This is a genomic window from Pseudomonas sp. KB_15, from assembly GCF_052114525.1.
GTDB lineage: Bacteria > Pseudomonadota > Gammaproteobacteria > Pseudomonadales > Pseudomonadaceae > Aquipseudomonas.
On sequence record NZ_JBFREX010000033.1, the window covers coordinates 1 to 49964 of the forward strand.

The 49964-nt window shown below is 59.4% G+C and carries 40 protein-coding genes and 3 pseudogenes; 26 read left to right on the forward strand and 17 right to left on the reverse strand.

Annotated features, from left to right (window positions below; translation table 11 throughout):
* A partial coding sequence (locus AB4Z35_RS21670) for a beta strand repeat-containing protein (protein WP_442099319.1) occupies nucleotides 1–2511 on the forward strand: 2511 nt, incomplete at its 5' end.
* A 509-nt stretch (nucleotides 2512–3020) separates the two neighbouring features.
* Nucleotides 3021–3794 carry a tetratricopeptide repeat protein gene (locus AB4Z35_RS21675; RefSeq protein ID WP_442099321.1) on the forward strand — a complete coding sequence of 258 codons (774 nt, stop codon included), beginning with the start codon at nucleotides 3021–3023 and terminating at the stop codon, nucleotides 3792–3794.
* Nucleotides 3795–3879: 85 nt separating this feature from the next.
* Here the strand turns inward: AB4Z35_RS21675 and AB4Z35_RS21680 are convergent, their stop codons facing one another.
* The 3 genes from AB4Z35_RS21680 to AB4Z35_RS21690 are packed head-to-tail and all read right to left on the reverse strand — an operon-like array spanning nucleotide 3880 to nucleotide 10707.
* Nucleotides 3880–4620 carry a Mut7-C RNAse domain-containing protein gene (locus AB4Z35_RS21680; protein ID WP_007998774.1) on the reverse strand — a complete coding sequence of 247 codons (741 nt, stop codon included), beginning with the start codon at nucleotides 4618–4620 and terminating at the stop codon, nucleotides 3880–3882.
* Between the two features lie 60 nt (nucleotides 4621–4680).
* Nucleotides 4681–5814 carry an ATP-binding response regulator gene (locus tag AB4Z35_RS21685; RefSeq protein ID WP_442099323.1) on the reverse strand — a complete coding sequence of 378 codons (1134 nt, stop codon included), beginning with the start codon at nucleotides 5812–5814 and terminating at the stop codon, nucleotides 4681–4683.
* A 30-nt stretch (nucleotides 5815–5844) separates the two neighbouring features.
* On the reverse strand, nucleotides 5845–10707 hold the full coding sequence (locus AB4Z35_RS21690) for a response regulator (protein WP_442099325.1): 4863 nt from the start codon (nucleotides 10705–10707) through the stop codon (nucleotides 5845–5847).
* Nucleotides 10708–10990: 283 nt separating this feature from the next.
* Here AB4Z35_RS21690 and AB4Z35_RS21695 point away from each other — a divergent pair, with 283 nt between their 5' ends.
* The 3 genes from AB4Z35_RS21695 to AB4Z35_RS21705 all read left to right on the forward strand — a co-directional run bounded on the left by AB4Z35_RS21695 (nucleotide 10991) and on the right by AB4Z35_RS21705 (nucleotide 12843).
* A complete protein-coding gene (locus tag AB4Z35_RS21695; protein ID WP_442099327.1) occupies nucleotides 10991–11632 on the forward strand; it encodes a response regulator in 642 nt (213 codons plus the stop codon).
* Nucleotides 11633–11969: 337 nt separating this feature from the next.
* On the forward strand, nucleotides 11970–12497 hold the full coding sequence (locus tag AB4Z35_RS21700; protein ID WP_442099329.1) for a response regulator: 528 nt from the start codon (nucleotides 11970–11972) through the stop codon (nucleotides 12495–12497).
* Between the two features lie 46 nt (nucleotides 12498–12543).
* Nucleotides 12544–12843, forward strand: a complete 300-nt coding sequence (locus tag AB4Z35_RS21705; RefSeq protein WP_442099331.1) for a hypothetical protein — start codon at nucleotides 12544–12546, stop codon at nucleotides 12841–12843.
* A gap of 267 nt (nucleotides 12844–13110) precedes the next feature.
* On the opposite strand, the gene AB4Z35_RS21710 is transcribed toward AB4Z35_RS21705, so the two are convergent.
* Nucleotides 13111–14013, reverse strand: coding sequence for a LysR family transcriptional regulator (locus tag AB4Z35_RS21710; protein ID WP_442099332.1), 903 nt, complete (start codon nucleotides 14011–14013; stop codon nucleotides 13111–13113).
* Between the two features lie 181 nt (nucleotides 14014–14194).
* Between AB4Z35_RS21710 and AB4Z35_RS21715 the strand changes: the two genes are divergently transcribed.
* The 9 genes and pseudogenes from AB4Z35_RS21715 to AB4Z35_RS21755 all read left to right on the forward strand — a co-directional run bounded on the left by AB4Z35_RS21715 (nucleotide 14195) and on the right by AB4Z35_RS21755 (nucleotide 23363).
* The gene (locus AB4Z35_RS21715) at nucleotides 14195–15418 is read left to right on the forward strand and encodes a cyanate transporter (protein WP_442099334.1); all 1224 of its coding nucleotides are present in this window, start codon (nucleotides 14195–14197) and stop codon (nucleotides 15416–15418) included.
* 262 nt (nucleotides 15419–15680) lie between these two features.
* Complete coding sequence (locus tag AB4Z35_RS21720; RefSeq protein WP_008004379.1) at nucleotides 15681–16451, forward strand: ABC transporter substrate-binding protein; 771 nt, start codon at nucleotides 15681–15683, stop codon at nucleotides 16449–16451.
* A gap of 100 nt (nucleotides 16452–16551) precedes the next feature.
* On the forward strand, nucleotides 16552–17241 hold the full coding sequence (locus tag AB4Z35_RS21725) for an ABC transporter permease (RefSeq protein WP_442099335.1): 690 nt from the start codon (nucleotides 16552–16554) through the stop codon (nucleotides 17239–17241).
* Nucleotides 17238–17951, forward strand: coding sequence for an ABC transporter permease (locus AB4Z35_RS21730; protein ID WP_442099337.1), 714 nt, complete (start codon nucleotides 17238–17240; stop codon nucleotides 17949–17951). Before AB4Z35_RS21725 ends, AB4Z35_RS21730 begins: the two co-directional genes overlap by 4 nt.
* Nucleotides 17952–17976: 25 nt before the next feature.
* On the forward strand, nucleotides 17977–18744 hold the full coding sequence (locus AB4Z35_RS21735) for an ABC transporter ATP-binding protein (protein WP_442099339.1): 768 nt from the start codon (nucleotides 17977–17979) through the stop codon (nucleotides 18742–18744).
* Nucleotides 18745–18823: 79 nt separating this feature from the next.
* Nucleotides 18824–20023, forward strand: coding sequence for an amidohydrolase family protein (locus AB4Z35_RS21740; RefSeq protein ID WP_442099341.1), 1200 nt, complete (start codon nucleotides 18824–18826; stop codon nucleotides 20021–20023).
* Entirely contained in the window at nucleotides 20020–21489 is a 1470-nt protein-coding gene (locus AB4Z35_RS21745) for an amidohydrolase family protein (RefSeq protein WP_442099343.1), read from the forward strand. The genes AB4Z35_RS21740 and AB4Z35_RS21745 overlap by 4 nt, the downstream gene beginning before the upstream one ends.
* A gap of 118 nt (nucleotides 21490–21607) precedes the next feature.
* A pseudogene (locus tag AB4Z35_RS21750) lies at nucleotides 21608–21829 on the forward strand (methyl-accepting chemotaxis protein); the annotation flags it as partial.
* 319 nt (nucleotides 21830–22148) lie between these two features.
* A complete protein-coding gene (locus AB4Z35_RS21755; RefSeq protein ID WP_442099345.1) occupies nucleotides 22149–23363 on the forward strand; it encodes an aldose 1-epimerase family protein in 1215 nt (404 codons plus the stop codon).
* A 21-nt stretch (nucleotides 23364–23384) separates the two neighbouring features.
* Here the strand turns inward: AB4Z35_RS21755 and AB4Z35_RS21760 are convergent.
* Nucleotides 23385–23462, reverse strand: a pseudogene (locus tag AB4Z35_RS21760) (hypothetical protein); the annotation flags it as partial.
* A gap of 185 nt (nucleotides 23463–23647) precedes the next feature.
* Between AB4Z35_RS21760 and AB4Z35_RS21765 the strand changes: the two are divergent.
* Entirely contained in the window at nucleotides 23648–24454 is an 807-nt protein-coding gene (locus AB4Z35_RS21765; RefSeq protein ID WP_442099346.1) for a lytic transglycosylase domain-containing protein, read from the forward strand.
* Nucleotides 24455–24618: 164 nt separating this feature from the next.
* Here AB4Z35_RS21765 and AB4Z35_RS21770 read toward each other — a convergent pair whose 3' ends face one another.
* Both AB4Z35_RS21770 and AB4Z35_RS21775 read right to left on the reverse strand, forming a co-directional pair.
* Nucleotides 24619–25398 carry an SDR family oxidoreductase gene (locus AB4Z35_RS21770; protein ID WP_442099347.1) on the reverse strand — a complete coding sequence of 260 codons (780 nt, stop codon included), beginning with the start codon at nucleotides 25396–25398 and terminating at the stop codon, nucleotides 24619–24621.
* Complete coding sequence (locus AB4Z35_RS21775) at nucleotides 25398–25724, reverse strand: nuclear transport factor 2 family protein (protein WP_442099348.1); 327 nt, start codon at nucleotides 25722–25724, stop codon at nucleotides 25398–25400. Before AB4Z35_RS21775 ends, AB4Z35_RS21770 begins: the two co-directional genes overlap by 1 nt.
* 99 nt (nucleotides 25725–25823) lie before the next feature.
* On the opposite strand from AB4Z35_RS21775, the gene AB4Z35_RS21780 reads away from it, so the two are divergent.
* Complete coding sequence (locus AB4Z35_RS21780) at nucleotides 25824–26165, forward strand: winged helix-turn-helix transcriptional regulator (protein WP_007994667.1); 342 nt, start codon at nucleotides 25824–25826, stop codon at nucleotides 26163–26165.
* Between the two features lie 340 nt (nucleotides 26166–26505).
* On the opposite strand, the gene AB4Z35_RS21785 is transcribed toward AB4Z35_RS21780, so the two are convergent.
* Nucleotides 26506–27567 (reverse strand): aldo/keto reductase, encoded by a 1062-nt coding sequence (locus AB4Z35_RS21785; protein ID WP_442099349.1) that lies wholly within the window; start codon nucleotides 27565–27567, stop codon nucleotides 26506–26508.
* A 201-nt stretch (nucleotides 27568–27768) separates the two neighbouring features.
* Here AB4Z35_RS21785 and AB4Z35_RS21790 point away from each other — a divergent pair, with 201 nt between their 5' ends.
* Entirely contained in the window at nucleotides 27769–28659 is an 891-nt protein-coding gene (locus tag AB4Z35_RS21790) for a LysR family transcriptional regulator (protein ID WP_442099350.1), read from the forward strand.
* A 528-nt stretch (nucleotides 28660–29187) separates the two neighbouring features.
* Nucleotides 29188–29790, forward strand: coding sequence for an NAD(P)H:quinone oxidoreductase (wrbA, locus tag AB4Z35_RS21795; RefSeq protein WP_442099351.1), 603 nt, complete (start codon nucleotides 29188–29190; stop codon nucleotides 29788–29790).
* Between the two features lie 625 nt (nucleotides 29791–30415).
* Here wrbA and AB4Z35_RS21800 read toward each other — a convergent pair.
* Genes AB4Z35_RS21800 through AB4Z35_RS21810 form a run of 3 tightly spaced genes read right to left on the reverse strand, consistent with a single transcriptional unit; the run spans nucleotide 30416 to nucleotide 33291 of the window.
* Nucleotides 30416–31279 (reverse strand): phytanoyl-CoA dioxygenase family protein, encoded by an 864-nt coding sequence (locus tag AB4Z35_RS21800; protein WP_442099352.1) that lies wholly within the window; start codon nucleotides 31277–31279, stop codon nucleotides 30416–30418.
* A gap of 10 nt (nucleotides 31280–31289) precedes the next feature.
* The gene (locus tag AB4Z35_RS21805; protein WP_442099353.1) at nucleotides 31290–32069 is read right to left on the reverse strand and encodes an ABC transporter substrate-binding protein; all 780 of its coding nucleotides are present in this window, start codon (nucleotides 32067–32069) and stop codon (nucleotides 31290–31292) included.
* 46 nt (nucleotides 32070–32115) lie between these two features.
* Nucleotides 32116–33291, reverse strand: coding sequence for a M20 aminoacylase family protein (locus tag AB4Z35_RS21810; RefSeq protein WP_442099354.1), 1176 nt, complete (start codon nucleotides 33289–33291; stop codon nucleotides 32116–32118).
* Nucleotides 33292–33526: 235 nt separating this feature from the next.
* On the opposite strand from AB4Z35_RS21810, the gene AB4Z35_RS21815 reads away from it, so the two are divergent.
* Both AB4Z35_RS21815 and AB4Z35_RS21820 read left to right on the forward strand, forming a co-directional pair.
* Nucleotides 33527–34441 (forward strand): LysR family transcriptional regulator, encoded by a 915-nt coding sequence (locus tag AB4Z35_RS21815; RefSeq protein ID WP_442099355.1) that lies wholly within the window; start codon nucleotides 33527–33529, stop codon nucleotides 34439–34441.
* 359 nt (nucleotides 34442–34800) lie between these two features.
* Entirely contained in the window at nucleotides 34801–35319 is a 519-nt protein-coding gene (locus AB4Z35_RS21820) for an isochorismatase family protein (protein WP_442099356.1), read from the forward strand.
* A gap of 112 nt (nucleotides 35320–35431) precedes the next feature.
* Here AB4Z35_RS21820 and AB4Z35_RS21825 read toward each other — a convergent pair whose 3' ends face one another.
* Nucleotides 35432–36241 carry an NYN domain-containing protein gene (locus tag AB4Z35_RS21825; RefSeq protein ID WP_442099357.1) on the reverse strand — a complete coding sequence of 270 codons (810 nt, stop codon included), beginning with the start codon at nucleotides 36239–36241 and terminating at the stop codon, nucleotides 35432–35434.
* A gap of 338 nt (nucleotides 36242–36579) precedes the next feature.
* Between AB4Z35_RS21825 and AB4Z35_RS21830 the strand changes: the two genes are divergently transcribed.
* The 3 genes from AB4Z35_RS21830 to AB4Z35_RS21840 are packed head-to-tail and all read left to right on the forward strand — an operon-like array spanning nucleotide 36580 to nucleotide 40675.
* Nucleotides 36580–37944, forward strand: a complete 1365-nt coding sequence (locus tag AB4Z35_RS21830; RefSeq protein ID WP_442099358.1) for a cytochrome C — start codon at nucleotides 36580–36582, stop codon at nucleotides 37942–37944.
* Entirely contained in the window at nucleotides 37941–38459 is a 519-nt protein-coding gene (locus tag AB4Z35_RS21835) for a sorbitol dehydrogenase (RefSeq protein ID WP_442099359.1), read from the forward strand. Before AB4Z35_RS21830 ends, AB4Z35_RS21835 begins: the two co-directional genes overlap by 4 nt.
* The gene (locus AB4Z35_RS21840; protein WP_442099361.1) at nucleotides 38456–40675 is read left to right on the forward strand and encodes a GMC family oxidoreductase; all 2220 of its coding nucleotides are present in this window, start codon (nucleotides 38456–38458) and stop codon (nucleotides 40673–40675) included. The genes AB4Z35_RS21835 and AB4Z35_RS21840 overlap by 4 nt, the downstream gene beginning before the upstream one ends.
* 64 nt (nucleotides 40676–40739) lie before the next feature.
* Here AB4Z35_RS21840 and AB4Z35_RS21845 read toward each other — a convergent pair whose 3' ends face one another.
* Nucleotides 40740–41264: an Mpo1 family 2-hydroxy fatty acid dioxygenase gene (locus AB4Z35_RS21845; protein ID WP_442099363.1), complete on the reverse strand. Its 525-nt coding sequence runs from the start codon at nucleotides 41262–41264 to the stop codon at nucleotides 40740–40742.
* A 271-nt stretch (nucleotides 41265–41535) separates the two neighbouring features.
* Here AB4Z35_RS21845 and AB4Z35_RS21850 point away from each other — a divergent pair.
* Nucleotides 41536–41754, forward strand: a pseudogene (locus AB4Z35_RS21850) (IS66 family transposase); the annotation flags it as partial.
* A 129-nt stretch (nucleotides 41755–41883) separates the two neighbouring features.
* Here the strand turns inward: AB4Z35_RS21850 and AB4Z35_RS21855 are convergent.
* Complete coding sequence (locus tag AB4Z35_RS21855; RefSeq protein WP_442099365.1) at nucleotides 41884–42273, reverse strand: MerR family transcriptional regulator; 390 nt, start codon at nucleotides 42271–42273, stop codon at nucleotides 41884–41886.
* Between the two features lie 74 nt (nucleotides 42274–42347).
* On the opposite strand from AB4Z35_RS21855, the gene AB4Z35_RS21860 reads away from it, so the two are divergent.
* Together AB4Z35_RS21860 and AB4Z35_RS21865 are read left to right on the forward strand one after the other, a co-directional pair.
* A complete protein-coding gene (locus tag AB4Z35_RS21860; RefSeq protein WP_442099366.1) occupies nucleotides 42348–43427 on the forward strand; it encodes an SDR family oxidoreductase in 1080 nt (359 codons plus the stop codon).
* A gap of 167 nt (nucleotides 43428–43594) precedes the next feature.
* On the forward strand, nucleotides 43595–44560 hold the full coding sequence (locus AB4Z35_RS21865) for a DMT family transporter (protein WP_442099367.1): 966 nt from the start codon (nucleotides 43595–43597) through the stop codon (nucleotides 44558–44560).
* Nucleotides 44561–44660: 100 nt separating this feature from the next.
* Here AB4Z35_RS21865 and AB4Z35_RS21870 read toward each other — a convergent pair whose 3' ends face one another.
* The 3 genes from AB4Z35_RS21870 to AB4Z35_RS21880 form a co-directional block, all read right to left on the reverse strand.
* A complete protein-coding gene (locus AB4Z35_RS21870; protein WP_442099368.1) occupies nucleotides 44661–47756 on the reverse strand; it encodes an efflux RND transporter permease subunit in 3096 nt (1031 codons plus the stop codon).
* Nucleotides 47753–48865 carry an efflux RND transporter periplasmic adaptor subunit gene (locus AB4Z35_RS21875; protein ID WP_442099369.1) on the reverse strand — a complete coding sequence of 371 codons (1113 nt, stop codon included), beginning with the start codon at nucleotides 48863–48865 and terminating at the stop codon, nucleotides 47753–47755. The genes AB4Z35_RS21870 and AB4Z35_RS21875 overlap by 4 nt, the downstream gene beginning before the upstream one ends.
* Before the next feature lie 29 nt (nucleotides 48866–48894).
* Nucleotides 48895–49964, reverse strand: a 1070-nt coding sequence (locus AB4Z35_RS21880) for a TolC family protein (protein WP_442099370.1), incomplete at its 5' end; no start/stop codon positions are given.

The following is a 49964-nucleotide window of genomic DNA, read 5'->3' on the forward strand; positions in this document are numbered from 1 at the left end:
GACGTGATTGTGCGGGCATCGGACGGCACGCTGTTTGACGACCAGGCGATCGCGGTAACCGTGACGGGCGTCAACGACAACTCCCCGGTGATCACCTCCAACGGTGGCGGTGCGACGGCTTCGATCAACGTGGCGGAGAACACCACGGCAGTCACGACAGTGGTGGCGACCGATGCTGATCTGCCGGCGCAGACGCTGAGCTACTCGATCCTGAATACGGCCGGGACGGACTTCAGCAAGTTCTCGATCAGTTCGAGCGGGGTGCTGACGTTCAACTCCGCGCCCGATTACGAGAATCCCCAGGATATCGGTGGCACCGACGGCGACAACGCCTACGTTGTGGACGTTCAGGTGGCCGACGGCAATGGCGGAGTCGACACGCAGACGATTACGGTAAACGTGCAGAACGTCGTTGAGGCGCCAGTTGATACCGTAGCGCCGACGGTGACTTCCATAACCGTGCTCACAGCGTCAGGGGCACAGACACAGCTAGGGAACACCGGCAGCGGCAAAATAACCATCACGTTCAGTGAAGCTGTGATTAACTTCGATATCAGTGATTTCAGTGTCACCGCAGGCCGCGGAACCCTCAGCAACTTCTCCGGTAGCGGCACTACTTATACAGTGGACTTCACCAGAACCAGCAATGGGTCTGTAAAAGCCAGCGTTGCAAACACCTACACGGACTTGGCTGGTAATACGGGTGTTGCGTACACCTCTAACGAAAATCTTCCAGCAGGTGTGGCTGGCGACCCCATCAATCTGGCCCTCAACGTTCCGTCGACCAATATCAGCGGCCCAATAACGGTGGCCATCAGCGGTGTTCCCTCGGGATGGACGTTCAATGCAGGAACCGATAACGGCGACGGCACCTGGACAGTGCAGACCAGCGATCCCGCCGCATTGACTGTGACAACTCCAAGCGACTTCGCCGGTGCGTTGGTGCTCGATGTCAACATGCACTGGAGCAACAGCGACGGCAGCCTGGCAAGCGCCTATGTGTTCAACAACGTCGAAGTCTATGCCCCGGGCACGCCGATCTTCGCCTTGTCCGCCGACGACAACCTGACCGGCTCGTCCGGTGCCGACACCTTCGTCTTCGCCCAGCCGATCGGCAACAACGTCATTTACAGCTTCGACGCGGCGGCGGACAAAATTGACTTGATCGGCTTCACGGGCGTCAACGATTTTGCGGATGTGAGTATCGCCAACGACGCGAACGGYAATGCCGTGCTCAGCATCAGTGCCGACCAGACGATCACTGTCAACGGCGTGGATGCGGCGGCGTTGAGCGGGGCCCACCTGCTGTTCGATGTGGACCCGGTCACGACCAATACGGGCACCATCACCATTGCCGACGGCGCGATCATGCCGTTTGGTGGCCGCATCGACAACAGCGGCACCATAGCGCTCGGCTCTACCGGCCGCGGGACCGATCTCGAGATTCTGTTCCGTGGCGCGACGTTGAGCGGTGGCGGGCAAGTGGTTCTGTCCGACAGCGCGCACAACGTGATCTTTGGTGGCAGCGCGGACACGGTGCTCACCAATGCCGACAACACCCTCTCGGGTGCCGGCCAGTTGGGAGCAGGGCAGTTGATGCTGGTCAACTCGGGCCTGATCCATGCCAACGGCGTCAATGCGCTGGTGATCGATACCGGTAGCAACGCCGTCACCAATACTGGCGTGCTGCAAGCCAGCGGCAGCGGCGGATTGGTGATTGAAAGCGCGCTCGTCAACAGCGGTAGCCTGTGGGCGAACGATGGCAACATCACCGTCCACGGAGATGCCAGTGGCGCGGGAAGCGCGACTATCAGTGGTTCGGCGATGCTGGAGTTCGGTGCTGCCTCCGATCAGCATGTGACGTTCGACAGCGGCGCGGCAGGCACGCTCAAGCTTGATGTGTCGACAGCGTTCAGTGGCAGCGTCAGCGGTTTTACCACGGGCGACAAGCTGGACTTTGGCGATGTTGCGTTCGGCGCCAATACGCATATCACCTATGCAGCCAATGACACAGGCACTGGCGGCATGCTGAGCGTGAACGACGGTGCACATGTGGCGCAGGTCGCGATCAATGGCCAATACGCAGCGGCGGGTTTGCAGGCGAACGCCGAGGGCAGCGGCAGTGAGCTGGCCTACGATGCAGCGGCGGCAAACCACACGATGCTGGGCGGCATGGCCGACGACATACTGGTCGGCGGTGCGGGTGACGATCTGTTCTTCGGCGGGCTGGGCAACGATACGCTCAACGGCGGCCTCGGCAACGATACCTTCGCGTTTGCCGCTGCAGGCTTCGGCAATGACTCGATCCAGGGCTTCGACGTCGATCCGGCCGGAGGGCAGGACCTGCTCAATATCGCGGGGCTGGGGATCAGCAGCGAGACGTTCGCTGCCAACGTGAGCATTGCGGCTGACGGGGCGGACACGCTGATCGGGATCGGAATGGACTCTATTCGCCTTGTCGGTGTTAACAGTGCAGGTATCGATCAGACGGACTTTATCCTGTCAACATGATGCTTTTGCTGCTGGCTGCACGTTGGTATGCGATTGCAGGCCCCATCGCGGATGAATCCGCGATGAGGTCTGTGCGAGGTGTTTTTCTCGTCACTCCACCCGGAGCGAGGGGGTGCGCTCGGAATCCATGGAGTCTCCTTTTCGGGTGTTGCACTAGCGGGGGGAGTGCGGGGTGGTGCTCGATGCCTGCCTGCTGGAACGACTCATCTAAAGTCCCGGTTGCGGTGTAATGCTGTTCAGTTAAGGATTCTGTAGGAGCGAGCTTGCTCCGGGCGGCGTTTAGTCAGTAAACACGCGGCATCGTTAACGACCATCGCGAGCAAGCTCGCTCCTACAGTGGATCATTTTCGCTTAACTGAACAGCATTACGGTTGCGGTTGCGGTTGCGGTTGCAGCGGGAACTTCAGGGTGCTGGCCAGGTCAATAGCGGCCCTGTATCGGAAATGCCGAGCAGCGCTGTGGTCTGTTTTACGGCAGTGCCGTCCGAGATCAGTCGAGTCCGTCCCCTGATGCCAACCAAGAGTTTTCTGCCGGGTCTCATCCTGGCGTTCTGCGCCGTCGCGTCGCTTTGTTCGGTTGCTGCCGAGCGAAGTGCACCCTCGCAAAGTAACAGCGCATCAACCACCCTGATCGAAACCGCCTCGCGGCAGTATGAAAATGGCCAGTTGGACCAAGCCGCTGCCACGCTGGAACGTGCCCTGCATATCCAGCCGAACAATCCGGCGACGCTGCATTACCTCGGTGTGTTGCGTCTTCAGCAGGGGCAATACCAGCAGGCTGAAACCTTGGCGGCGCGCTCGAACATGCGGGTTGGCCGCAACGTCGAATTACGCAACCGTAACTTCCAATTGATCCAGGCGGCGCAGCAGGCCCAGGCTTCGAATACCCCACCCAATGCCAAGGAAGATCTGGTCGCAGTACAGAAGGGGCTGGAGGAGGCCCAAAGGCGCCGCGAAGCAGACATGGCCGTTGCTGAACAATCCACTGCGGACATCGGGCGCGACGCTGGCAACTTCGCTCGCGCAAAGGCAGAACGGATATCGGATTCACCGACGGCTGGCAGACCTCGGTCCGAAGGAGAAGTGCAAATGGCTTCCGTCGAGCCAGAATCAGAGCCAGAGCCCGCGTACGGTGAGGTTGAGATCCCTCGCGGCCATTTGCCGCCTCCGGGTAAATGCCGAATCTGGTTTCCTGATCGTCCGCCGGGGCATCAGCCCGCACCCGGCAAATGCAAGAAGCTGCGATATCGGGTGCCGCCAGGGGCCTACCTGGTGCACGGTTGAGTTTCCGAGTTTCCGTTTCTGGCCGTTATCTGCCTGATGCAAAAGCCGGTCATCCCTGGCAACGCAGCCGGCCCGATGCACGCGGCTATCGGTTCAGCAGAGGTGCCAGCAATGCACACATGCCGCGCCAGTGCGAACCCTCCCAGTAAATCCGTTGGCAGGCGTCGCAGCGCAGGAAGTGCGAATAGAGGACGCCAATGCGTGGCGGCACTTGCGGCCGAGCCAGTTCCGGGCTGATCTCGTGCAGCGGCAGGTTGCAATGAAGGCACAGGCTGAATGGCCGCGCGCTACGCGCCAGGTCGAGGCGCTCGTACAATTCGCGCAGCTGCAGCGACGGTTTCAGGGCATGTACATAACAGCCGTGGCTGATGATCCGCCGCTTGAGCAGTTCGCGGTCGCGGGTCAGTACGATGCGTCCTTGCTGCGCAGCGATCTCGGCGATCTCGCCATCCTCGAAGCCATTGTCAAAGAGGGTGTCGAAGCCGCTCATGCGCAGCAGGCTGGCCAGCCCGCCCAGGTGCGCATCAGCGACGAAGCGCAACACCCGTAAAGGTTGCGCACGAACCTTTAGCAGCGGGCTGATGTCCAGCGCTTCGAACTTGGGATACACCGCCAGCCGGTCACTGTCGAGGATCACCCGCTCGAAGCCCGCCGACTCGCCGTTGAGCAACACCAGCTCGACCTCGGTATGCGGTACCCCGAGCGCCTCGATCATGTGCTTGACCGTCGCCCCTCGCGCGCACTCGCAGGTGAAGGATTGCCGCCGCCGTTCGGCCGGCAGGAAGTCGTTGAGCTCCTCGTAGAAGCGGAAGGTTGCACTGGTCATACTGAACAGTATGGCAGGGCTACAGACAGTATGGTTGTACTCGTGTTGATGCCATCCGGGTCAGTCGAGTGGCAGCGATATCGTTAATTTCGTTCCTTTGTCCGGTGCGCTGTCGATGGTGAATTCCCCGCCCAGCATGCTGATGCGTTCCTTCATCCCCACCAACCCGAACGAGTTCAATTTTTTGCGATCCGTCATGCCTACGCCATTGTCTTTGATCTGCAGGTAAAGCCGGCGGCCGTCCCTGTTGAGTTCGATATGAACCTGTGTCGCTTGTGCGTGCCGGGCAATATTCGACAGCGATTCCTGCACGATTCGGAACAGAGTCGTGGCGGATTTTTCATTCAGATCGCAACGCAAATTTTGCTCTTTCACCGATATCGTGCAATCGATCGCGCTGCGCTGGCGGAACTCTTCAAGTTGCCACTCGATCGCTGCCTGTAATCCCAGATCGAGTACGGGCGGCCGAAGGTCATTGATGATACTGCGGACACTGCGGATGGCTGTATCGAGTTGATTCAGAGCATCGCTGGCCTTTTCGTTGAGCCTGGGGTGCATGGTGCTGGTGCGCGCCTGCAACATGGAGACATCGATTCGCAACGCCAGCAGACTCTGTCCCAGCTCGTCATGGATGTCGCGTGCGATGCGCTTTCGCTCTTCTTCCTTGATGTGTTCCTGATAGGAGGCCAGTTCACGCAGCTGCAGCTTCGATTGCAGCAATTCTTCTGCTTGCTTCGTCAGTTTGCGCTGCAGGTAGAACAGGTCGACAAACACCCGGATCTTGGCGCGAAGAACCTCGGCCACAATCGGCGAGAAGATGTAATCCACTGCGCCGGACGTATAACCGCGGAAACGCTCGGAATCCGTATCTGCCTCAGCTGTGACGAAGATAATGGGCGTATGGGACGATTTCGGGCGGCCGTGAATGAGTGCCGCAGTTTCAAAGCCGTCCATAACCGGCATTTTCACGTCGAGCAGTATGACGGCGAAGTCGCGCTGCAACAGCAGGCGCAGCGCCTCGCGCCCGGAAGTCGCCGTGGCAATATCGAGGCCCATGTCGGCAATCACCGCGGCGAGCGCCGTCAGCTTGGCGGGATTGTCATCCACCAGCAACACTGATGCTGGCACGCCATCAGGCGGGAGCGGATGCCGCACCTGGGCTCTCTCTTTGAATACCGGGGGTTCCTGCTGCATATTTATGCCACTTCGGTTTGCGCTAGCGCCTCATCGATAGAGCCATTTGCGCATCAGTGACAGCAACTGGTCGGTATCCACTGGCTTGCTGACGTAGTCCGATGCTCCTGCCTCGATGCACTTTTCACGGTCACCCATCATCGCCTTGGCCGTCAGCGCAATCATGGGCAGGTTTTCAAATCTCTTGAATGTACGGATCTGGCGCATGGTTTCAAAGCCATCCATCTCGGGCATCATGATGTCCATCAGGACGATGTCGGTATCGGGCTGCTGCTGCAGCAGTTCTATGGCAGTTCGGCCGTTTTCGGCCGTGGCCACCAGCATTTTGTTGCACTCAAGCACGCTGGTCAGGGCAAAAATATTGCGCACGTCATCGTCGACCACCAGGGCCTTTTTACCCTCGAGACTGTCCGAACCCTCATAGAGTTTTTCCAGCATCCTGCGCTGGGTCTGCGGCAGCCCGGCTACGACGCGGTGTAGAAACAGCGCGGTTTCGTCGAGTATGCGCTCGGGGGATTGAACTGCCTTGATGACGCCCTTGCCGAGCAGTGTCCTGAAACGCTCGTGTTCCGGCTTGGTCAGTGTTTCTGCACTATAGACGACGATCGGCAATTCACGCATTGCGTGGTCTTCCAGCAGCGCCTCCAGAAACCCGATACCGGAGGCGTCGGGCAGTTTGAGATTGATTGCCATGCAGTCGTAGCGATTCTTTGCCAGTTTCTTCAAGGCTTCAGCGCCGCTGTCGGTCGTTGTGATCTTCACGTCGGTGTTACCGAGTAGATCGAGGATGCGGGCACGGTTCCCTTCGTCGCCGTCGATGAGCAGCAGACTCCTGGTCTTGCGCCGTGCGAATGCCACGATGCCGACCAGCGCATTTTGAATCTCGTCGGCTGTGACCGGCTTGAGCAGATAGTCGAAAGCGCCATAGCGCAGCCCGCGTGTGCGGTCGTCAGCGCTCGAGATGATCTGGACCGGGATGTGACGCGTGGCGAAATTGCGCTTCAACTGCTCGAGTAGCAACCAGCCATCGATGTCTGTCAGGCCCGGGTCCAGTGTGATCGCGGCAGGTTTGAAGCGCTCGACGAGCTCCAGTGCATCCGCGCCACGGGTCGTGACGATCGCCCTGAACCCCTTCTTGCGCGCGGCCTCGAGCAGAATGTCGGCGAAACGGGCGTCGCCCTCGAGCATCAGCAGCACTTGGTCCCCGGGCTGGACAGACTCGCGGTCGTCCAGTATCTGTGCAGACGGGCCTGACATGAGGTCGCGTTTGACTTGGCCAGGTACTGCCTCTGTCGCTGATTCGTCTGGCGCCTGACGCTGGGCATCCTGTGTACGCAAGGGCACGTACAGCGCGAAAGTACTGCCCTTGCCGATCTCACCGGGGATCAGCCGCAGCTCACCGCCCAGCCGGTGTGCGAGCTCGCGGCTGATCGACAGGCCGAGGCCGGTGCCGCCGTATTTTCGTGAGGTTCCGGTATCTGCTTGCTGGAACGCCTCGAAGATGAGCTTCTGTTTGCCGGCAGATACGCCAATGCCGGTGTCGGTGACCACGAAGGCGACCACCGTATCGGCGCGATTCAGTTCGCTGTGATCCACGCTCCACCCGGATGTAACGGGCGCGATGCTGATATTGACGCTGCCTTGTTCAGTGAACTTGAAGGCGTTGGACAACAGGTTCTTCACCACCTGCAACAGGCGCTTCTCGTCGGTCCAGATGACGGGGGGCAGGGTAGGCGCCAGTTCAATCGTGAAAGTGAGGCCCCGGCTTTCGGCGACCGGCCGGAAGGTGCGTTCGATCTGGTCGTGCAGATCGGCGAACAGCGCTTCATTCAGATCCAGTGTGACCGTACCCGACTCGATCTTGGACAGATAGAGAATCTCGTCGATCAGCTCCAGCAGGTCTTTGCCCGCGCTACGGATGGTCTTGGCATATTGGACCTGCCTGGGCGTGAGATTGTGTTGCGCGTTGTCGCTGAGCTGCTGGGCCAGGATCAGCAAGCTGTTCAATGGCGTTCTGAGCTCATGGGACATACTGGAGAGGAATTCGGACTTGTACTTCGAGGTCAGCATCAGCTGCTCTGCCTTCTCCTCCAGCGACAGCTTGGTGATCTCGACTTCGCGGTTCTTGCGCTCGACTTCGGCTTTCTGCTCCGCCAGCAGTCCGGCCTTGTCCTCCAGTTCTTCGTTGGTCTGGCGCAATTCCTCTTGTTGCCTTTGCAGCTCCTGCGCCAGCGATTGCGACTGCTTGAGCAGTTCTTCGGTACGCATATTGGCTTCGATCGTGTTGAGCACGATACCAATCGATTCAGCAAGCTGATCAAGGAAGGTTTGATGAATGATGCTGTAGCGCGTGAACGAAGCCATTTCGACGACGGCCTTGACCTTGTTCTCGAACAGGATCGGCAACACGATGATATTCAGCGGGGCGGCCGCACCCAGTCCCGATGAAATCGCGACGTAATTTGCGGGTACATCGGTCAGCAGGATGCGCTGCTTCTCGTAAGCGCATTGCCCGACCAGGCCCTCGCCGAGCCGCCACTCATCGTTCACATTGATGTTTCCCTTGTATGCATAAGCCGACAGCAGCTTGAGTTTCGCAGGATCGGGCGGGCTCTCGTTCATCATGTAGAACACACCGTGCTGGGCGTTGATCAACGGAGCCAGCTCTGACAGCACCATCTTGGAGACTGCCGCCAGATCGCGCTGGCCCTGCAGCAGGCGGGTGAATTTCGCGAGATTGGTCTTGAGCCAATCCTGTTCCGCGTTTTGCCGCGTGGTTTCCCGCAGGTTGCGGATCATCTCGTTGACGTTGTCTTTCAATTCCGCCACTTCACCCTTTGCTTCCACCTCCACGTAACGAGTCAGATCGCCCTTGGTCACGGCAGTCGCCACGTCGGCAATTGCGCGCACCTGATTGGTCAGGTTGGCCGCCAGACCGTTCACGTTGTCGGTCAGGTCGCGCCAGGTGCCGGCAGCACCCGGCACGTTGGCCTGGCCGCCCAGCTTGCCCTCGACGCCCACTTCACGCGCCACCGAGGTCACCTGATCGGAGAACAGCGCCAGCGTATCGGTCATACCGTTGATGGTGTCGGCCAGTTCGGCGATCTCGCCCTTGGCTTCCAGTGTCAGTTTCTTTTTCATGTCGCCGTTGGCTACCGCGGTCACCACTTTCGCGATGCCTCGCACCTGGCTGGTCAGGTTGGCCGCCATGAAGTTCACGTTTTCGGTCAAATCCCTCCAGGTACCGGACACGCCTTGCACCTGTGCCTGTCCCCCGAGCTTCCCTTCGGTGCCGACTTCGCGCGCCACCCGCGTCACTTCGGCGGCAAAGCTGTTGAGCTGGTCCACCATGGTATTGATGGTGTTCTTCAGCTCCATGATTTCGCCCTTGGCTTCCACGGTAATCTTGCGCCCCAGGTTGCCTTTGGCCACCGCCGTCGTCACGTCGGCGATGTTGCGCACCTGATTGGTCAGGTTGGCTGCCATGCTGTTGACCGAGTCGGTCAAATCTTTCCAGGTTCCACCGACGCCCGTCACCTTGGCCTGGCCACCGAGTTTGCCGTCAGTCCCCACTTCGCGAGCCATGCGCGTCACTTCGTCGGCAAAGGTCGAGAGCTGGTCCACCATGGTGTTGATGGTTTCCTTGAGTTGCAGAATTTCACCTTTGGCTTCGGCTGTGATCTTGCGCGACAGGTCGCCGTTGGCCACCGCCGTCGTCACGTCGGCAATGTTGMGCACCTGGGTGGTCAGGTTGGCCGCCATGCCGTTGACGGAATTGGTCAAGTCCTTCCAGGTACCGGACACGCCGGTCACTTCCGCCTGTCCGCCCAATTTGCCTTCGGTACCGACTTCCAGCGCGACGCGTGTCACCTCCGAGGCGAAGCTGGAGAGCTGGTCGACCATCGTGTTGATGGTGTTTTTCAGTTCGAGAATCTCGCCCTTGGCTTCAACGGTAATTTTCTTGCCGAGGTCACCGCGCGCCACTGCCGTCGTCACCTGTGCGAGGTTGCGCACCTGGGTGGTCAGGTTGGCCGCCATGCCGTTGACCGATTCGGTCAGGTCGCGCCAGGTGCCTGATACGCCGCGCACTTCCGCCTGACCGCCCAACTTGCCTTCGGTACCGACCTCCAGAGCCACGCGGGTCACCTCCGCAGCGAAGCTCGAGAGCTGGCCGACCATCGTGTTGATGGTGTTTTTCAGCTCGAGAATCTCACCCTTGGCTTCAACGGTGATCGTCTTGCCCAGATCGCCTTTGGCCACAGCAGTCGTCACGTAAGCGATGTTGCGCATCTGGGTGGTCAAATTGGCGGCCATGTCGTTGACGGAGTCGGTCAGGTCTTTCCAGGTGCCGGACACTCCCTTGACATTGGCCTGCCCACCGAGAATCCCTTCAGTGCCGACTTCGCGCGCCACACGGGTCACCTCGGAAGCGAAGGAACCCAGTCGCGTCACCATGGTGTTGACGATCTCGGCGGATTTGAGGAACTGGCCCCGCAGTTTCAGGCCGTCGAGTACCGGGGGGACTTGCTGGCTCAGATTACCCTCGGCAACCGAACCGACAACGCGAATGATCTCGTTCATCGGGCTGATGAGGTCGCTGGTGAGCGCATTGCTCGAGTTGACGATCTTTTGCCATGAACCTTTCATCATCGGCAATTCGATACGCTCATCGACCTTGCCCTGCTTGCCGATCAGTCGCGCCACGCGTTCGAATTCGGTGGTGGTGTCGGCTGCCATGTCGATGATCTCGTTGAGCGTGTCGGCGATCTTGCCCGGCATGCCGGTCCAGTCTTCCGGCATACGCTTGGTGAAGTCACCTTTGCGCAACGACTTCAGCGCTGCCAGCAACGTCTTCATGTCGAGAACTTCGATTGGTGTCGTCACTGTGGCCATGTCTCTGTCCAGTCAAAATAGATGCCGCGCGCAAGGCATTACCCATGGGCGTGCAGACACACCTGAGAGCTTAGGCGCCGCTAACGCCTGAAGCAAAAGTGCAAGTGCGCTACCTGGCTGCTAACGTAAAACTCTGCGGCAGATTCCATGGCTTGCCGGCCACTGGCCGCAGGGTTAGGGTAGGAATACATGAGCGCGCGCCACTGTGCCGGCGGGTTCAACATCATCTGTACATCGGGACACGATACGGCCAGGGCCTTGCGGGTGCGAATGGAAAATACAGATGACTGACCACAAAATCAGAGTCTTGCTGGTGGATGATCACAGCATCGTGCGTAACGGCGTGCGACGCATGCTGGAGACTGCCAGCGAGATCGACGTAACGGGTGAAGCAGAGACGGCACAAGAAGCAATGCTTCGGGTCCGGGAGCAAGATTTCGACGTGGCGCTGGTGGATATTCAGCTGCCCGACAAGACTGGCCTGCAACTCCTCAAGCTCATGCGTGCAGAGAAACCCAAGCTCGCCATTCTGATGTTGAGCATGCATTCGGTCGAGGCCTATGCGTTACGCGCAATCAAGCACGGCGCAGCGGGATACCTCACCAAGGACATTTCCGCAGCCACCCTGGTTGCGGCTGTTCGCAAGGTGGCCTCAGGCGGCAAGCACGTCAGTCCTGAACTGGCAGAAAAACTGGTCAACTCTATCGGCAGAGGCGACGCGGCACCCCACGAAGCGTTATCCGACCGGGAACTTGAAGTACTGAAGCTCCTCGCTGCAGGCGAGAGAATTGTCCGCATCGCTCAGATACTGCACTTGAGCCCGAGTACCGTTACGACCTACCGGGCACGCATCCTGGAAAAAACAGGAATGGACAGCAATGCGAAACTGGCCCGCTATGCACTGGAAAACGGCCTGTTAACTTAGAATTCCCTGCCATTCGACACTACCGAGGCACTCAATCGTTTTCGGCATCCTTCACTATTGAATCGTTCTGGTTGAACTTCAGGTGCGGTTTAACAAACTGTGCAGGAATGATGCGCAGCACATGCCCGGCTTCGCCGWAGCGTCGCCCGTTTCAGCCTGCTTGTAGTGGAATCACTACAAGCTCTTGGCCGATATCACCACAAAGAAGTCCTGCTAACGTCGATAGTGGGGGCGGTTCCACTTAAGCATACTGACCTCTCTGCAAGATTTCGTCCGCTGAATGAAGTTGTCTTCGTCAGCGTCTTGCACTGCGATGTCAAAAAAGAGAGGTCAAGTCATGCAGGTCACCAACACAGAACCATTGACTGCACTGATACCAACCAGAGACTCAGGCCCTTTGCGCCTGTTTGTCATTGAGGACTCGAACGTCGTGCGAGCGCTGTGGTGCACGGTGTCACCGCGGATCGCGGGCCTGTCACTTGCCGGGGCATTCCACCGCTCATCAACCGCCATCGCCGCCATCCGGCGTGAACCACCCGATATCGTCTTGCTGGACGTCAACCTCGGCGACGGTAATGGCATGGAAGTATTGCGTGTGGTTGCAGCTGAGTATCCGCTGACAAAAGTCATCGTGGTCAGCAATCGCGCTGGTCCGAGACATTGGAAGTACTTTACAAAAGCGGGAGCCTACGCCTCCTACGACAAGATCCATGAACTTGCCGCCATGTGCCGCATGCTGGAGCGTTTAGCCAAGTCCCTGTTACCAGCCGCTCGAACCTTCTCACCTGCTTCAGGCTATGTATCAGGGCAAATTGCACGAGTCGGAAAAGACTCTGGAATCGATATTCGCAAGTTGAGCGCGTAGTGCGCGCTGCATTCATATTGAGTCAATGTTCTAACTGGAGGACATCATGATGATAGGTTATTGGTTGTGTGCGTTGCTGTGGGGTGTGGTGCTGCTGGAAGAGATCCAAAGCATGCCCCTTCAAGAATGGAAAGAAGAGGGTCTGAAAAAGGTTCTTTTGCTGCGCCGGACTAGAACCCGGACCGGTTACTTTATGGCGTTGATCGCGGGTGCCTTGTGCCTTTATAGCGAAATCGTGGTGGCGCCGGTCGACCAGAACATTTTCAATCCGGAGCTGATACTTGCCGTATGTGGTGGTCTTTGGGGTGCTTATCTTTCCGTAGTCAGTATCAAGGGGAAGCGATAGATACCTGTCTCCATGACTACTGCGGGTAATTGATATTTCACTATCGCCGGCCGGCAGGGAAACTCCCTCCGGTCAGGCGCTCACCTCAACATTTGAACAGCCGCAGCCTCGCTGGCAGCGGCTTCAGTTCACTGATTCCAGGTAAATCCGCATAGGTGGCGATTCGGGGCTGGCAGCGAACTTCGAAGCACGTCTGCGCGACTTCTTCGGCCATGTGCATTAGCCGTTCTCCAATCCCCTGACCACGCATCGACTTTTTTGGGCACGTCAGCCGACGTGACCGGTCACCTGGGCGCATAGCCTTGTCAGCTGTTCGGCCAGATCGATCACGCGGCGTGGTGCGTCGGGCCGCAGATGCAGCGCGATTTCCAGTGCCGCCAGCTCGGCGAAGGACTCGGCCACGCCCAACCGTCGGTGGCCGGGCAGTGCAAGTCGCGAGGGGAGCACGCTGACGCCGAGTCCATCGGCGACTGCTGAGCGGACGCTCGCGAGGCTTGCGCTGCTGTAGCCGATGCGCCAGCGTCGGCCGGCGCTCTCGAGCGCGTGGATCATTTCATCGCGGTACAAGCCGCCGACCGGAAACACCACCAGTGGCAGCGGGTCGCGCTCGTACGTCGGCTGGCTGAGGCTGTCGAACCAGGCGAGCGGTTCGGGCCAGGCGGCGTGCCCCACAAACTGCCCCGGGCGCTGTTTGATCAGCACCAAGTCGTAGTCGCCTGCACAAAACTGTTGCCATAGCGTGTTGCTGAGCCCACTGCTGATCTCAAGCCTTATCGCCGGGTGCGCGCGTGCGAAGGCGCCAAGCGTCGGCGTCAGCAAGTCTGACGCGAAGTCTTCTGGTACGCCGATGTGTACCTCGCCCTGTGCGTGGCCCTTGCGTAAATCCTCCACCACCTCTTCCATCAACCCCAGGAGCCGGCGCGCATAGCCGAGCAGGCGCTCGCCATCCTCGGTGGTGCCGACGTAGCGCCCGCTGCGGTTGACCAGCTCGCAGCCAAGTTGCTCCTCAAGTCGCTTCAACTGTTGGCTGATGGTCGACTGGCTCAGGTGCACGCGCTCACCGGCGCGGGTGAAGCTGCCGCTCTCTACCACCGCGACGAAACTCTTGAGCAGCAACGGATCGATCAGCGTTGAAGTCATTACATTCTCCACTAATTGTAATTCGAACATTTAATTTCCGAATGATAGCACCTGCTCTTAATCTTTAAGAACAGCCGCTGATGCGGCCTGTTGACCACCATCCTCAAGGTAAATGTGATGACCAGTGACGTGACGCTGATGCAGGAGATGCTGTCGAGCCCGCACCTGCACCGGCGGGAAAGGCGGGAGCGGTGGGAAAGAAGTGTGCGCCATGACTGACCGCGGATCGGCTTGCATCGCTACGGGCGTGTCGCGCGTAAGTGAAGTGTCACTGGCTGCACTGGTGCTCCTGGTGCTACTGGGCTTGAATTTGCGGCCATTCCTGACTTCGGTAGGGCCGGTGCTCGATCTGGTGCGTGCCGACATTGGCCTCGACTTTCGCGCCGCCGCGATGCTGACCACCTTGCCCTTCGTGCTGATGGGCCTGATTGCCTTCATCGGCATCGGTGTCGCACGTCGCTTCGGTGAGAGGCGGGCGCTGGCCGGCGCATTGTTGCTCTTGATGCTCGGTTGCGCGTCACGCGCCGTGGTCAAGGACGGAGCGCAGTTGATCATTGGCGCCGGAATCGCCGGCACCGGCGTGGCTGTGATCCAGGCCCTGATACCGGGTGTCGCCAAACGCTGGTTTCCTGAACGGATAGCGATGGTGATGGGGCTCTATTCGGCGGCATTGGTCGGCGGCGGGGCGCTGGGCTCGCTGGCAAGCACATGGCTGAATCCATATGGCGGCTGGAGGCTAGGGCTCTCCATTTGGGCATTGCCAGCGCTTGCCGTGTTCTTGCTGTGGCTGGTGTGTGCGCCACGCACTGCGCCGATAGCCGCTGGCGGACCTGCACCGGTCTTGACCGGCAGCTTCTTCAAGAATCCGCGTGCGTGGCAGTTGGCCGCCTACTTTGGACTCACCAACAGCGGCTACTCCAGCCTGGTGGCCTGGCTGCCGTCCTTCTACCAGCAGCAGAACATGGGGCTGCAGGCCTCGGGCAATTTGCTCGCGTGGTTGGCGATGTTCCAGGCGACGGCGGCGTTCGCGATGCCGATGCTCGCCCGCCGCAGCATTGACCGGCGCGCTGCCTTGTGGCTGACGATAGCGCTGCAGGCCGCGGGTTTCGCCGGCTTTGCGCTTGCCCCCAACGCAGCGCCGTGGTTGTGGGTTGCACTGGCCGGGTTCGGCCTCGGCGGGTTCTTTTCGCTCAGCCTGATTGTCAGCCTCGACCACTTGTCCGGCGCGCAAGCGGCCGGCACCTTGGCGGCCTTCGTTCAGGGTATCGGTTTCTTGCTCGCATCGAGTGCTCCCTGGTTGATCGGCTGGCTGCGCGACTCCGGCGGGAGTTTCATCACCGGCTGGTGGTTGCACATCGGGGTGCTCGCAGCGATGGCGGTGCTGACAGTCAAGTTCTCCCCGGCGAGCTACCGATACAGCATGCAAGCGTTGTGACCGAGGTTAAAAAATACAAAAACCCTAAACAGAACTGGCCACTTTTAAGGTTCTTTCACTGGTTTAAGCATGGGCACGGCCCCTTGTAGGAGCAGCCGGTCGACGCTCGATTGCTGGCGATGGTCGTTAACGATAACGCGTATGAACTGAATGAACGCGGCGCACTTGAGTCCATCGCCAGCAGGCTGGCTCCTACAGTTTCCYAGGAATGCGTGAAGAACCACTTTTAAACCCCAGTACCACTGTGCCTACGGAGATTGATATGAAGAAGTTAGCAGTTTCAGTTGTTCTCGCCTTGGCTGCCAGCGGCGTATACGCGAAAGACTTGCAAGTCATTCGCTTCGGCGTTGACCCCACTTACGCCCCGTTCGAGTCGAAGGCGCCCGATGGCACGCTCGTGGGCTTCGATATCGATCTTGGCAACGCGATCTGCGAAAAGCTGAAGGTCAAATGTGTATGGGTCGAGAACTCCTTCGACGGCATCATCCCGGCGCTGAAAGCCAAGAAGTTCGACGGCATTCTTTCTTCCATGAGCGTGACCGAGAAACGTCAGGCGCAGATCGCCTTTTCCGACAAGATCAGTAATGTCCTGCCGCGTCTCCTTGCGAAAAAAGGCTCGGATCTCCTGCCAACGCCCGAATCCCTTCAAGGCAAGCGGGTAGGGATCGAGCAGGGCTCCACCTCGGAAACCTATGCCCGGGCTTATTGGGCGCCCAAGGGCGTCACTGTCATGACCTACCAGAACCAGGACATGGTTTACCAGGATCTGATGGCCGGCCGCCTGGATGCAGCGCTGCAGTCGTCGGTCCAGGCCGACCTGGGCTTTCTGAAAACCGCGAACGGACGTGATTTCGCCTTTGCCGGCCCGGAGTTGCGCGACCCGAAAACCCTCGGCGTGGGTGCGGGCATTGGTTTGCGCAAGGAAGACAATGAACTTCGCGAACAGATCAATGGTGCGCTTGCCGAGATCATCAAGGACGGAACTTACCAGACGATCTCCGATAAATACTTCTCCTTTGATGTGTACAACTGATTGATTGCAAGTTGCGGGCAGTCAGCATTCAAAAACAAGAACAACACAACTGAACAAGATAGGCAGCATCGGCTGGACTATCGAACTCAAGGAGAATGCAATGTCCTTGGTAGACTATGGGCCGCTGATCGCAAGTGGCACCTGGATGACACTGAAGCTGGCCATGTTATCGCTGCTGACCGCAGTACTGATTGGTCTGGCAGGCGCCAGTTCCAAGTTGTCAGGCAATCGGTGGCTGCGCAATGTCGCCACCCTCTATACCACGCTGATACGCAGTGTTCCGGATCTGGTGACCATGCTGTTGCTGTTCTACAGCATTCAGATCGTCCTCAATCAGGTCACCGAAGGGCTGGGAATTGATCAGATCGATATCGATCCCTTTCTTGCCGGTGTTGCGACGCTGGGGTTTATCTACGGCGCCTACTTTACCGAAACCTTTCGCGGTGCTTTCCAGGCGGTTCCGCGCGGTCAGACAGAGGCAGCCATGGCTTATGGCCTGAGCCCATGGCAGGCGTTCTATCGGATTCTGTTCCCGCAAATGATGCGTTTTGCCTTGCCTGGAATTGCCAACAATTGGCAGGTCATGATCAAGGCGACCGCGCTGGTGTCCATCATCGGTCTGTCCGATATCGTCAGGGCCACCCAGGATGCCGGGAAGAGCTCCATGCAGCTGTTTTACTTCACCGTGATCGGTGCACTGATTTATCTCTTCATTACCACGGTCTCGAACGGCGTCTTGATATGGCTTAAGCATCATTACTCCGTCGGCGTTCGGGAGGCTCAACTGTGATCGATATCATCCAGGAATACTGGCAAGCGTATTTGTGGTCGGACGGCGCCAGCTTTTCCGGCCTGGCAATCACCTTGTGGCTGCTGGTGCTGTCGATCGCGATCGGATTCGTACTGTCGGTGCCGCTGGCCGTGGCCCGGGTGTCAAGAAATCGGTTCGTGCGGCTTCCGGTCTGGTTTTACACCTATGTGTTTCGCGGCACGCCACTCTATATACAACTGTTGATCATCTACACCGGTGTCTACAGCCTGAGCGTGGTGCGCGAGCACGAGTTCCTCGACATGTTCTTTCGCGAGGGCTTCAACTGCACGGTGCTGGCGTTCGCGCTCAATACCTGTGCCTACACCACGGAAGTCTTCGCGGGCGCGATCAGGTCGGTGCCCTACGGCGAGGTCGAGGCGGCCCGGGCCTTCGGCATGTCGAAGTTCACCCTGTACCGCCGCATCATCCTGCCCTCGGCGCTGCGTCGCGCACTGCCGTACTACAGCAACGAAGTGATCATGATGCTGCATTCAACCTCGGTGGCGTTTACCGCCACGGTTCCCGACATCCTGAAGGTTGCCCGCGACGTCAACTCCGCGACCTATGCGTCGTTCGAGGCTTTCTTCATCGCTGCACTGTTGTACGCGGTGATTGCGCTGTCGCTTGTCTGGCTATTTCGTCGCGGTGAAACCCGCTGGCTGGCCTTCCTGAAACCCCAGGCCGCCTGAAGGCCGCATACGCAGGGTCAAAACCATGTACAAACTGACCGTAGACGATCTGTACAAGAACTATGGCAACCACGAGGTGCTCAAGGGCGTGTCGATCAAGGCCAAGGCAGGCGATGTGATCAGCATCATCGGCTCCTCGGGTTCCGGCAAGAGCACCTTCTTGCGTTGCATCAACTTCCTCGAGCAACCGTGCGCCGGGCGAATCACGGTGAACGCCGAGGAAATCCGCACCGAGAAGGACAAGTACGGTGGGCTGCGCGTGGCCAACCAGAAGCAGCTGCAAAGCATGCGCACCAAGCTGGCCATGGTGTTTCAGCACTTCAACCTGTGGGCGCACATGTCAGTGCTGGAAAACGTTATCGAGGCGCCGATGCATGCGCTCGGCCTCAGCCGCGATGAGGCGGTGGCCCGCGCACGCAAGTACCTGGCCAAAGTCGGCCTGCCGGCCAGCATGGAGGCAAAGTACCCGTCGCACCTGTCCGGCGGCCAGCAGCAGCGTGTGGCGATCGCCCGGGCCCTGGCGATGGAACCGCAAGTGATGTTGTTCGACGAGCCGACCTCGGCGCTCGATCCCGAACTGGTCGGCGAGGTGCTGAAGGTGATGCAGGCCCTGGCCGAAGAGGGGCGGACCATGGTGGTGGTGACGCACGAGATGGCCTTTGCCCGCGAGGTGTCCAACCACGTGATCTTCCTGCACCAGGGCAAAATCGAGGAAGAGGGCCACCCGGAGCAACTGTTCAAGCACACCAAAAGTGAGCGCCTCAAGCAGTTCCTTGCCGGCAACTTGAAGTAGCTCTTCTGGTGATTCAGTAAACAGTGCCCCTGTTGGCTATCCGGCGACAGGGGCTCGCTCAAAAAGTGATGAGGCTCCAATGATCCAATCGTTCTGGTTGCGTAATGTCCGCCCCTATGGCGGCGAAATTGAAGACATACAGATTGTTGAGGGTCGTATCGGCGATCGTCAGCCTGCCAGTGGCAATCCAGTCGCTGAGCCTGACCTTGACGGGCAAGGTCAGTTACTCGTTCCGTCGCTGGTGGAAAGCCACATCCATCTGGACAAGACCCTGTGGGGCCAACCATGGCGGCCCCACAGTGCAGGCCCGACGCTAAAAGCGCGCATCGCCAATGAGCGGCAGATCCTGCGCGAGCTCGAATCACCCATTGCAGAGCGGGCGGGTGCCCTGCTGGAGCAATGCATCGCTCGCGGCTCGCTGATGTTGCGCTGTCATGTGGACGCCGATCCCGAATTGGGCATCGAGCATGTGCAAGCCATGCTGGAGCTGCGCGAGCGCTACGCCGACCTGGTTGATATCGAGTTCGTCACCTTCCCTCAGGTTGGCCTGGTCAACCGCCCCGGGGTCGAGGCATTGATGCGAGAAGCCCTGGAGCTGGGCGTCGAGGTAGTAGGGGGGTTGGACCCCTGCGGCATAGACAATGATCCCGTCGCGCACCTCTCGATCCTGTTCGAACTCGCGGACAGGTTTGACCGCGGTATCGATATCCACCTGCATGACGGTGGTGAGCTGGGGCTCTGGCAGATTGCCCGGATCATTGATTTCACCGAGCGCTATCAGCGTCAGGGGCGAGTCATGATCAGCCATGCCTTTTGCCTGGGCATGAAAAACTGGGCCCAGGTGCTGCCGTTGGCTGAACGCCTGGCGGCCAACCGGATTTCACTCATGACCACGGCGCCCTCCGATATCGCCATACCACCCTTTACTGAACTGCTCTCTGCGGGGGTGAACGTCTGCCTCGGTTCGGATGGCATTCGGGACGCATGGACCCCGATGGGCAATGGCGACATGCTTGAACGCGCGATGCTGCTCGCATTGCGCTGTGGCATGAGAACCGACCCTGAAATTTGCACGGCGTTCGAAGCCGCTGCCGGCAATGGCGCCCGGGCACTTGGGCGAACTGATTACGGATTGGCGACGGGGCAGGCAGCCAACTTGTTGTTGCTGCCTGCGCAGACTCTGAGTGAAGCCGTCGTGGCGCGTCCGCTGGCGCGGACGGTGATCAGCCGCGGCATCGTCGTGGCGAAAAATGGCAGCCTGCTGCGGAGCCGCTTGTGACTCAACATACTCTCGACAAAGTAGACCTGCTGATCGAGCACGGCGTGGTCATCACCGTGGACGAGCAACGGCGCGTCATCAACGACGGCGCCGTGGCCGTGCTCGGCAACCGCATCGTCGCGGTGGGGCGCACGGATGAACTGCGGGCTCGCTTCACGGCTGAAAAAGTCATCGATGCACGCAACAAGGCGGTGCTCCCAGGCTTGATCGACAGCCACGCCCATGCTGGCCACGCCATGCTGAAAACCATCGGCGGCGGGGAGGGCGATGCCTGGATGGAGGCTTGCCAGACCATCTACACCTCGGCCTCCGGAGTCGAGTTCTGGGAGGTCGAGGCCAGGTTGTCGGCGCTGGAACGGCTCAAATGCGGCACCACCACCGGTGTGTCGCTATTGGGTGGAGGCGATTCGATCATGCGGGTCGACGACCCGGTGTACGCGCAACGCCACGCCCAGGCTATCGCCGAAATCGGTACCCGCTCGGTGGTGGCCGTCGGGCCATCGCGGCCTCCAGCGCCGCACACCTACCTGGACTGGTCGACCGAACCACCCACTCGGCGCGACGTCAATTTCGAGACCATGTTCGAGGTCTGCGAAGAAATCGCCAGGAGCTGCGACGGTATGGGGAACGGCCGGGTGCGCATTGCCATCACGTTGCCGGTGTATGCGCCACAATACGAGCCCGGCCATCGGCAGCTGGCGCCTCTGTTCCGCCAGCAAGCCCAGGATTACCTGGCTCTGGCCCACCGCTATGGCCTTACGTTCACCCAGGATGGCCACCGCGCCGGTACGCTGGCGCTGGCCCACCGCGAACTGGGCCTGCTCGGCCCGACATCCTTCATGTCGCACTGCATTGACCTGACCCCTGAAGACATCGCCCTGTGCCGCGAGACACAGACCAAGATCGTGCACAACCCGAGCGCCATCATGTCGATCCTGGGTCGCTGCCCGGTACCGGAACTGATCGAGGCCAATGTAACCGTCGCCCTCGGCTCCGACGGCGCCGCCCCAGACCGCGGTTACGACATGTTCCGCCACATGTTCCAGTGCATGCACTACCACCGCCGCCATTTCCGCGACCCGGACATCCTGCCGCAGGGCAAAGTGCTGGAAATGGTCACTATCGACGCCGCCAGGGCACTGTCGATGGAACATGAGATCGGCTCGCTGGAAGTCGGCAAGAAAGCCGACATCATTCTGATCGACCTGTTCAAACCGCACCTGATGCCGATGAACATGCCGGTCCACCGTATCACTTGCTTCGCCAACGGCGGGGACGTGTGTACCACCATCGTCGATGGCAGGATCCTGATGGAAGACTACGTCGTACACACCGTCGATGAGGCTGCTGTGCTGGCCGCGGTGCAAGAGGAGTCGGAACGCATGCTGGACCGTAGTGGCTTGCGCCATCTGACAGAAGAATCGAAAAACCTCTGGCGGGCGGCACGGTATTACGCGGAAGGTTGAGTAACACGGCCGAAAATGCCGGAACGAGCGGTTGTCGTGCCAGTCAACATAGGGTGTCCTCGACGCAGGTTTGCCAACCCCTTCCGGTCTAAAGGGCAGCTTTTTAACTGGTTGCAGCCTGTCACGAGGTCTGCTTTCGGCTATCGGCGGCAGTACCGTGTTTGCCCTGCGCTCGCTGGACGTTGCCAACCTCGCCACCCGCGAAGAGCATCTGGCGAGCGGGGCGCGGTTACTGGCCGATCAACTGAGCACTTTTCACGGCACGTTGCGTGAAGGTACCCAGCGCCTTAGCGGCCAGTTCGAGAAACGCTTCAGTGCCGGGTTGAGCGTGCATCCGGAAAGCCGGTGGCGGTGACTGCCAAAGAGCTGGAGAAGCTTGCGGCGGATTTGCGGCATGAGGTTGACCGGTTTCGCTGAGTCGTTGCCGAGATTGCCATCGCGAGCAGGCTCGCTCCCACAGTTGATCTCGAATGTTCACAAAACCTGTGCTCACCTTCGATCTAATGTGGGAGCGAGCCTGCTCGCGATGGCATCGACTCAATTTTCCGGTTTGTCCCAAATCTTTCTTGGCATTTGCCGGCGTTGTGTCGCTTTTTAAGCTTGCTGAAACGATTCATCAAGTCTATAAAAATGGCACAACTCCAAGAAAGGCTGCTGCCATGACCCCGCTCAAACTCTTTGTTGCCCTCAGCGCACTGTCCGCTGCCTCCCACGCCATGGCCTGGGATTACGTTCTGCTCGACACCGACAAAGCCGCCCGGAACTGGCAGATCACCAGCCAGCAACTCGGCATAAAAACCGACAAACCCTTCAGCGTTACCCTGCGCACCTTGCACGGCGGTCGGCAGGAGGGCGTCAGCATCGTCGACATCGATAACGGCACGATGAAACTCTCGGTAGTGCCGACTCGCGGAATGAACGTCTTGCAGGCCTCGGTCGGCAATGTGCGCATGGGCTGGGATTCGCCGGTCAAGGAAGTGGTCAATCCGTCCTTCATCGAACTCAATGGCCGCGGTGGTCTGGGCTGGCTGGAAGGTTTCAATGAGCTGGTCACCCGCTGCGGATACGAATGGGTCGGCCACCCCGGTGTCGACAACGGCGAACTGCTGACCCTGCACGGTCGGGCCGCCAACATTCCTGCGAACAAAGTCACCCTGCACATCGATGAAACACCACCGCACGCCATCACCCTGCGCGGCGAACTGAAAGAGCAGGCGTTCAAGAAGGTCGACTTCTCCGTCGCGACCGAACTGGTCACCGAACCCGGCAGCGTAGTGTTCGCCCTCAACGACACCCTGACCAACAACGGCGACTATCCGAAGGAATACCAGGCGCTGTATCACAGTAACTTCAGCACCCCGTTCCTGGAGCAGGGCGCTCGTTTCGCCGCGCCGGTGAAACAGGTGTCGCCGTTCAACGACAAGGCCAAGGGCGATCTGCCCGACTGGCAAACCTACCGCGCACCGACCAAGGACTACGACGAAACGGTTTACAACGTGGTGCCGTATGCCGATGCCAAGGGCGATACGTTGACCGTGTTGCACAACAGGGCCGGCAGCCTGGGTGTTTCGGTCGGCTTCAACACTCAGACACTGCCCGTGTTTTCCCTGTGGAAAAACACCGATACCCAAGGTCAGGGCTATGTCACGGGGCTGGAGCCGGGGACAAGTTTTTCCTACAACCGCCGTTATCAGCGGCCACTGAACCTGGTACCGACAATTGGGCCCAAGGAACACAAGCAGTTCCGCATCAGCTACAGCTTGTTGGCGGATAAGGCGGCTGTGGATAAGGCCTTGAAGCAGGTGAGCGAGATTCAGGGTGGGCGGGAGACTGAGGTGCGGCAGACGCCGTTGGTTGATCTGACCAAGGGGTGACACCGGCAAGAGCATTGTCGGCCGATATTGCAGCGCCTCGGCCAAATGTTCGCGTCTGATCCCGTCGGCTTGTTCAAGGTCCGCCAGCGTGCGAGCAATCAGGCCTGCGCCTCGCCTGGGAACGCCGGCAGCCCGTACGTCAACGCAAGTTCCAAGGCCGGTTACAAGGGGTATAACTATCAGAACAAAAGGCGGGTCACCCGGAATAGGCCCTCCAAAGGCAGCGCCCGGGCCAGACGCCCCAGGCCTGATCGGCCGCCTGCGGCGCGGCGCGGAGCGATGTGATGAGTTCCAGAGCATGGCGATGGGCTCGCAAGAGCCTTCTTGGCTGCATCGAGCTGGCCTTGCTGGTCGCTCCACTGTGCGCCAGCGCCATGTTCAAGTGCCAAGCCAGGGACGGAGCCATCAGCTACACCAGCCAAGCCATCGCCAGCGCCCGCTGCACTCGCCTGAATGGCATGGCGGGCGCCGGTGTCGGCGCCAAGGCAATGGCCCTGCCACGGCTTGTGCGGGACGACGACCCAGACGCGGTGCAGATTCGGGTGTTCACCTTCATCCACAGGGGTATTCGTCAATATGTGAGCCGGCGCCCCGTCGGGATCTCCGCACGGGTCGATGTCCTTGAGCTCTATTACATCAAGGGCTGCTATCTGTGCATGGCGCCGAAGGATTTCAAGGTCGCCTCACTGCGTCTGGATACCCATTCCTATCGGCGGGAGATCGAAGCCGCTTCGGGTCATTATGGTGTCGACAGGGCGCTGGTCCGCGCAGTGATACATGCCGAATCGGCGTTTCGCCCCAACGTCATTTCCGAAGCCGGCGCCCAGGGGCTGATGCAGTTGATGCCCGCCACCGCCGAGCGCTTCGCCGTGGACGATCCGTTCGACGCACGACAGAACATTCGTGGCGGCGTGCGCTACCTGGCCTGGCTGCTCAAGCGCTTCAATGGCAACCAGATGCTGGCGTTGGCAGGTTACAACGCCGGTGAAGCGTCTGTGGTCGAGTACAACGGGGTGCCTCCCTACGCCGAGACGCAATCCTACGTTACCCTCGTGCAGTCCTTGACCGAACGCTATCGCAACCATCGCTAGTACCGTAGGGCGCATAACCCGGAACAGGTAATACGCCGGCCCCGCCACTGCGGATAACTCTGGCGCGTTATCCGCCGGCTGGTTTTCGCCTCATTCATATGGGTGGCTATAAGATACTGCGGAGCACGCTCACTGCCTTACTTCATGCTAACAAAAGGAAGGCATCACACCGTGGGAACCGTTCCACCATCGATGACGTATTCAGTACCAGTAATGGAGCTTGCAAGCGGCGAGACGAGGAATGCGATGAGATCGGCTACTTCCCTTGGTTTAGCGGGACGTCCGATCGGGATGCCTCCCAGTGAGCCCATTACGACTTGGCGGCCACCCTCATAATCTGTGCCGTTCTGCCTTGCAATCTCCTCTACAAAGGCGACTGATGCCTGCGTCTCCACCCATCCCGGTGAAACCCTGACTACGCGCACGCCCTTGGGGCTGACCTCTTTGGAAAGACCCTTGCTGTAGTTCGAAAGCGCTGCCTTGGCAGCGGCATACGCCAGGGTGGATTCAGGTAGCGGCAGCTGATTCTGGATAGAAGTGACATGGATGATGACGCCCGAACCCTGCTTGAGCAGCATGGGCAGTAGTGCTCGGTCGAGGCGAACTGCCGAGAGCAGGTTCAGGTCCAGAGCCCGCTGCCATTCCTGGTCATCGAGCATCGCGTAGCCACCGGCGGGAGCCGATGATCTACCTGCGACATGAACGATGATATCGAGCCCGCCGAGACGATCATGGACGGCATCGAAGACGCTGGCACAACCCTCGGTGGTGGTGATGTCCGCCGCGACGAAGAGGTCCTCGGGAAGGTGCTCGGGACGCGAGCGCGCAGCTGTCAGGACTTTTGCGCCAGCCTCGCGAAGTCGGGAGACGACGGCTTCTCCAATGCCTTTGGTTCCGCCGGTGACCAGCGCCCGGAGACCTTCGAGTTCCAGTGCGATGCTCATCAGCGAATCTCCAGGGATGCGATCTTGTCGTCGACGAGTACAACGGTGTAAGTGAGCTCGACAGGGCTGCCAGGGAAGTTCCCCGTAAGCCGAGCGAGCAGGGTCACGGTCTGTCCTTCCTGCGAGCTGCTCAATGGTTCGATGCTGTATTGATACTTGGCCTGCGAAGCTTGCTTCCAGGACTTGATGGCCTCCAACCCCTTGTACGTCTGGCCTTCGTCGCGCACGGTGGCATCTTTGGCGAAGCAGCGCTCCAACACCTCGGTGTCAGTAATCTTTTCGGCCGCAAGGTAGCTGGCGAGCGGTTCAGGCAATTCGATTTTCATGGCGATTTCACCTCACGGATGTAAGGATTTCTTCATCCACATGTTCGCTTTCGGCCATACCCGATGGCAAGAACCCACGAAAAAGTAAGCCAGGGAAATATGAGAAAAATCTATACGCCCTCTACTGCGGCTAGCGAAGTAGAAGCAGTGTTCAAGCAACTCGAAGGCCGCTGGAAATTGGTGATCCTGTTCCACCTCTTCGGTGGTCAGGTGCAACGCTTTTCCGAGCTGGAAAAGCTAATCCCCGAGATATCCCAAAAGATGCTCGCCCAGCAGTTACGCCAGTTGGAAGCGGATGGCATCGTGCATCGCACTGTCTATCCGCAAGTACCGCCTAAAGTGGAATATCGCATGACAGAGTGGGGCCAGGCGCTGTGTCCGGCATTGGATGCACTATTGCAATGGGCGGAACTCAGGGAGACGCTCAATCCAGATGCTTGAGCTCCCAGGTTTCGCAGCCTCACATGAGAGGCTGCTATTGGCTTTTGCTGCCGTTCATGGAGGGCGAGTATTGGTGGATTTCTGCCTTCCACGACCGGTTGAAACCAACCCTTCTCGGCCGTTCGGCTTGACCAGACCGAACGACGGCAATGGCACCGACAAGCGGCCGCTCGCCGCTAATCGCTCGGGCGACTACTGCCAACATGAAATGTGAAAACAAGGCTACTGACGAGACTGAGTGTTCCTCCGGATAAGCGCCGCACGAATGCACAAACCCAAGGGAGAAGGGACATACATTTGCACAACCTCTAGCGGCAAAGAAAGCGCTCTCTGAACGTCTTTACGTGGAGCGTCGCGAGTGCACGTGCGCCTCCAGCAACTGCTTGCGCCGAACCTCGCCTTGACGCTCGAACATCCAGCCGGGGTACTCGGCCGGCAGGCGGCTCACTTCGTCCAGGACCGCAAGCTCGTCGGCGCTCAGCATTACGTTTGTGGCCGCGAGATTGTCGGCGAGCTGTTCGGGCCGCCTGGCACCGACGATCACGCTGGTGACCTGCGGTTGGTGCAGCAACCAGGCCAGCGCCACTTGGGCGACCGAAACGCTATGCGCTTGTGCGATCAGGCGCATAGCGTCGATGCAGTTGTAGGCCCGATCGCGGTTCACCGGCGGGAAATCGAACGTGGTGCGGCGGCTGCCTTCCTCGCCTCGCTGCTCACGCGTGTACTTGCCGCTGAGCAGGCCGCCGGCCAGCGGGCTCCACACCATCAAGCCGACACCTTCGCTCTTCAGCATCGGGATCAACTCGCGTTCGAGGTCGCGCCCGGCAACGGTGTAGTACGCCTGCAGCGACTCGAAGCGCGACAGGCCCAGCCGTTCGGCGATGCCCAGCGCCTTGGCGATCTGCCAGGCCGCCCAGTTCGATACGCCGACGTAACGGACATGGCCGTGGCGCACTAACTGGTCGAGCGCGCGGACGGTTTCCTCGATGGGCGTGGCCGGGTCGAAGCCGTGAATCTGGTACAGGTCGATGTGGTCGAGTTGCAGCCTCTTCAGGCTGGCCTGGACGCCGTCGAGGATGTGGCCGCGCGACGCGCCGCGGGAGTTCGGTCCGGGCCCGGTTTCATTGAAGACCTTGGTTGCGACGACCACGTTCTCACGTGGCACCTTCAGGTTCTTCAGCGCCTGGCCGATGATCTGCTCCGACACACCCCCCGCGTAGGCGTCGGCGGTGTCGATGAAGTTGATGCCGGCGTCGATCGCCTGGCCCACAAGGCGTTCGGCGTCGGACTGCTGCAGGTCACCGATCTGGTTCCCGATGACGCCGCTGCCACCGAAGGTCATGGTGCCCAGGCAGAGTTCGGAAACAAACAGGCCAGTGCGGCCGAGTGTGCGTTGCTTCATGTCAATTTCCTTCGAGAGTTGTCAGGACGACGCGACTGGCGCGGGCTGCCGAGCAGGGGGGCGAAATGATCAGGGCGAGCACGGTCACGATTGGTCTTCATGCCGTCTGCCTGTCGTGAGTCGATGACGTGAACTCTAGGTGGAGGAGCACTGATTGACTATACTACTGAAACGACATGGGCTCATAAGGATAGCTAATCAATGGCACGATACGACGACTTGGCGGCGTTCGCAGCCGTCGTGCGCGTTGGCAGCTTCACGCGCGCTGCTGCGCAGATGGGCGTGACGCAGTCCGCACTGAGTCAGACCGTTCGCGCGCTGGAGCGCAAGCTTGATCTGAAGTTGCTCAACCGAACCACGCGCAGCGTGTCGCCCACCGAGGCGGGGGAGCGGCTCTACTTGACTGTCGGCCCGCGCTTCGCGGAAATCGAAGCCGAGCTGGCAGTGCTGGGCGAGCTACGAGGGAAGCCGGCCGGCACCGTCCGCATCACTGCGACCGAGCATGCGGTGCGCACGCTGCTCTGGCCCAGGCYGCAGCCGTGGCTACCGCAGTACCCCGATATCAAGGTGGAGATCAGCAGCGACAACCGCTTCATCGACATCGTGGCGGAGCGCTTCGACATCGGTGTGCGTCTGGGCGGCGATGTGGCCAAAGACATGATCGCGATGCGCATTGCGCCGGACATGCGCCTGGTTGTGGTCGCAAGCCCCGACTATTTCGAGCGCCATCCTCGGCCCCRTACTCCGCAGGATCTCACCGAGCATGATTGCCTCTGCCAACGCCTGCCTTCCCACGGCGGTCTGCTGCCATGGGAGTTCAAGCGGCGCGGCAAGACCATCCATGTGCACGTCACGGGGCGGCTGGTGTTCAATTCGAGAGACATGGTCGTCGCGGCGGCGTTGGCCGGACACGGGATGGCGTGGGTTCCCGACGATGCCGTCGGTGAGCACATTGCCGCAGGACACCTCGTCTCGGTTCTGGATGATTGGTCGCAGACCCTCCCCGGATACCACCTGTACTACGCCAGCCGTAGTTCGTCTCCTGCATTGGCCCTCATTGTCGAAGCCTTGCGTCAAGTGCAGGGGCAGTGACGCTATCGTCTGCTTCGCCAACTGCGAAGGACTCCTACGGGGCGGCAGCGCGGGCTGAATGCACTGCATAGCAGTTCTTCGCGGCGCAAGGCTGAAGGACCGCTTCAGCTCGGGAACGGAAATCCGGATTTGCGAGTTGGGTGGCCGCTGTTCGGCCAATTCGGTCATTTGTCTACCATTGGTCGACTGACCGAAACAGGCTGTTTTCTGCCTCTGACGTGGGGCTGCGTGCGACCCATAGCCGACGCTCACCGAATGAATGACTCAATTGGAGGCCAGACGGTTACATAGCATCGCATTGAACATCACCCTTAAAGGGCGATGGCTACGATCCTGCTCAGAAACGCCATGCCATACCATGTCTGACGGCAGGCAAACTACTGAGCTGCTAGTGTTAGTCAGCACGCCGTCAAAGTCTCAGCAGTCTCATGGGGCATCCGGCGCTATGCCTACGCTGTTGTTCATCGGCGGCGGGGTAATCCAAGGTGTTTCAAACCGATCGAATGGTTCTGAACCGAGGAGAAAATCATGGCGAAGGTACTTGTTCTCTATTACTCAATGTACGGTCACCTCGAAACGATGGCTGGCGCAGTGGCCGAAGGCGCACGATCCGTACCCGGCACCGACGTGACGCTCAAGCGTGTCGCCGAAACCATCCCGGCCGAACAGGCAGCTGCCATCGGCGTCAAACTCGACCAGAAGGCACCGGTGGCGACACCTGACGAACTGGCGAATTACGACGCCATCATCTTTGGCACACCGACGCGTTTTGGCAATATGGCAGGACAGATGCGTACATTTCTCGACCAGACCGGCGGACTGTGGATGAGTGGTGCTCTCGTTGGGAAGATCGGCAGCGTTTTTGCTTCGACGGGAACCCAACATGGTGGCCAGGAAACCACTATTACGTCGTTCCACAGCACACTCCTGCATCAGGGGATGGTCATCGTGGGTGTGCCTTATTCCTGTGCAGGGCTGACCAACATGAGCGAGATCACCGGCGGTACGCCCTATGGCGCGACCACCCTGGCAGGTGCCGACGGAAAACGACAACCGTCACAGAATGAACTGGATATTGCGCGCTTCCAGGGTAAGCACGTCGCTGAGCTTGCAATAAAGCTCGCGGGTTAATCTGTGATGGACTAGCACTTTCAAATGATTGGTGCGACGGTTGGCAAACAAAAAAGCACACAGCGCGGCTGCGCTGCACCAGACGCCGTGACCACCTGCGCTATCGCGGTGTCGGTGCCGGCGCGCAAGTCCGTGGAGTTGGTGGCGCGACCGATGAGGTCACGCTGGAGGCCGCGGTACAGAACCTCCGGCGTCTGACCAAACTTGCATCTCAAGGGCCGCCTGCTACGGGACAGGTGTGCCTGCACGAAGCAAAAAACCTCAAACCAACCCAATAACAGAGCAGCAAAGGTCAACGAAGGGCCGAGAAACCACTCAATGTGGTGAGTAGATTCTATGGTGGTGGTCTTGCCTGAGTTCAGGCGAGCTGAAAATCCGACTTTTTCAACAGATTCGGCCGATTTCTGCCTTCCCCGATCGGCTGAAACCGACCCATTGCAGGCGGTTCAGAAATATCTATGGAAACGGTGGCGATTCAGGCATCCGAAACATATCGTAATGTGTCGAGGTTGTAAGAGGAAACCACATACCTTGGTTAACCGGGCTCATGCCCCCGGCTTTCCTGTTCCGTGAAACAACCGACCCACACCCATCACCTGTTTTTGAGCCATCCTGCACCATAAACCTATCGCTCGGACATTTTGGTTTCTCGATGCCAGAGCGTCGGAAAAAGCTCGTGCTCCATAGGTACATCTGATGCCAGAGCATCTTTAAGCCCTGGAAAGTCGGGTGAGGTGGCCCAAGGTCTCGGCGCATGCCGCACGTCATCGCCTATGACCCTCACTGAAAACGCGCGGCGACGGTTATGCCCGCCCACGCCAGCAGAGGCATGCAAGGTCAACATGTTGAAACACACCATGTCCCCCGGCGACAACGTCCATCCGAGAATGGGAAAGTCCTCGCGATGGCTTTCAATATCCGGTAGCTCGCCTAGTGTTCCCTCGGAGAACCATTTGGCCTGGCTGTCCATGAAGGACCGAGGCATCAACCAGGGGCCCTTGTGTGAGCCGGCGATGAATTCGAGGGTCGATTCCCTGGGCACGGGGTCAACTGGAATCCAGAAACTCACGGTGTCTGAACCCGTGATGTTGTAGTAAGGCTGGTCCTGGTGCCAAGGCGTGCGTTGGCGCGTATTGGGCTCTTTCACCAGCAAGTGATCATGGTGCAGGCGCACCTGTTGGCTGTTCAGCAGGGCGGCCGCGATGGGGGCGATGGCGGAGTTGAAGATGAAGTCGCGATAGTGTGCATTCTCTTGCCAGTTACAAAAGTCCTCGAAGAACCATCCAGGATCCGTTGGGCTGCTCGCCACTTTTGCGCGAGGGCTGGGATGGGCAAGGTTGCGCTCGATGCCTTGCGTCAGTTCGCTGATTTGCTGCGCAGTAAACGCATTACGGATACACACTGCACCATCAGTTTGAAAGGCACGCACAGTCTCGTCGCTGACGGGGAAGGCAAAACGAGATTTACCGCGTTGTGTCATTTCGTTCATGGGGATTGCCTCATTCGCCGTAAATATCGAAGTTGAAGTACTGCTTCGCGATCTGGTCGTACTGGCCTGATTGGCGAATGCTGGCAATGGCCGTGTTCAGCTGCTCTCTGAGACCAGGCTCGTTTTTTCGGACACCGATAGCAACGCCATCGCCAATGATGCTTTTGTCGGTGATGGGCTCACCGGCGAAGGCAAAGCCTTGGCCCTGAGGCTTTTGCAGTAATCCGATGTCGGCTTGTACCGAGGCCTGGAATGAGGCATCCAGGCGTCCGGTGATGAGGTCTGAAAACACCTGGTCCTGGGTTTGGTAGGAAAGGATATCGACGCCTTGGCGGCCCCATTGCGACTTGGCATAACTTTCATGTAGCGAGCCTTGAACCACCCCAACCGACTTGCCTTTCAATGATTCTGCCGTCGGCAGCAATCCGGTGTCTTTTTTAGCAACGAGAGAAGACGGCGCGGTGTAGATTTTGTGGCTGAAATCGACCTGCTGGCGACGTGCCTCGGTGGCGCTGAATGCAGACAGGATGGCGTCAAATTTCTTCGCCTTTAACGCCGGGATCATGCCGTCGAAGGTCTGCTCGACCCAAATACACTTGACCCGCAACTCGGCACATAGGGCATTGCCCAGGTCGATATCAAAACCACTCAATGAACCATCTGGCTGCTTTTGCTCGAAAGGTGGGTAGCTAGGGTCGACGCCGAATTTGATCACCGGTTCTGCCTGCGATAGCGGGGTGATGATCAACCCGAACAGCAGGGTGATGTATTGAAATTTGCATAGTTGCATGATGACCTCGTTTTTTATTGGTTTTCACGGTTTGGCAGGTCTTTGCTCAAGCGTCGAGTGGCAAGAAGGCCTCAGTCAACTTGACCCAATAGCCAGCGCCCCGAATCAGGATGTCGTCATTGAAGTCGTATCGAGGGTCGTGAGCCATGCAGCTCTTTTCACCGTCGCCATTGCCGATGATCAGATAGCTGCCAGGGCATTGCTGCAGGAAGTAGGCGAAATCCTCGCTGCCATTGAAGGGCACGATGTCGTTCATCACCTCGTCCTCACCGAGCCAGTCGATGGCCACCTGGCTGGCAAACCGGGTCATTTCTTCGTCATTTACCAGCAAGGGGTAGTCGGCACTGTAGTCGATCTCGGCGGTCGCGCCGAATACCTGCGCCTGGGTGTGAATGAGGTGTTTTATCTGGCTCTCCAGACGGTCCCGGACGGCGTTGTTCAGTGAGCGGACGGAAATCAGCATGTGCGCGCTGTCCGGGATCACGTTGGACGCCTGACCTGCGTTAATGGCCCCGACGGTGATAACGCTCATTTCCTGAGGTGAAATGTTGCGCGAGACGATTGTCTGCAAGGCCATGACGATGCTTGCGCAGACCACCACAGGGTCGACGCTCAGATGCGGCATCGCGCCGTGACCGCCTTTTCCGTGAATCGTGACATTGACCTGGTCCGCGGAGGCCATGAAGGGCCCGGCTCGGAACCCGAGTTTTCCGACAGGGTAACCAGGCATGTTGTGTGCAGCGAACACTGCATCGCAGGGGAACTGTTGCAGCACGCCTTCCTGAATCATTCGTCGGGCGCCGGCCAGACCTTCTTCGGCCGGCTGGAAAATCAGGCGGACCGTACCATCGAACGGATGGCCATGGGCGAGGGCGTAGGCGGCGGCGAGGAGCATGACCGTATGCCCGTCATGGCCACACGCGTGCATCTTGCCCGGTATCCGGCTTGCATAGGGGAGCCCGGTTTTTTCCAGAATAGGCAGTGCGTCCATGTCAGCCCGTATGCCGATCACACGCGAACTGGTGCCTTTCTTCAGCGTGGCGATGACTGCGGTTTCGGCGAAGCCGCGCGTCACGTCATAACCCCATTTGATCAATCGTTCGGCTACCAACTCACTAGTCTCGACCTCCTGATAACCGAGTTCAGGGTTGGCATGGATCTGGTGGCGCAGTTCGCGCATTTCCTGCTCAATCTCTTTTAACAGCGTGATGGACTGTGTCATTGGCAGCGTTTTTCCTTGGTGACCAAGAGGAGAAACCAATCTGTCGAAAGGGCCACATCCTGCGATGGCTTACGGCATCATGCGTTTCATCAAAGTGCCTGGGCTTTTTCTGGTACGGTCTTTTGGTGAGGTTCGAAGCCCAGGTGGTGTTGGTCCGAGAGTAGTGGGCCAAGGCAGCAGCTGACAGGCAATCGAAAGTGAACAAGGCAACCCAGGGTTAACACCGGCGGACACTATGAAGTTCTATCAACTCAATGCACTCGTGGCGGTGGCCGACGCGGGCAGTATCCGCGGCGCTGCAAAAAGGCTCGACACTTCGCCGGCAGCGGTCACCAAGGCCATCCAGAAGCTGGAGGCAGACACCGCCACACAATTGCTGATCCGTAATACCTCAGGGATTGTGTTTACCGAGCTCGGCAAAAAGTTGTTGATTCAGGCGCGTCTGCTGGTGGCACAGATGGTCAGTGCCCGTCAGGTGTTGCCTGATTGCAAGGGGGAACTGGTGGGGTGCTTGTCGGTCGCAGTGACACCCTGGTTGGCGATGACACTCATGCCCAAATCCGTCGTGCGTTTTCGCCAGCTGTTTCCAAAGGTGCAACTTGAGTTGTATGAGGGGCTTTCATCGGTCGCGTGTCCGCTGCTGCGGGATGCGAGCGTCGATCTGTTTATCGGACGGCTTGATACCCGGTTTTCCAGTGCCGACCTGACCTATCTGCCGCTGTTTACGGCCGATTGTGCGGTGGTGGCCCGTCAGCAACACCCGTTGTCGAACAGCAGGACCATGGAGGATCTGGCGTCGGCTGACTGGATACTGGCCTCGCAACAAGATGGAACGATTTCGACTCAGGGGCATGTGCATTTCGCCCATTCGCTCTCGATCATCTTGAGCTTGCTGCGTGAAACCGACATGTTGAGCATCTTTCCCTGGCCGCTGGTGGAGATATGCGCTCATCGCGAAGGCTTGTGCGCCTTGCCTCTGCGCGAGCCGGTCGGCAGTGCCTCGGTGGGCGCCATCAGCCGAAGCGGGCAGCCCCTGCGGCCGGCGGCCGAGCGGTTTCTGGAGTGTCTGATCGAAACCATTCACCTGGAGATGGGGCATGCGCATTCTCCTTATCGGCGCATGTTGCAGACCGTCGATTTACTGGTCTGAGAGCTGTTATCGAAACTGAGTGGAACGTCACTGGTTTCATAGTCAAACATCACTGTCCGCTCCTGGCCGTTTTCTGCCTCTCGCGACGGGCAACTACCGGCCAGAAGCGGACCTCAACGAGCAATACAAGAAGTAGCCGTCACGCAGATTTTGTCCCCTTGCCAACCAGGCACCGTGCAGATACTGTCAGCTTATGAATCAACTACGCATTGCTTCGACCACCACTACCACGATCGCCCGGAGCGGGTCGTGAGAGGTGTCGTGAGCCAATAACGCACGAACTTCAAAGGCCCGCCAGCGATGGATAGGGCCTTTTCTTTTGCCCTTGTGTCGCTGGTCAAAACGCAAGGAAAAGCACTATGTATGCACTGTTGATTCTCGATATGCAGGTTGGATTGTTTCATGGCCCGGAAAAACCATGGGCTGGCGAGGCGCTGCTGAACACGTTGAATAGCCTGTTGAATAAAGCCCGCAGGGCCGGCGCGCCAATTTTTCTTGCTCGCCACGTGGGGCCGCCTGGCTCGCCTATCGAACCTGGAAGCCCGTTGACGCAACTGGTGCAGGAACTGTTGCTACAAGGCGACGAAGTGATTTTCAAAAAAAGCCGACCTAACGCTTTCGCCATGACTGACCTGGCCGATCGGCTAAAAGCTAGTGGATCTCAAGGCGTGGTTATTGCCGGAATGAAGACCCAGTATTGTGTCGACAGCACCTGCCGCGCCGCACGAGATCTTGGATTCGATGCAGTGCTGATCGCCGATGGTCATACCTGCACCGACACCCCTGCGTTGAAGGCCGAAAGTATCGTCGCTCATCACAATGCAACCCTGGCGGGCCCATTCTGTCGTGTCGTTCACGCTGAGGGCTGGCATTTCTAACCAGCGTTGATAGATCGGCTCAAGATTGGGTCGATCTGTCCGCTTTGGATTGTGGATTGCAGCCCTTCACGACAGGCAGAAATCGGCCAAGAGCCGTCGTTGGTGACGGGTGCTATGAGCTCGGCTGTCGGTGCCGGGCATAGAGTATTGAACCACCCACTCCCGACGTTCCTCTAGTTTGCAGTTCAAACGTATCCGGATACCCCTTGATCAACTCACTGAGCTTTTTATAACCATGGGTGCGAGGGTCGAACTCAGGTCTCAATTTGCTGATGTTGGTGCCCAGCGCCCCCAAGTGAGCCCAGCCGTCCTCGTCGGCAATGTCATCCAAGATCTTTGCGATGAAACTTACTGGTGCCTTGGGCAGCTTTTTTACCTCGGGCGTATTGGCGACTTTGACGGCCTCGATTTCGGCGGGTGGCTCGGGTTCGGGTCGATCATGTCCGTTGCTTGCAGTGACAAGCACTTCACCGCGCAGCAATTCGGTATAGATGAACTTGTCGCAGGCCGACACGAACGGTCTCGGGGTTTTTTCTTCACCAAACCCGTAGACCGTCAAACCTTCTTCTCGTAAGCGCGAAGCGAGGCGGGTGAAGTCACTGTCGCTCGAAACCAGACAGAAACCGTCGAAGCGCCGGGTGTACAGCAGGTCCATTGCGTCGATGATCAAGGCACTGTCTGTTGCGTTCTTACCTTTGGTGTACGCGAACTGTTGGATAGGCTGAATCGAATGGTCCAGTAACACCTTTTTCCATCCACCCAACTGAGGGCCAGTCCAGTCGCCATAGATTCGCTTGACGTTGGCGACACCGTACTTGGCGATTTCTTCGAATAAACCTTCGACAATTGCTGCAGGGGCATTGTCGGCGTCGATTAACACTGCCAAGTGTTTTTGCGTGGGGGTGGGTGCGTGGATGGCCATGGGTCGTCCTTGAGTTGAGGACTCCAACATACCGTTAAATCATGGATGAACAAAGGGACCACCGCTTCGCGCCAGGGAGCGTTTGCTCCTACAGTGGCCGGCGGTGCCCCCCTATTTGTGGCCACCCATAGTCCCTTGTGGGAGCCAGCTCGCGACGGCGTCCATCATGACACCGCTCTTTGAATCCGAATAACGCCGTCTGGTTTTGCTTCGATTGGTTCTATTCCAAACCTCCTCCAGCATAAAACCCTACCTAGACTCCCACGTGCCAGGAGGCAGTGAGAGTCCATGACGGACCGGTGTGATCTCCTGGTGCCCTGATGCCAAGGAGATCAAGCATGAGAATGGAAGTCAGTCGGCATGGCCCGCTGGGCTGTGCCTTGTTCGGCGTTTTGCTGTGCCCGTTCGCCAGCGCCGCCCCCTCGTTGTCGCCGCAGATACCCTTCGATGTCACGGCCACCCAACCCATCTCCCTGTCCAGCCTGCAAGGCAATTTCGATGAACTGTCGTGGCAGACCTTCATCGCCCTGAACTGGCCGGCCCTGGACAATGGCAATCCCAATACCGGCACCACCATTGGCAAGCAGGATGGGGCCACGGTCTGGGAAAGCTGGAAAGAGAGCTACCAGATTTTCCGCGCCAAGGGCCAGACACCCTTGCCCTGGGATGCGCCGGCGACGCTTCCCGAAGTGTGCAAGCAGCTCAAGCCCGGGCGGTTGCTGCAGCAGATGGGCAAGGTCCCCGACATGCTGGATGAATTTATCCAGCCCTTCGAGAGCGGCCCGCTGGTGGATCAGAACGGCGCTTATACGCGCAATGAAATCGTGGTCAACCAATCGATGTTCAACGGGATCGTCGACAACGGCCTGTACAGCATCGAAGGCCAGCAGAAATTCTTTGCCGCGAAAAAGACCAACACCGTGGCATTCAGCTGTGGCTCCAACGACGCGAGTCAGGTCGGTTCGGTGATGGTGAAGGCATCCTGGAAGGTGCTGGGAGCCAACGACCGTCCCCAGGATTTCCACACGGTCGATGCGCTGGTCTATACGCCGGGCAACAGCGACCCGAGCCACGGGCCGATAGTCGAGGAGTCGTGTGCATCCCAGTCGGTCGGTCTGGTGGGCTTGCACATCGTCCATAAGACCGCCAGTGCACCGCAGTGGGTCTGGTCGACCTTCGAGCATGTGAACAACGTGCCGGAACAATCCACACCGGTGGCGCAGCGCAAAGGCCCGTACCTGTTCTACAACGCCGCCAGCGACAGTGCGATCAACCAGCCTCCGCCACGACCATGGAACCCGGCCGTCAAGGCGACGCCCTCGCAGATCGTGCGCGAAGTGCCGCTGACCGGGCCCACCAACACCTTGAACGCCAAGTATCAGGCCCTGTTGCGCACGGCCAACCCGCAGAGTGTCTGGGCCAACTATCAGTTGATCAGCACCCAGTGGCCGACCGCCGCGCCGCCACCGAACTGCCAGATTTCGGCCGCCAACCCGCTGGGCAATCCCGCGCCCTCGTTCCTGGCCAACGCCACGTTGGAAACCTACATCCAGGGCACCACGCCCCAGGCGTCCTCCAGTTGCATGGCCTGTCATGGCAACGCCGCTACTCATGTCACCGAATCCCCGCGCACCAGCTTCGCGGACTTCACCTATTTGCTCGAACGCGCGCAGTCCACTTCCGGACAAGGAGCCAAACAATGAGCACTGACCTGGACAACTTCGTCGGCCTGTCTTCGGCCTTGACCGGTATTCCCATCGAGCGCCTGGCGCCGCAGCTCGACCCGGTGGGTTTGCCGCCGCTCTTTCTCGATTACGTCACTCCACGAATCACCACGGATGTGCTCAACCCATTGTTGACGCAGTACGCCACGCTGGCGGCCGACCACGTGCCGCCGGATAAGATCGCCCAGCAAGTGCTGGTCACCACGCAACCGACCCCCAACTCCGTGCTGGCGGCGCGTTCAATCATGAAGCTCTGGTTTCTGGGCGTCTGGTACCAGCCGTATGACGCAGGGAGCTATAAAAAGGGTGATTCAGCGGTGGTGTCCGACCAGGCCTACATCTACAGCTGGGCCTGGAAAGTGGCCCAGGCTCACCCCATGGGCTACAGCGAATCGTTCTTCGGTTACTGGAACGAACAGCCGTCGAGCCTCGAAGACTTGACCGGCGTGCCCGCCAGCACGTCTTCCAGTGCACAGCAAGGAGACCGGTCATGAGTATTGAACAAGCCGAAGTGGTGATCGTTGGCGCCGGACTGGCCGGCAGTATTGTCGCCTATCAACTGGCCATGGCCGGGGTAGAGGTGCTGGTGCTCGAGTCGGGACCGGAGATTCCGGTCAATCGGTCTCAATATCTGGAGCGGTTCTACACCACCACACTGAAAACCCCGGAATCGCCCTATCCACCGGTCACCAGCCTGGACCCGCCCCGTGACCCGGCCGGGCAGAACGCCCCGCGTGCGACCATCGCCGACCTGATCCTGGGATGGGACAATCCAGCTGTCAGTTACCTGGTGCAGAAAGGCCCGATGCCCTTCACCAGCACCTATGAGCGAGTCGGCGGCGGGACCACCTGGCACTGGGTCGGGACGTGCCTGCGCATGGTGCCGAACGATTTTCGCCTGAGGTCCCTTTATAACGTCGGGGTGGATTGGCCTATCGGCTACGATGACCTGCAGAGCGCCTATTGCCGGGCCGAAGCGGAAATCGGTGTCTCGGCCAACCTCGCCGACCAGGCCTACCTGGGCATGACGTTCCCCGAGGGCTACGCTTTCCCGATGCGCAGCATTCCGTTGTCACTGGTCGATGGCAGTTTTGTCGCGGCGGTGACGGGGCAGGCCTTCGACGGCTTGCCTCTGGTGGTCAGTCCGACGCCCGCCGGACGCAACTCCGAGCCCTACGCGGGGCGCCGTGTGTGTGCCGGCAATACCAACTGCACACCGATCTGCCCGATCCAGGCCAAGTACGACGCCACTGTGACCCTGAACAAGGCCCTGGCCACTGGCAAGGTCAAGGTGCTGTACAGGACGGTTGCCACCAAGTTGAACGTAGGGTTGGACGGCACTATCTTCGGTGTGGAATTCAAGCAGTATCAATTGGGTGATGGACCGATCACCGGCTTTGGCGAGGCCCTTGGTCAACGTTATGTCATCGCCGCCCATGCCATCGAAACCCCCAAGCTGTTGCTCAACTCCGCCACGCCCGCCTGGCCCAAGGGCGTGGCCAACAGCAGCGGTCAGGTGGGGCGTAACCTGGCCGACCACCCGATCTACCTGGCGTGGGGGCTGATGCCTGAAGGCAAGGCTATTTTTCCCTACCGTGGCCCCCTGTCTACCGCGGGTATCGAGAGCTTGCGTGACGGTGCCTTTCGCAGCGAACGCGCGGCGTGGCGTATTGAGATCGGCAACGAGGGCTGGAACTGGCCGGCCAACGATCCCTACAACACGGTGGCCGACTTTATCGACGGTACGAACGCCAACGGTGTCAACCCGGTAAACTCGGACCAAGATCCCAAAGCCCCCACCGAAGCGCTTTACGGAACAGCGCTGGTGCAAAAACTCAACGACATCTTCATCCGGCAGTTCCGCATCGCGTTCCTGGTGGAGCAGGTGGAAGACGATCCCGATAACGCCAAGTGCTACATCGTGCCGTCGGCCGACTTCAAGGACCGGCTCGGTATTCCCCGGCCGGAAATCCACTATGAATTGTCCAAGTACACCCAGAAGGGGTTCCTGGAGGCAAAACGGCTGGCCACTCACATTATCAAAGACCTGCTCGGCGCCGTGGAGCTGACCACACCGCTTACGCCAGGGACGTTCACTTACGGGAACGAACCTATGAGCTTCCAAGGAGCCGGACATCTGATGGGCACCTATCGCATGGGCAGTGACCCGGCCACATCGGTGGTCGACAAGGACCAGCGCAGTTGGGATCACAAAAACCTGTTCCTGGTGGGCGATGGCGTTTTCCCCAGCAGCGGGACCTCGAATCCGAGCCTGACGATCGCCGCGTTGTCGTTCCAGGCCGGGGACACCGTGGCCAACGATCTGAAGGCAGTGACCTTGACGGTCCAGGCCAATCAAACCTGGCAGGGCACCGGCGTGCAGATCAACGGGTTGGTGCCGCGCCTGGTTCGCTACGTCAGTGGGCTATGGTGTGCCAGCCCACAAGGCGGCAATGTCGATGGAAACGGCGGTTCGAGGCACATCGACTACAGCAGCTATGCCTTGCCCGGTGCTGCCGAAGGCGCCTTGATCGGTCGTGTGGGCAGCGGTGGCAAGCCGTTCCTGGTGGGGGATCTGGCGCAGGTGCCGGGCAACCAGCAAGGGGAGCTGCAATTGTGCATCAATGATGATCTGACCGGGCAACACGGGGCTGGCTTGAGCGATAACACCGGTGCGCTGACCGTCCGGGTCGAGTTCGGTGCCTTGTAGTGATCGAGCGGCAATCTGTGGGAGCGAGCTCGCTCTCACAAAGTCCACCTTATTTCGTGGGGGTTCAGGTGGCCGAGCGCTGGTTGCGCAAGGCCACCGGGCCGGCGCGTTCCTCGATGGCCTGCTTCAGCTCGCTTCGCAGCCCCAGCAGGAATCCTGCCTCGACCACCACGAACAACGGCCCGACGATCAGCCCGGTCAGGTCATCGACGAATGCCGGTTTACGACCTTCGTAATGGTGACCGACAAACTGGATCACCCAGCCCACCACAAACATCCCCAGGCCGCTGCCCAGCCACACCGCTGTGCTTTGAGCGGCCAATACCTGCCCCAGCCACACGGCCAGACCCAGCAATACCGTCATCAGCACACCCAGGCGCAACTCCAGGCGCAGATAAAACCAGGCACTGGCCACCGCGACCAGTAACGCTGGCGACAGCAGTACCGCGCCCACTGGCCAGCCCGGTCGTGACAGCAGCACGGCGACAGCGACGAAAATCAGCGGAATGCCAATGAAATGGCTGGCGATATTGCGCGGATCGCGGTGATAGGCGGCGTATTGACTGAGATGGTCGGCGAGGCTTTTCATTGTTGTTCCTCCTGAGGTGATGCCTGCATGATGCCCAGGTCCTATAAGGTGGTCTGTCAGCTAGTGGCCTGTGTGGCTAATTCGTGCACTCGAATTTGAGTACTCGAATTAACCGTACAGGCCACTAGGGCAATTCGCGCTTCAGTCTGCTGGTTTCGCAGGCAACGCACGCAACTCTCAGTTTTCGACGCCTTCAGTGCGTTTTCACACAGCCCGGACCCAAAGCAGACATCATGTGTCTAGCAAATCCGGAGCAATTCACCGATGTGGAAATCAAATCCGGCCATGGGCTTTCGGGCGTTCAAACTGGCTATTCGCGGGCTCCTTACACAGCGGCAAACGTGCGGCTGCGATTATGGGTTTGAATCAGTCGGCAGGGTTTAACGGCCATGTTCCGTATGCGTATTCAAAGGGCGTGCTCACGCAACTGCCGATGCAGCGGCCGAGCGAGATTATCGAGTTGCTGTCGCATAGATGGGCGCCCGTTTAACCACACAAGGTCTTTTGGGCGGACGCTTACTGTCCAGGGCCTGGCCACAAGGTTTTAGAAAATGCGTAAGCGATGGGCTTGAAACTGGAAGCAGCAGGCTGCAGCTTCCGTTTCCCGGATGCTGACATTTCAGTTGGAAGAGTTGTTCAGCTGCTGAAGCTCAAGTTGCCTGGCAGCACTGGCTTCGAGGTTTGCACGCTCTTCATCCAGATACCAATAAATGCTTTGGAAGTTGGCGATTTTCTGTTTGATTTCTGCCATCTTCTTTTCAATCAGCTTAGCGCCGTCAGCACAATCGATCAGCTTGTTCCGCTGCGCATCCAGAATCTCGCCTATTTCCCCCAGGGAAAACCCCATACTTTGCGCGCGCTGGATAAAGTCCAGATCCTGCAGAGTTTGCGTTGTGTAAACGCGATAGTTGTTAGTTTGCCGCAGCGGTGAGATCAGGCCGATTTGCTCGTAGTAACGCAGCGTATGGCGGCTGGCGCCGCTACGGGCCTCGAGTTCGCCGATTTTCATGAAAACACCGCTTGACTATAGAGTTGGGTCGATAGTTTACGCTTGATTTTTCACCTTAAACAAGGAGCAGGGAAATGAGCGTGGAGTGCTTTGTCACGGGGGGCACCGGCTTCATCGGTCAACATTTGGTGGCGTACCTGAGTGCAAAAGGTCACACCATTCGGGTATTGATGCGTCGCCCTGAGCGACTCGCTGCACTGCGGGAGCAAGTCGACAATTTGGGAGGGTGCGCAACCCGGGTATTTGCCGTAGCTGGCGATCTGGAACGGGACAACCTCGGGCTGAGTCTTGCTGACCGAGAAGTGCTAAGGCACGCCAGAGTCATATTCCACCTGGGCGCCCACTTCGCATGGGGGCTTTCAGTGGAGCATTCTCGTGCGGTGAATGTGGAAGGGGCAAAGCGCGTGGCGCTGTTGGCGGCTGAGCAAAAAAGCCGGTTAGTGATGATCGGCGGCTACATGCTGAAAAATCATGAACATCTGCAACGCATCGGAATTGATCCTCGTTATCCGCAGCTGACGAATTGGCCTGCCGTCTACCGACATGTCGGTGGTTACGAGGGGAGCAAGCTGGAGGCGCATTTTGCGACCCTGGAGGTCATGTCCACCAAGGGCGGGGAGATTACCGTTGTCCACCCCGCGACGGTATGTGGGCACAGCCGCACGGGGCATATCCTTGACGGTCAGCCGCTGGTGGAGCTGATACGCAACCTTGTGCAGAGAAAGCTGACTGCAGTGCCCGGTACCGCCGAGCACTGGCTGCCACTGGTCACCGTGGATTACCTGGTTGAGCTGATGGCGGTTTGTGCTTTTGATCCTGCCATGGTGGGCCAGGAACTGCTGGCGCTTGATGACCAAACTCCCAACTTGCGAGAACTCCTGGTACAGGTGGCACAACCTTTGGGCTTAAAGTCTCCCAAGCATTACATCTCACTCCGATTGCTGAAGTTGCTACTGAGTATTCCTCCCGTCGCGCGTTTTTTGAATACAAAACCCGAAGCCTTGGACTTTATCCAGACCACTCGTTTTGATACAGCGGCGGTCGAGCAATTTGCCAACAGGCATGGAATAGCCAAACCGGATATACGTCAGTCTTTGCAGCACACTGCAACGTTCGTCAACTCATATTGCATAGCCAAGGGCCAGGCCCTCTGACTTCTCCCTTGGCGGCGACAAGAAGGCGAATAGCATCCTGCTGGGCGATCCAGCTTATGCCACAATAAATACTGGGGTTGGTGGGATCTTCGTATCCTCAAACTTTGCGCCGTCGATGCAGGGCGGCATTCTATCGAACGACAATTCAGCGACAGGGATCGTCATCAATGCAATCTACTTTCAGCAAAGGCGTCATATTTGCACTCTCCGCTGCGGCACTGAACGCAACGATCGGTGTACTCAGCAAAGTACTCATGAGTAATGGTTTCACCGCTAGCAGTGTCGCTGTCATCAAGACCGTACTGGGTTGCGTGCTTCTCTCGATCTTACTGTTTTTCCTCACGCGCCCGGCGGCGTCGACCAAATGGACTCAGGCGGCTATCTGCGCATTCCTTGGCATCTTTGTGCTGTTCCATTTCGAAACGTCCGCCTATCGACACTACGCTGCGGCAGGTGTGGTGGTGGTGCTGATGGCCAGTGCCTCGATTTCCTCGATCATTCTGGGGCGCATTTTCCTCAAGGATGCCATCACCGCGAACGCTACCGTTGGCGCCGCACTGGCTATCGCCGGGATCTCGGTGATCTTCGGCGGCGACCTGCAGCAGGGCTTTACCCTGCAAGGTGCTGCGCTCGCCTCCATGGCCGGCTGCGGCTATGGGGCCTTTTCGGTTGCCATGAAGCGTATGGGTGTGTCGGGGGGGCTGCACTTCACCCGACAATTGTTGTTCTTTGGCAGCCTGTACCTGTTGATGCCGGCTGCGGCCGATGGTTTCGCGATGGGCGAGCTGTCGCCGCTGGCGATCGCCGCGCTGCTGGCGCTGGCCACGCTGCCGACAATCCTGGGCTTCTTCTGCACCACCAAGGCCATCGAGTATCTCAAGCCATCCCAAGTGCAAGCGCTGGAGCTGACCGAGCCACTGTTCGCCGCGCTGCTGGCGTTTGTGGCGCTCAATGAAGTACCGCGCGAAAGCCTGTACGCGGGAGCGGCACTGATCATCGTCGGCCTGTGTTTCTCCAATGAACTAATCCGCTTGGGCAGCAAAACATCCGTCCCTTCGACCGATAGCAGTCTGTCGTCAGTAGCTCCGGTTATCAGCCTTTCCTGTGAGCCGCGAGGGGGCGAAAGAAAGTAACGTTCGCAGGGCCTCACGGCTGACCTTGGTTGTTCTCAGAAACAGCGCTGAACAATCGTTTCCAACAGGGTGAGTTCAGGGGCACAGCGCTATGGACTCATCACTCAGAAGCAAACGCGGTGTTCCCCCTCACCTGTTGGGTATCAGCGGTCGTCTGGCGACCCACCTTGAACCATGCGGCGTACAACGCCGGGACGAAGAAAATCGTCAGCAGCGTCGCGACGGTAAGGCCGCCCATGATCGCAATTGCCATCGGTCCCCAGAATACACTGCGCGTTAGCGGGATCATTGCAAGCACGGTGGCCAGCGCAGTCAACATCACCGGACGGGCTCGGTGGATGGCGGCATCCAGCACAGCGTTCCACGGGTCGCGCCCCTCGGCGATCTCGATTTGTACTTGATCGATCAGGATCACCGCGTTGCGCATGATCATGCCACCCAGAGCGATGATGCCCAGGATCGCGACGAAGCCCAGCGGCGACTGAAACAACAGCAGCGCCGGCACCACACCGATCAGGCCCAGCGGTGCCGTCAGCACCACCATCCACATGCGGGAGAAGTTCTGCAGTTGCAGCATGAGTAACAGCAGGATGGTGATCAGCATCAATGGAGCCACCGCGAGCAGCGCCTTGTTGGCCTTGTCACTTTCCTCAACCGCTCCGCCCACATCGATGCGGTAACCGGTCGGCAGCTTGGCTTCGATGTCCTTAAGCAACGGCTGGATTTCCTGCGTCACCGATACACCCTGTTCTCCATCCTTCACATCCGCACGTACAGTGATCGCCATGTCGCGATTGCGGCGCCACAGTACCGGCTCTTCCAGCTCAGAGCGCACCTGTGCGACTTGCGACAGCGGCACCACGGTTCCCTGGCGTGTATAAAGATTGATGTTTTTCAGGGTGTCGAGATTCAAGCGCTCCTCTGGCACGGCACGGGCCACGATGTCGATCAGGTCCTCGCGCTCGCGCAGCTGCGACAGGGTTGCGCCGTTCATAACGGTCTGGGTTGCCAGCGACACGTCGGCCGGCGTGAGGCCGAGTGCGCTCGCCTTGTCCTGATCAAGCTCCACTTTCAGCGTACGCACCGGGTCGTTCCAGTCGAGCTGGAGGTCGCGCACTTTCGGGTTGGACGCAATCACCTTTTCCACGTCGCGGGCGATCTTGCGCACCACCCGGGTATCGGGGCCTACCACGCGGAACTGCACCGGGTAGCCGACAGGTGGCCCCAACTCGAGCCGGGTCACCCGCACCCACGCCTGTGGGAATTGTTGGTCGGACGAGGCCACCAGTCGCGCACGTACCCGCTCGCGTGCATCCAGATCCTTGGTCATTACAACGAACTGGGCAAAACCCGGGTTTGGCAGTTCGGGGTTGAGCGAGAGATAGAAGCGCGGTGCGCCGGCGCCGGTGTAGGCAGTGTAGAAGCGCACGTCTTTGTCCTTAGCCAGGATCTCCTCCATGTGCTTGACCTGCTCGGTCGTCGCGGCGAACGAGGAACCTTCCTTGACGCGCAGGTCAATGACCAGCTCAGGGCGCGAACTGTTGGGGAAGAATTGCTGCGGCACCAACTTGATGCAAGCCAGGGCAAGCACCAGTGCGCCCACCGTCGCACCGATGACCACCCAGCGGTGCTCGATGGCGGCGTCGATCAGGCGGCGCAGGTTGCGGTAGAACTTTGTGTCGTGCTGATTACCGTGCTGGTGCTTGCCCAAGTCATTGGGCAGCATCTTGACCGCCAGGTATGGCGTGAAGATGCCGGAACAGATCCACGAGAACAGCACCGCGGCGCCGACGATCCAGAAAATGCCACCCGCATACTCGCCGGTGGTGGACTTTGAAAGGCCAATCGGCAGGAAGCCCACGACGGTGATGAGTGCGCCGGTCAGGCGCGGCATGGCGGTGGACTGATAGGAGAAGGCGGCGGCTTTTACGCGGTCCATGCCGGTTTCCATCTTCGCCACCATCATTTCGATGGCGATGATGGCGTCATCCACCAGCAGTCCCAACGCGATAATCAGTGAGCCGAGCGAGATGCGCTCGAGGTTCCAGCCCATCGCCAGCATCACCAGCGCTACGCCACCCAGTACCAGCGGCACTGTGGCCGCGACCACGAGGCCGGCGCGCCAGCCCAGGCTGGCAAGACTTACCGCGATCACGATGATCAGCGCCTCGGCCAGCGCACGCCCGAAGTCCAGGATTGCATCCTTCACCGTGGTTGGCTGGTCAGCCACCAGCTCCAGCTCCACGCCGTGCGGAAGTTCTGACTGGATCTTGGCGACTGCCGTGTCCATCGCCTTGCCGAGGTCCACGATGTTGCCGTCGCTGGTCATCGTGATGCCGAGCATTAGCACCGGCTGGCCGTTGTGGCGTACCGTGTAGGTCGGCGGATCCTCGAAGCCGCGTGTAACGGTCGCGATGTCGCCGAGCTTGATCAGCCGGCCTCCCGCGGAGATGGGCACGTTGCGGATTGCCTCTTCGCTGGTGAATTGGCCACTCACGCGCACCATGACGCGGTCGCCGCGGGTGTCAATCTGGCCGGCGGGCAACATCGCATTCTGACTCTTGAGACTTTCGGCGATGGCCAGCGGTGTAATGCCCAGCGCAGCCAGGCGCTCGTGAGAGAACTCGACGTAGACACGCTTGGCCTGCTTGCCGATAAGATCGATCTTCTTGACCATCGGCACCTTCAGCATCTGGCGCTTGATGTCCTCGGCCGCGTCCGACAGCTCAGCGTGGCCGATGCCGTCGCCTTTGACAGCGTACATCAGGCCATACACGTCGCCGTACTCGTCGTTCAGGATCGGGCCGATTACGCCGTCGGGCATCTCCAGGCTCAGGTCATTGAGTTTCTTGCGTGCCTGGTACCAGGCCTCGCGCTGATCGGCCTTGGAGGTGCCGCCGCGCACGGTGAGCGTCATGCCGGCGTAACCTTGCCGCGCGTAGGTAACCACCTTCTCGAAGTTGTCGATCTGCTCGAATTTTTTCTCCATGCGGTTGAGGACCTGGTCCTGCAACTGCTGGGCGGTAGCGCCCGGCCAGATGACCATCGCGGTCATGGAGGGCACGGAAAAATTCGGATCCTCAAGCTGACCGAGCCGAGTGAAGCTGAAGGCACCGGCCGCCGCGACAATGAGGAGCATGAACAGAACGATGGCGCGATGGCGCAGCGCCCAGTCGGTGAGGTTGAAATTGTTCATCGGGCTGCCTGCTGCGTGGTGTTCGTATCGACAATCGCCGTGTCGGGAAGCGCGACCTTCAGTCCGGATGCCATTTTCTGCACCCCGGCGGTGACGACTAATACTCCGGCCTGCGGTCCGGAGACGAGCACCTCATCGTTGCGATATCCCAATACCGCCACGGGCAGCAGTTCGACAGTGCCTACCGGATCCTTGCCTGCGGGTGTGACCACCCACAGCGCCGGCTGGCCACCGCTTTGCGTCAGCGCCGTCGCCGGCACCGCTGCCACCGAGACACTGGTTATCACGCGCTCGGCCGTGACCGTTGCGGTGGCACCCAGTGGTAGTGCCTTGGCTGGCTTGAGTCGAGCACGGTAGGTGCGTGTTTGCGCCGCAGCCTGTGGTGAAAGTTCGCGTAAGGTGACATCAAGGTTTTCGTTTGGCGCACTGGCCAGTGAGGCTTTGAAACGCGCCTCCTTGAAGGCGGACATCTGATCCTCGGGCACATCGATGACGATCTCGGATTCGTCCGGATTCGCAATCGAGATCACTGGCTGACCCTGCGCAACGACCTGTCCCGCTTCGATGCGTACTGCCGTGACCACGCCGCTACGGGAGGCGCGCAACACGGTGTACTTGAGCCGGTTGCGAGCGAGCTCAAGCTTTCGCGCTTCAGCCTCGGCGGTCGCATGCGTGGTCTGAGCATTGGTATGCGCACGCTCATCGTCGGCCGCGCTAACTGAGCCATCAGCCTTCAGGGCAGTCAGGCGCTGACGATCGGATTCCGCCTGACGTGTCTGCTCCACGGCAGCAGCCCACTGCTGTTGCGACGCTTCCTCCGCGAGGCGGTAGTCGCTGTCGTCCAGCACAGCCAGTATGTCGCCTTCGTGTACCAACTGACCCACATCAACCTTGCGTTGGGCAACCTTGCCGTCCACACGGAAGGATTGTTCGACTTCATGCCGCGACTGCACGGTGCCCACGTAGCGACTGACGTCGCGGGCATTGTCGTAGTTGATTTCAACGGTACGTACCGCTCTGGGGGCCGGCACGGACGGTTGATCCGGGCTGCACGCGCAAAGCAAAGCGGCGACGGCCAAGGCGCCGGCCGCAGTAAGGGAGTTCTTCAAGACGGTTCCTCTTTGGAAGCTACAGATACTCAGGAAAGTGGTGGCCGGTCGGCTTTGGCAGATGCGGTTGGGTTGGAGGGGTGTTCGAACACCTGCCAGCCCCCGCCCAGTGCCTTGTAGAGCTGCACGCTGTCGAGCAGCAGTCGGGTGTTGCTTTCGTTGGCGCTCAGGCGTGCACTCAGGCGCGCACGCTGCGAATCCAGCAGAGGCAACAGGTCGATCTGCCCACGGTTATAGAGCGACTGGGCGCGATTCTGTGCCGTCTCCGCAGACGCGGCGGCCAATTGCAGCGACCCGGAACGGCGGCGTTCYTGCGCAAGCGTGACGAGGGCGTTTTCCACATCCTCGAGCGCCCGTACGATGCCGTCTTCAGCGCGCAGTAGTGCCTCTTGTTGAGCACTCTCAGCCGCTTCATTGATCGCTTGCGTACGCCCAGCGTTGAACAGTGGCATCGCCAGCAGGCCCGCGACGTTGGTGAAGCGCGCAGCGCCGAGATCGGCACCGTTCAGGTTGAGACCCTGGCGGCCGAAGGACGCGCCAAGGAAGAGTTGTGGGAACCATTCAGCTTTCGCTTGCTGGCGTCGCGCATTGGCGGCATCGAGCTGTGCCATCAGCGCCAGTACGTCAGGTCGGCGTTGCAGCAACTCGGCGGGCTGGCCAGGTTTTGCCTGCGGCACGTTGGCCAAATCATCACTCGATGGCTGGATGTTCCTGGTGTTGAAAGACTGGTCGGCGATGAGCACCGCGATACGGTGACGTGCCACCGCCGCTTGGGTTTCCAGCGGCGGAATCTGCGCTCGCGCCGACAAGGCGTCAGTCTGCGCGCGTTCGACGTCGAAGGCGGATGCCAGCCCCACCTGTTGTCGTGCGGTCACCAGACGCAGCGTTTCGTCCTGCATCGCCGAAATTGCGCGCAGTGTTGCGACCTGGCGCTGTGCACCGACCAGGGTGAAGTAGTTGCTGACAACGTCGCTCATCACCAGCAGGCGCACTCCACGCATGCTGTGTTCCGCGGCTAGCGCATCGGCGTCTGCCGCCGCTGCGCCGGCTCGCAGACGGCCGCTCAGGTCGAGTTCCCACGAGACGTCCAGACCCACAC

Excerpts from the sequence above, each read along its gene's own strand:
- AB4Z35_RS21715 (WP_442099334.1), top strand. The coding sequence starts at position 14,195 with ATGACTGACCGCGGATCGGCTTGCATCGCTACGGGCGTGTCGCGCGTA.
- AB4Z35_RS21705 (WP_442099331.1), top strand. The coding sequence starts at position 12,544 with ATGATGATAGGTTATTGGTTGTGTGCGTTGCTGTGGGGTGTGGTGCTG.
- AB4Z35_RS21765 (WP_442099346.1), top strand. The coding sequence starts at position 23,648 with ATGAGTTCCAGAGCATGGCGATGGGCTCGCAAGAGCCTTCTTGGCTGC.
- AB4Z35_RS21685 (WP_442099323.1), bottom strand. The coding sequence starts at position 5,814 with ATGCAGCAGGAACCCCCGGTATTCAAAGAGAGAGCCCAGGTGCGGCAT.
- AB4Z35_RS21675 (WP_442099321.1), top strand. The coding sequence starts at position 3,021 with ATGCCAACCAAGAGTTTTCTGCCGGGTCTCATCCTGGCGTTCTGCGCC.
- AB4Z35_RS21740 (WP_442099341.1), top strand. The coding sequence starts at position 18,824 with ATGATCCAATCGTTCTGGTTGCGTAATGTCCGCCCCTATGGCGGCGAA.
- AB4Z35_RS21710 (WP_442099332.1), bottom strand. The coding sequence starts at position 14,013 with ATGTTCGAATTACAATTAGTGGAGAATGTAATGACTTCAACGCTGATC.
- AB4Z35_RS21840 (WP_442099361.1), top strand. The coding sequence starts at position 38,456 with ATGAGTATTGAACAAGCCGAAGTGGTGATCGTTGGCGCCGGACTGGCC.
- AB4Z35_RS21695 (WP_442099327.1), top strand. The coding sequence starts at position 10,991 with ATGACTGACCACAAAATCAGAGTCTTGCTGGTGGATGATCACAGCATC.
- AB4Z35_RS21700 (WP_442099329.1), top strand. The coding sequence starts at position 11,970 with ATGCAGGTCACCAACACAGAACCATTGACTGCACTGATACCAACCAGA.
- AB4Z35_RS21755 (WP_442099345.1), top strand. The coding sequence starts at position 22,149 with ATGACCCCGCTCAAACTCTTTGTTGCCCTCAGCGCACTGTCCGCTGCC.
- AB4Z35_RS21720 (WP_008004379.1), top strand. The coding sequence starts at position 15,681 with ATGAAGAAGTTAGCAGTTTCAGTTGTTCTCGCCTTGGCTGCCAGCGGC.
- AB4Z35_RS21735 (WP_442099339.1), top strand. The coding sequence starts at position 17,977 with ATGTACAAACTGACCGTAGACGATCTGTACAAGAACTATGGCAACCAC.
- AB4Z35_RS21870 (WP_442099368.1), bottom strand. The coding sequence starts at position 47,756 with ATGAACAATTTCAACCTCACCGACTGGGCGCTGCGCCATCGCGCCATC.
- AB4Z35_RS21780 (WP_007994667.1), top strand. The coding sequence starts at position 25,824 with ATGAGAAAAATCTATACGCCCTCTACTGCGGCTAGCGAAGTAGAAGCA.
- AB4Z35_RS21865 (WP_442099367.1), top strand. The coding sequence starts at position 43,595 with ATGCAATCTACTTTCAGCAAAGGCGTCATATTTGCACTCTCCGCTGCG.
- AB4Z35_RS21835 (WP_442099359.1), top strand. The coding sequence starts at position 37,941 with ATGAGCACTGACCTGGACAACTTCGTCGGCCTGTCTTCGGCCTTGACC.
- AB4Z35_RS21855 (WP_442099365.1), bottom strand. The coding sequence starts at position 42,273 with ATGAAAATCGGCGAACTCGAGGCCCGTAGCGGCGCCAGCCGCCATACG.
- AB4Z35_RS21785 (WP_442099349.1), bottom strand. The coding sequence starts at position 27,567 with ATGAAGCAACGCACACTCGGCCGCACTGGCCTGTTTGTTTCCGAACTC.
- AB4Z35_RS21800 (WP_442099352.1), bottom strand. The coding sequence starts at position 31,279 with ATGAACGAAATGACACAACGCGGTAAATCTCGTTTTGCCTTCCCCGTC.
- wrbA (WP_442099351.1), top strand. The coding sequence starts at position 29,188 with ATGGCGAAGGTACTTGTTCTCTATTACTCAATGTACGGTCACCTCGAA.
- AB4Z35_RS21860 (WP_442099366.1), top strand. The coding sequence starts at position 42,348 with ATGAGCGTGGAGTGCTTTGTCACGGGGGGCACCGGCTTCATCGGTCAA.
- AB4Z35_RS21820 (WP_442099356.1), top strand. The coding sequence starts at position 34,801 with ATGTATGCACTGTTGATTCTCGATATGCAGGTTGGATTGTTTCATGGC.
- AB4Z35_RS21830 (WP_442099358.1), top strand. The coding sequence starts at position 36,580 with ATGAGAATGGAAGTCAGTCGGCATGGCCCGCTGGGCTGTGCCTTGTTC.
- AB4Z35_RS21810 (WP_442099354.1), bottom strand. The coding sequence starts at position 33,291 with ATGACACAGTCCATCACGCTGTTAAAAGAGATTGAGCAGGAAATGCGC.
- AB4Z35_RS21725 (WP_442099335.1), top strand. The coding sequence starts at position 16,552 with ATGTCCTTGGTAGACTATGGGCCGCTGATCGCAAGTGGCACCTGGATG.
- AB4Z35_RS21825 (WP_442099357.1), bottom strand. The coding sequence starts at position 36,241 with ATGGCCATCCACGCACCCACCCCCACGCAAAAACACTTGGCAGTGTTA.
- AB4Z35_RS21815 (WP_442099355.1), top strand. The coding sequence starts at position 33,527 with ATGAAGTTCTATCAACTCAATGCACTCGTGGCGGTGGCCGACGCGGGC.
- AB4Z35_RS21775 (WP_442099348.1), bottom strand. The coding sequence starts at position 25,724 with ATGAAAATCGAATTGCCTGAACCGCTCGCCAGCTACCTTGCGGCCGAA.
- AB4Z35_RS21770 (WP_442099347.1), bottom strand. The coding sequence starts at position 25,398 with ATGAGCATCGCACTGGAACTCGAAGGTCTCCGGGCGCTGGTCACCGGC.
- AB4Z35_RS21680 (WP_007998774.1), bottom strand. The coding sequence starts at position 4,620 with ATGACCAGTGCAACCTTCCGCTTCTACGAGGAGCTCAACGACTTCCTG.
- AB4Z35_RS21845 (WP_442099363.1), bottom strand. The coding sequence starts at position 41,264 with ATGAAAAGCCTCGCCGACCATCTCAGTCAATACGCCGCCTATCACCGC.
- AB4Z35_RS21805 (WP_442099353.1), bottom strand. The coding sequence starts at position 32,069 with ATGCAACTATGCAAATTTCAATACATCACCCTGCTGTTCGGGTTGATC.